At 57.6% G+C, this 57,671-nt stretch carries 48 protein-coding genes and 1 tRNA gene (1 of these 49 running past the window's edge); 19 read left to right on the forward strand and 30 right to left on the reverse strand.

Features of this window, described 5'->3' with window-relative positions:
• Nucleotides 1–996 precede the first annotated feature (996 nt).
• The 4 genes from BMZ01_RS08240 to BMZ01_RS08255 all read right to left on the reverse strand — a co-directional run bounded on the left by BMZ01_RS08240 (nt 997) and on the right by BMZ01_RS08255 (nt 4,436).
• Nucleotides 997–1,188 (reverse strand): helix-turn-helix domain-containing protein, encoded by a 192-nt coding sequence (locus tag BMZ01_RS08240; RefSeq protein ID WP_092286345.1) that lies wholly within the window; start codon nt 1,186–1,188, stop codon nt 997–999.
• A 287-nt stretch (nt 1,189–1,475) separates the two neighbouring features.
• Nucleotides 1,476–2,297 carry a pyrroline-5-carboxylate reductase gene (gene proC / locus BMZ01_RS08245; protein ID WP_092286347.1) on the reverse strand — a complete coding sequence of 274 codons (822 nt, stop codon included), beginning with the start codon at nt 2,295–2,297 and terminating at the stop codon, nt 1,476–1,478.
• A gap of 217 nt (nt 2,298–2,514) precedes the next feature.
• Complete coding sequence (locus BMZ01_RS08250) at nt 2,515–3,483, reverse strand: hypothetical protein (protein ID WP_092286349.1); 969 nt, start codon at nt 3,481–3,483, stop codon at nt 2,515–2,517.
• Nucleotides 3,484–3,506: 23 nt separating this feature from the next.
• Nucleotides 3,507–4,436: a Ppx/GppA family phosphatase gene (locus BMZ01_RS08255; protein WP_092286351.1), complete on the reverse strand. Its 930-nt coding sequence runs from the start codon at nt 4,434–4,436 to the stop codon at nt 3,507–3,509.
• Between the two features lie 147 nt (nt 4,437–4,583).
• Between BMZ01_RS08255 and BMZ01_RS08260 the strand changes: the two genes are divergently transcribed.
• Entirely contained in the window at nt 4,584–5,447 is an 864-nt protein-coding gene (locus tag BMZ01_RS08260; RefSeq protein WP_092286469.1) for a DUF3109 family protein, read from the forward strand.
• A gap of 114 nt (nt 5,448–5,561) precedes the next feature.
• On the opposite strand, the gene BMZ01_RS08265 is transcribed toward BMZ01_RS08260, so the two are convergent.
• The 4 genes from BMZ01_RS08265 to mshA all read right to left on the reverse strand — a co-directional run bounded on the left by BMZ01_RS08265 (nt 5,562) and on the right by mshA (nt 9,947).
• Nucleotides 5,562–6,317: a response regulator transcription factor gene (locus BMZ01_RS08265; protein WP_223845872.1), complete on the reverse strand. Its 756-nt coding sequence runs from the start codon at nt 6,315–6,317 to the stop codon at nt 5,562–5,564.
• On the reverse strand, nt 6,314–7,771 hold the full coding sequence (locus BMZ01_RS08270; protein ID WP_223845873.1) for a sensor histidine kinase: 1,458 nt from the start codon (nt 7,769–7,771) through the stop codon (nt 6,314–6,316). The genes BMZ01_RS08265 and BMZ01_RS08270 overlap by 4 nt, the downstream gene beginning before the upstream one ends.
• A 49-nt stretch (nt 7,772–7,820) precedes the next feature.
• On the reverse strand, nt 7,821–8,570 hold the full coding sequence (locus BMZ01_RS08275) for a phosphoglyceromutase (protein ID WP_092286353.1): 750 nt from the start codon (nt 8,568–8,570) through the stop codon (nt 7,821–7,823).
• A gap of 105 nt (nt 8,571–8,675) precedes the next feature.
• Nucleotides 8,676–9,947, reverse strand: coding sequence for a D-inositol-3-phosphate glycosyltransferase (gene mshA, locus BMZ01_RS08280; protein WP_092286355.1), 1,272 nt, complete (start codon nt 9,945–9,947; stop codon nt 8,676–8,678).
• A 96-nt stretch (nt 9,948–10,043) separates the two neighbouring features.
• Between mshA and BMZ01_RS08285 the strand changes: the two genes are divergently transcribed.
• Entirely contained in the window at nt 10,044–11,759 is a 1,716-nt protein-coding gene (locus BMZ01_RS08285; RefSeq protein WP_092286357.1) for a long-chain-fatty-acid--CoA ligase, read from the forward strand.
• 268 nt (nt 11,760–12,027) lie between these two features.
• Here BMZ01_RS08285 and BMZ01_RS08290 read toward each other — a convergent pair whose 3' ends face one another.
• Nucleotides 12,028–13,113, reverse strand: coding sequence for a UDP-N-acetylmuramate dehydrogenase (locus tag BMZ01_RS08290; RefSeq protein ID WP_092286359.1), 1,086 nt, complete (start codon nt 13,111–13,113; stop codon nt 12,028–12,030).
• Between the two features lie 55 nt (nt 13,114–13,168).
• Between BMZ01_RS08290 and BMZ01_RS08295 the strand changes: the two genes are divergently transcribed.
• Together BMZ01_RS08295 and BMZ01_RS08300 are read left to right on the forward strand one after the other, a co-directional pair.
• On the forward strand, nt 13,169–13,675 hold the full coding sequence (locus tag BMZ01_RS08295) for a DUF2505 domain-containing protein (protein ID WP_092286361.1): 507 nt from the start codon (nt 13,169–13,171) through the stop codon (nt 13,673–13,675).
• 190 nt (nt 13,676–13,865) lie between these two features.
• Nucleotides 13,866–14,708 (forward strand): LmeA family phospholipid-binding protein, encoded by an 843-nt coding sequence (locus tag BMZ01_RS08300; RefSeq protein ID WP_143067477.1) that lies wholly within the window; start codon nt 13,866–13,868, stop codon nt 14,706–14,708.
• Here the strand turns inward: BMZ01_RS08300 and BMZ01_RS08305 are convergent.
• The 8 genes from BMZ01_RS08305 to BMZ01_RS08340 all read right to left on the reverse strand — a co-directional run bounded on the left by BMZ01_RS08305 (nt 14,697) and on the right by BMZ01_RS08340 (nt 22,187).
• A complete protein-coding gene (locus BMZ01_RS08305; protein ID WP_092286365.1) occupies nt 14,697–15,215 on the reverse strand; it encodes a hypothetical protein in 519 nt (172 codons plus the stop codon). The two genes, BMZ01_RS08300 and BMZ01_RS08305, sit on opposite strands and share 12 nt — an antisense overlap.
• Nucleotides 15,209–15,490 (reverse strand): DUF2516 family protein, encoded by a 282-nt coding sequence (locus BMZ01_RS08310; protein WP_092286367.1) that lies wholly within the window; start codon nt 15,488–15,490, stop codon nt 15,209–15,211. The genes BMZ01_RS08305 and BMZ01_RS08310 overlap by 7 nt, the downstream gene beginning before the upstream one ends.
• 171 nt (nt 15,491–15,661) lie before the next feature.
• Nucleotides 15,662–16,309, reverse strand: coding sequence for a CGLAU_01105 family protein (locus BMZ01_RS08315; RefSeq protein ID WP_092286369.1), 648 nt, complete (start codon nt 16,307–16,309; stop codon nt 15,662–15,664).
• A gap of 75 nt (nt 16,310–16,384) precedes the next feature.
• Nucleotides 16,385–17,662: a DUF445 domain-containing protein gene (locus tag BMZ01_RS08320; RefSeq protein WP_223845878.1), complete on the reverse strand. Its 1,278-nt coding sequence runs from the start codon at nt 17,660–17,662 to the stop codon at nt 16,385–16,387.
• Nucleotides 17,663–18,230: 568 nt separating this feature from the next.
• Entirely contained in the window at nt 18,231–18,587 is a 357-nt protein-coding gene (locus BMZ01_RS08325) for a hypothetical protein (protein ID WP_092286373.1), read from the reverse strand.
• A 64-nt stretch (nt 18,588–18,651) separates the two neighbouring features.
• Nucleotides 18,652–19,401, reverse strand: coding sequence for a succinate dehydrogenase/fumarate reductase iron-sulfur subunit (locus BMZ01_RS08330; protein WP_092286375.1), 750 nt, complete (start codon nt 19,399–19,401; stop codon nt 18,652–18,654).
• The gene (locus tag BMZ01_RS08335; protein WP_092286377.1) at nt 19,401–21,413 is read right to left on the reverse strand and encodes a fumarate reductase/succinate dehydrogenase flavoprotein subunit; all 2,013 of its coding nucleotides are present in this window, start codon (nt 21,411–21,413) and stop codon (nt 19,401–19,403) included. The genes BMZ01_RS08330 and BMZ01_RS08335 overlap by 1 nt, the downstream gene beginning before the upstream one ends.
• 18 nt (nt 21,414–21,431) lie before the next feature.
• Nucleotides 21,432–22,187 carry a succinate dehydrogenase cytochrome b subunit gene (locus BMZ01_RS08340; RefSeq protein ID WP_092286379.1) on the reverse strand — a complete coding sequence of 252 codons (756 nt, stop codon included), beginning with the start codon at nt 22,185–22,187 and terminating at the stop codon, nt 21,432–21,434.
• Between the two features lie 418 nt (nt 22,188–22,605).
• On the opposite strand from BMZ01_RS08340, the gene BMZ01_RS11380 reads away from it, so the two are divergent.
• The gene (locus tag BMZ01_RS11380) at nt 22,606–24,132 is read left to right on the forward strand and encodes a short-chain fatty acyl-CoA regulator family protein (protein ID WP_223845874.1); all 1,527 of its coding nucleotides are present in this window, start codon (nt 22,606–22,608) and stop codon (nt 24,130–24,132) included.
• Here BMZ01_RS11380 and BMZ01_RS08355 read toward each other — a convergent pair.
• Nucleotides 24,129–24,530, reverse strand: a complete 402-nt coding sequence (locus BMZ01_RS08355) for a hypothetical protein (RefSeq protein WP_143067479.1) — start codon at nt 24,528–24,530, stop codon at nt 24,129–24,131. The genes BMZ01_RS11380 and BMZ01_RS08355 overlap by 4 nt on opposite strands.
• Nucleotides 24,531–24,666: 136 nt before the next feature.
• Nucleotides 24,667–26,076 carry a dihydrolipoyl dehydrogenase gene (gene lpdA / locus BMZ01_RS08360; protein WP_092286383.1) on the reverse strand — a complete coding sequence of 470 codons (1,410 nt, stop codon included), beginning with the start codon at nt 26,074–26,076 and terminating at the stop codon, nt 24,667–24,669.
• Nucleotides 26,077–26,685: 609 nt separating this feature from the next.
• Here lpdA and BMZ01_RS08365 point away from each other — a divergent pair.
• The 7 genes from BMZ01_RS08365 to BMZ01_RS08395 all read left to right on the forward strand — a co-directional run bounded on the left by BMZ01_RS08365 (nt 26,686) and on the right by BMZ01_RS08395 (nt 34,117).
• Entirely contained in the window at nt 26,686–27,771 is a 1,086-nt protein-coding gene (locus tag BMZ01_RS08365; protein ID WP_092286385.1) for an alpha/beta hydrolase, read from the forward strand.
• Between the two features lie 23 nt (nt 27,772–27,794).
• Nucleotides 27,795–29,837 (forward strand): prolyl oligopeptidase family serine peptidase, encoded by a 2,043-nt coding sequence (locus tag BMZ01_RS08370; RefSeq protein ID WP_092286387.1) that lies wholly within the window; start codon nt 27,795–27,797, stop codon nt 29,835–29,837.
• An 11-nt stretch (nt 29,838–29,848) separates the two neighbouring features.
• Nucleotides 29,849–31,057 (forward strand): polysaccharide biosynthesis protein, encoded by a 1,209-nt coding sequence (locus BMZ01_RS08375; protein ID WP_223845875.1) that lies wholly within the window; start codon nt 29,849–29,851, stop codon nt 31,055–31,057.
• Nucleotides 31,058–31,069: 12 nt separating this feature from the next.
• Nucleotides 31,070–31,915 (forward strand): glycosyltransferase, encoded by an 846-nt coding sequence (locus tag BMZ01_RS08380; protein WP_092286389.1) that lies wholly within the window; start codon nt 31,070–31,072, stop codon nt 31,913–31,915.
• A gap of 8 nt (nt 31,916–31,923) precedes the next feature.
• Nucleotides 31,924–32,622 (forward strand): glycosyltransferase family 2 protein, encoded by a 699-nt coding sequence (locus tag BMZ01_RS08385; RefSeq protein WP_092286391.1) that lies wholly within the window; start codon nt 31,924–31,926, stop codon nt 32,620–32,622.
• The gene (locus BMZ01_RS08390; protein WP_092286393.1) at nt 32,619–32,972 is read left to right on the forward strand and encodes a DUF2304 domain-containing protein; all 354 of its coding nucleotides are present in this window, start codon (nt 32,619–32,621) and stop codon (nt 32,970–32,972) included. Before BMZ01_RS08385 ends, BMZ01_RS08390 begins: the two co-directional genes overlap by 4 nt.
• A gap of 266 nt (nt 32,973–33,238) precedes the next feature.
• Nucleotides 33,239–34,117, forward strand: coding sequence for a DsbA family protein (locus BMZ01_RS08395; protein ID WP_223845879.1), 879 nt, complete (start codon nt 33,239–33,241; stop codon nt 34,115–34,117).
• Nucleotides 34,118–34,120: 3 nt separating this feature from the next.
• Here the strand turns inward: BMZ01_RS08395 and BMZ01_RS08400 are convergent, their stop codons facing one another.
• Together BMZ01_RS08400 and BMZ01_RS08405 are read right to left on the reverse strand one after the other, a co-directional pair.
• Nucleotides 34,121–35,065, reverse strand: a complete 945-nt coding sequence (locus BMZ01_RS08400; protein WP_092286395.1) for a GDP-mannose 4,6-dehydratase — start codon at nt 35,063–35,065, stop codon at nt 34,121–34,123.
• 17 nt (nt 35,066–35,082) lie between these two features.
• Nucleotides 35,083–36,663, reverse strand: coding sequence for an MFS transporter (locus BMZ01_RS08405; RefSeq protein ID WP_092286398.1), 1,581 nt, complete (start codon nt 36,661–36,663; stop codon nt 35,083–35,085).
• A gap of 306 nt (nt 36,664–36,969) precedes the next feature.
• Between BMZ01_RS08405 and BMZ01_RS08410 the strand changes: the two genes are divergently transcribed.
• Both BMZ01_RS08410 and BMZ01_RS08420 read left to right on the forward strand, forming a co-directional pair.
• Entirely contained in the window at nt 36,970–37,557 is a 588-nt protein-coding gene (locus BMZ01_RS08410) for a TetR/AcrR family transcriptional regulator (protein WP_092286400.1), read from the forward strand.
• A 1,170-nt stretch (nt 37,558–38,727) separates the two neighbouring features.
• Nucleotides 38,728–40,947 carry a prealbumin-like fold domain-containing protein gene (locus BMZ01_RS08420; RefSeq protein WP_092286404.1) on the forward strand — a complete coding sequence of 740 codons (2,220 nt, stop codon included), beginning with the start codon at nt 38,728–38,730 and terminating at the stop codon, nt 40,945–40,947.
• 389 nt (nt 40,948–41,336) lie between these two features.
• Here BMZ01_RS08420 and BMZ01_RS11220 read toward each other — a convergent pair whose 3' ends face one another.
• Nucleotides 41,337–41,690, reverse strand: a complete 354-nt coding sequence (locus tag BMZ01_RS11220; RefSeq protein ID WP_177180123.1) for a hypothetical protein — start codon at nt 41,688–41,690, stop codon at nt 41,337–41,339.
• Complete coding sequence (locus tag BMZ01_RS08425) at nt 41,687–41,935, reverse strand: phage portal protein (RefSeq protein WP_223845876.1); 249 nt, start codon at nt 41,933–41,935, stop codon at nt 41,687–41,689. Before BMZ01_RS08425 ends, BMZ01_RS11220 begins: the two co-directional genes overlap by 4 nt.
• A 799-nt stretch (nt 41,936–42,734) precedes the next feature.
• On the opposite strand from BMZ01_RS08425, the gene BMZ01_RS08435 reads away from it, so the two are divergent.
• Nucleotides 42,735–43,271, forward strand: a complete 537-nt coding sequence (locus BMZ01_RS08435) for a hypothetical protein (RefSeq protein ID WP_218140944.1) — start codon at nt 42,735–42,737, stop codon at nt 43,269–43,271.
• A 164-nt stretch (nt 43,272–43,435) separates the two neighbouring features.
• Here BMZ01_RS08435 and BMZ01_RS11385 read toward each other — a convergent pair whose 3' ends face one another.
• Nucleotides 43,436–43,819 (reverse strand): terminase TerL endonuclease subunit, encoded by a 384-nt coding sequence (locus BMZ01_RS11385; protein WP_317845908.1) that lies wholly within the window; start codon nt 43,817–43,819, stop codon nt 43,436–43,438.
• 333 nt (nt 43,820–44,152) lie between these two features.
• Entirely contained in the window at nt 44,153–44,398 is a 246-nt protein-coding gene (locus tag BMZ01_RS11040; protein ID WP_143067480.1) for a hypothetical protein, read from the reverse strand.
• A gap of 616 nt (nt 44,399–45,014) precedes the next feature.
• Here BMZ01_RS11040 and BMZ01_RS11225 point away from each other — a divergent pair.
• Nucleotides 45,015–45,167, forward strand: a complete 153-nt coding sequence (locus BMZ01_RS11225; protein ID WP_177180124.1) for a hypothetical protein — start codon at nt 45,015–45,017, stop codon at nt 45,165–45,167.
• Between the two features lie 473 nt (nt 45,168–45,640).
• On the opposite strand, the gene BMZ01_RS08455 is transcribed toward BMZ01_RS11225, so the two are convergent.
• Together BMZ01_RS08455 and BMZ01_RS08460 are read right to left on the reverse strand one after the other, a co-directional pair.
• A tRNA-Thr gene (locus tag BMZ01_RS08455) sits at nt 45,641–45,716 on the reverse strand.
• Between the two features lie 90 nt (nt 45,717–45,806).
• On the reverse strand, nt 45,807–47,084 hold the full coding sequence (locus BMZ01_RS08460; RefSeq protein WP_092286414.1) for a DNA polymerase III subunit delta': 1,278 nt from the start codon (nt 47,082–47,084) through the stop codon (nt 45,807–45,809).
• Between the two features lie 78 nt (nt 47,085–47,162).
• Between BMZ01_RS08460 and BMZ01_RS08465 the strand changes: the two genes are divergently transcribed.
• Both BMZ01_RS08465 and BMZ01_RS08470 read left to right on the forward strand, forming a co-directional pair.
• On the forward strand, nt 47,163–48,689 hold the full coding sequence (locus tag BMZ01_RS08465) for an adenylate/guanylate cyclase domain-containing protein (RefSeq protein ID WP_092286416.1): 1,527 nt from the start codon (nt 47,163–47,165) through the stop codon (nt 48,687–48,689).
• 187 nt (nt 48,690–48,876) lie between these two features.
• On the forward strand, nt 48,877–50,862 hold the full coding sequence (locus tag BMZ01_RS08470; protein WP_092286418.1) for an OPT family oligopeptide transporter: 1,986 nt from the start codon (nt 48,877–48,879) through the stop codon (nt 50,860–50,862).
• 135 nt (nt 50,863–50,997) lie between these two features.
• Here BMZ01_RS08470 and BMZ01_RS08475 read toward each other — a convergent pair whose 3' ends face one another.
• The 3 genes from BMZ01_RS08475 to BMZ01_RS08485 form a co-directional block, all read right to left on the reverse strand.
• Entirely contained in the window at nt 50,998–51,681 is a 684-nt protein-coding gene (locus BMZ01_RS08475; RefSeq protein ID WP_177180125.1) for a lysoplasmalogenase family protein, read from the reverse strand.
• Nucleotides 51,682–51,699: 18 nt separating this feature from the next.
• A complete protein-coding gene (gene topA, locus BMZ01_RS08480) occupies nt 51,700–54,657 on the reverse strand; it encodes a type I DNA topoisomerase (protein ID WP_092286422.1) in 2,958 nt (985 codons plus the stop codon).
• Between the two features lie 540 nt (nt 54,658–55,197).
• Nucleotides 55,198–55,401: a cold-shock protein gene (locus BMZ01_RS08485; RefSeq protein ID WP_092286424.1), complete on the reverse strand. Its 204-nt coding sequence runs from the start codon at nt 55,399–55,401 to the stop codon at nt 55,198–55,200.
• 383 nt (nt 55,402–55,784) lie between these two features.
• Between BMZ01_RS08485 and BMZ01_RS11300 the strand changes: the two genes are divergently transcribed.
• Nucleotides 55,785–57,671 carry the 5' portion of a DEAD/DEAH box helicase gene (locus BMZ01_RS11300; RefSeq protein ID WP_425304782.1) on the forward strand. It continues 573 nt past the right edge of the window, so only the first 1,887 of its 2,460 coding nucleotides appear in the window; it begins with the start codon at nt 55,785–55,787; its stop codon lies off the right edge, out of view.

Below are 57,671 nucleotides of genomic sequence, written 5' to 3' on the forward strand. Positions count from 1 at the left end.
AGATCTACGTAGATGGCAGTGCAACGACCTTCGCTGCGAAGTGACCCACCCACAACTGCACCAAATGACCAAGCCGCGTAACTGCACAGCACTCCACTTTCACGCCACCTGCACTACAACACGGTCCCCGCTAGCCAGGCCCACCAAGTAAACCAGCGGACGCCAAACGACCGATTTACCCGGTCTCCACATAGAAGCATGGCCAACCACAGTGCCCCACACCGCGACTAAAAAGGTCCTCATCAACCAAGCAAATACTCGATAGACATTCGCAAAGCACCCCTGAAACAACAAGCCGTGTGTCCCAACCGGCGACACACCGACCAGACACACATTTTGCTACTTAACCCGCATGATCCCCCGTGCACTTAGTTGTCCCTTGAGTTCATGGGCTTAACTCAGCAACAGCAGGCAGCACGGGCACATTCCCCAGACACACCAGTACTGTTGCTAAGCGCAAGCGTGGGGGTAATGGACAAAAAGTGTGTGGTTTTTTGGGGTTGTGACTGGTCAGGGTAGCTAAATCGGCGATTTACTGCCCCTGAGGAACAATTCCGGTTACCTTCACCCCATACCTGCACTTGCTGTATTAGCAGCACACAATGCGCAGCGACCCCTTCCCGGCCGCTACTCTTCCTATCTGGGCAATGCGCTATTCATAGCCCTCGCTCAACTAGAGCAGCCTCGAAGCCCACGTCACAAGATCGTTCGCGCCAACCGCACCGGGAACGCGAGGCTAGCCAGCTCGGCTGAAAGCCAGATACAGCATCAAGGGCTGTAACCAACTAACACCACCCCCAATCCAGAGAGACCATGCAGAACACCCAAAACGGCAGACAACACGCTCGCAACACGCCGGGGAAAAACACACATTTTGTCCTTTAACCCTTAACCCCCCTCCTGCGGCAACCACAACACCGTAGTAATGGCTACATCCCGCCACACTGTCATGACGGGAGTCATAACAATGGGCGGGATGTCAGGGTGTTAAATGCTTTATCCGGCCTCGTAATAAGAGGCTTGGAGGTAATCATTTACTGCCTGCTCGTGGACCCTAAAAGAGCGACCCACGCGCACCGCCGGCAGTTCACCAGAGTGAACCAGGCGATAAACAGTCATCTTCGAAACGCGCATAATCTCCGCGACTTCGGCAACTGTCAGGAACGTACCCTTATCTTCATGTGCCATATATATCTAGCCTTCCAGCAAGTGGCGCGCTGCAGGCTTCCCCTCCCGCAGATGGACACGCACGTGCTTGAGCTAGCTTAGCGTGAAGTATGTGACTGCTGCGACCTGAGTGCGTACGGTGACCCCTGATCGCTTAGCGGGCTGACGTTTCCACTGCTAAAGATGGGTCAGGCGTGACCAAACTGATATCTGCACTACCCCCAACTGAGGTTGCTCGCGGATTGATTCAGCTCCGCGAGCCGTCGCGAGCCCCAAGCCCCACGGGCCCCCAAGCTCCCAACACGCCGTTACTCGGCGTTCTCCTGCCCCAGCGCCTCCGCGCGGCGCACACAGGCCTGCGTTGCCTCATAAAACGCACTGCGGATCCCCGCTTCCTCAAAAGCCTGAATCGCCGCCACCGTAGTACCCGCCGGGGAAGACACATTCGCCCGCAGCTCCACCGCGGAATCCCCGGACTCCCGCAACATCACCCCAGCGCCATGAATCGAGGCGGCACTAAGCACCGCTGCGGACTCACGATCCAACCCCAAAGCCACCCCAGCGTCCGTCAAGGCTTCTGCCATTAAGAAGAAATAGGCCGGCGCGGATCCCGACAGCGCGGTCACCGCATCCATCTTGCTTTCCTTAATGACCATCACCTCACCGACGGTCTCCAAAAGCTCCTTCACGGCCTCAATATGCTCTTCGTGGGCGAACCTGCCCGGCGCGATCGCAGACATCCCAGCGCCCAAAAGCATCGGGGTATTAGGCATCACCCTCAAAATGGGCGTTCCGGCGCTCAGCGTGTCTTCTAGGGTGCTTAAACTCACCCCTGCGGCCATCGAGACCACCGTGGTGGTGTGGTCATTATCTTCCAGGGTGTCAGAAACCTCATTGAGCACCGACACCACCGCATCCGGCTTTAAACAAATAAACGCAAAATCTGCGCCATCCACCGCTTGGGTGTTATCGCGTAGATCCATCACGCCATAGGTTTCGCGCAGTTCCTTCCCGCGCTCCGCACTACGATTCGTCACCCGAATCTTCCGCGGATCCGCGCCCGCCTCAATCAACCCAGAGATCAATGCTTCGGCGATGCGTCCGCCACCAAGTACTGCGATATTAGCCATGCGCCCTACCCTGCCACTATCGCAGGCACCAGCTCAAATAATCTTCCTCACATACAACGGTTTTTAAGCTTCCTCCGAGACCGAGGGGGCCACGCTAGGAGCACTAAAAACCCGCCGCACTCACCCCACGGCTATGCCGCACCTAGACAGATGGTGCACGCGAGTAGCAAAAAATAAGCCCCGCACCAGGCGGGGCAAAGCAGCATATGCGGAGGTGTTAGACCAATTTGATGACCAAGGGGCCGAAGGTCATCAACAAGCCCACCAGGCCAGCAAGCAGCATGCTCAGCCCATCACGAGCAGTACGCATGGCGTGAATAACCCCAATCATGGCGGCGGTAACAGCTACTGCCAGGGCAGCCACAAACTTGCGGTTGAAGTGATCCCACAGCAGGTCAAAACCAATGAAGATCACCACGCCCAGCACAATGCCCACAATGGCCAGCAGAATCACCGAGAAGATAGAACCAGAGGCCGCATCGGCATCATCATCAAGGTCATAGTCTTCTTCGCGAAGCTCCGGAAGCGGCTTATCCTGTACCTCCGGTACAGCCACTGCGGCCGGTACCTGCTCAGCTACCTTCACCTGTGGTTTTTTCTTGAGCTTCTCGGCTACCGCGGCGGGCTTATCGGCGGTGTCTACCTTCGGCAACGTGGCGGTGGCTTCCGCATCCTGGCCTTCGGCTTCCTTAATGGGGCGTAGCTGCGCGGTGTCCTCCACGCTCGGGGAAGCGGGCTTCGCCTCGGGCTTCGCCTCAGGCTTCGCAACCGGCGCAACTGCGGCGCTGGGTTTTTCTTCCTTCTTCTCGCGCTTTAAAGCAGCAGGCGCGGCAGAGCTTTCCTGCTTGGCAACCGCAGCCTTCTCAGGTGTCGCAGCCTCGCTCTCGGGGGTGCGCGAAGGCCCCTTAGTGGTGGTAGCCTCGGCTTCTTTCACCAGCTTCTCAGCCGGGACTTTGTCCTTATGTGCACCGTCTTCGGGATCAATCGGGACGCTGGAGTGTCGCGATTCTGCAGGTTTGCGATCCACACGCGGGATGGAGCCGGTGAGCTCAGCGACAGAGATGCCGCCTTCTTCAATGCTGCGACGGCGACGTGGGCGACGCGGGGTGTCATCGCCACTGGAGCCACGCTCAGCGGCGCGGCGGGCTAAAAGCTCCGCGACGGTGAGCTGCTTCTCCTCACTCATGGTGTGTGCCTGTGTCCTCTCTCCTACTCCAAACCCTTGTCGATGCGGCGCAGGATAACTCCTTCGCGCAACGCCCAGGGACAGATTTCTAATTTTTCCAAACCCAAGGCACGCATGGAAGCCTCAGCCACCAAAGCTCCGGCCACGATTTGGTGCGAGCGATCCGCGCTAATGCCTTCCAGCTCAGCGCGATCAGCAGCAGTCATTCTGGAGATAAACGCTATCAGCTGGCGCAGACCCGGTGCGGTAAGAGTACGGGTGACATGCGGGCCAGCCGCCGAAGGAGCCGCACCCGTAAGCCGCGCTAAGGTGCGGAAAGTCTTGGAAGTACCCACCGCCAAGCGGGCCTGGCCATGGCTGCGCAGAATCCGGGCGGGTTCTTGCAGCTCCGCATCAATATAGTCGCGCAGTACATTAATCTTCTTGCGTTCCGGCGGGTCCGTATCAAACCACAGGTGGGTTAGACGCCCCGCACCAAGATCCAGGGAGAAAGCGGAATCAGGTTCTTCATCTGAGCCAGTAGAAAGCTCTAAGGAACCACCACCGATATCCAAGTTGGTGATCCGGCCAGCTGACCAGCCATACCAGCGGCGCACCGCCAAGAAAGTCAGGCGGGCTTCTTCCTCCCCGGAGAGCACCTCCAGGCGCACCCCGGTTTCCTTTTCCACATGGTTGAGCACCGCCTCAGAGTTCTTCGCCGAACGCACCGCTGAGGTGGCAAAAGAGATGAGCTCCTTGCAGCCTAGGGTGCGCGATAATTCGGTTGCTTCAGCTACTGAGTTGGTGAGCTTTTTGATGCCGCGCTCATCGATATTGCCCTCTTTATCTAAGAGCTCAACCAAGCGCAGGGAGGTCTTCCAATCGCTCATTGGGGTTGGGTGACCGCCGGTTCGGGCATCAATGGCCACCAAATGAACCGTGTTACTTCCCACATCTAAAACACCTAAACGCACATCTAAACCCTAGACGGTCTAGCCTGTCGAAGTGTGAATTGCCCATTACCCCGCCCCCAAGAAGCAGCAGCAGAAGCTGCCGCGCAAGCACCCGGTGGCACCGAACAAGCACCTGGTGCTGCTCCCCCAACGCTGCCTGGCTCAGGCATTGTGAATCTTGGTTTCCCGGCCTCCTCCCCCGCTGCGGCAAGTATCCGCGCCGGGCGGGAAGTGCCCCCGGATTTTCCGCGGGAATGGTTTGAATTCACCAACCCAGAGGACCCCGAGCATCTTTTCAGCATTGATTTAACCTGGCTGGAATCACATTGGGCGTGTGGGTTTGGCACCCCACGCTGTTTGGGCATTGATGCAGCTAATCCCAGTGTTGGCTGCTGTAACCATGGGGCCTATTTAGCGGATGAGGAAGACCGCGAGCAACTATTAGATGCCGTGAAACGCATGCCCGCGAGTTTTTGGGAATTACGCCCTGCCGCGGTGGATGAGTTTTTAGTTGATGAAGATCCCATTGAACTAGAGCCCTGGTTGGAATGGGATGAACTTGATGGTGATGATGGGGAACCGGAGCCGGCTTTAAAAACTGTGGTGCATGAGGGTGCTTGTATTTTCGCGAACCGCGGGATCGACCCCAGGTTTACCCCCGGTTGTGCCTTGCACCAGTGGGCTTTAGCCGCCGAGGAGGAATTGACCATTGTGAAACCGGAGGTGTGTTGGCAATTGCCTTTACGCCGGGTGGAGGCCTATGAGGAGACCCCGGATGGGCGGGAGATTCTGCGCACCACCATTGGGGAATATGATCGCCGCGGTTGGGGTAATGGTGGCGAAGATTTTGATTGGTATTGCTCCGGGGCACCTGGGTGCCACACCAGCAGCCAACCCTTGTGGCAATCCCAGGAAACGGAGTTAAGGGCACTAATGGGTGATGCCGCTTATGAGGTGTTAGCCGCGCATTGTCGGCGTCGCGCGGAGGTGGGTGCGCAGCTACTGCGCCCGCATCCGGCGGGGATGGTGTAGCGACAAAGGTGGTGCGGCATAGCGCAACCCTCTGCCGCAGCGGGGGTGCGATCTGTGGCGCGCGGCGGGAGGCGGGTCTCGAAGGAAGCCCAAAAAATTTTTTAGGTGGAGGATTTAAGGCTCGAAGCGGTAGCCCACGCCGCGGACGGTGACGAGGTTGCGGGGGCTAGAGGGCTCCAGCTCGATCTTGGAGCGCAAGCGTTTAATGTGCACGTCGAGGGTTTTGGTGTCGCCGACGTAGTCCTCGCCCCAGACGCGGTCGATGAGTTTAGCGCGGGTGAGCACCTTGCCGGCGTGGGAGAGCAGATAATGCAGCAGCTCGAATTCTTTGAGCGGCATATTTACTTCCTCACCATCGACGGTGACGCTGTGGGAATCGAGATCCATGCAGACGCGCCCACCTTTGAGGATATTGGGGTCTTCGAAGTCCTGGGGTTCGCGGCGGCGCAGCACGGCGCGGATGCGAGCGATGAGTTCGCGGGAGGAGAAGGGCTTGGTGACATAGTCATCGGCGCCGATTTCAAGGCCCACGACTTTGTCTGTTTCGGAATCCCGCGCGGTGACCATGATGACGGGAACCTGGGAGACAGCGCGCAGGCGGCGGCACACATCGGTGCCGGACATGCCGGGGAGCATGAGATCAAGCAGCACAATATCGACATCGTTGTTGTCGAATTCCACCAGGGCGGTGGGGCCATCGCCGGCGATAATGACCTCGAAGCCTTCTTTGCGCAGCAGGAAGGCCAGGGGGTCGGCGAGGGAATCTTCGTCTTCGACCAGGAGCACCACAGTGGGGGCGAGGTTCGCGTTAGGTGTGAGGCCTGCGGCGTGGCCGGGAGTGTGGCTTTTGGGCGTCATGTTGTGAGTCATTTGCTGTCATTCTCTTCCTGGCGCCGGGTGTGGGGGTGAGAAGGCACGGAGCTGCTTGGAGGCACTGATGGATCCGTGCTGAGGTCGCCGAGCTCGGGGACCTTAAGGTCATCGCTGGGGGTGGAAGGCGTATGTGCGCTGGGCCTGGGGGTGCTGCGCTCATTGTCTTTATCGCGGATAACCTCATCCGGTGGGGTGGGGATCACCGTGTACCCATTATGAGCGATGGCGCTGGAGGTGGGGCCATGCGGCGTGCTGTGCGCGGTGTGCGCGGTGTGCTCGGGATGCGCGGTGTGCGCAGGGTCCGGCACGGTGGGTAGCTCAATGATGAAAGTGGAGCCTTTGCCCAGCTTAGAGCGCAGTTCGATGCGGCCGCCGTGGTTGGCGATGACGTGTTTGACGATGGCCAGCCCCAGGCCGGTGCCGCCGGTTTGGCGGGAGCGTGCTTTGTCGACGCGGAAGAATCTTTCAAAAACACGTTTTTGATCATCCGGGGCGATGCCGATGCCGCGGTCGGTCACACGGATGGAGACCACTTCCCCATTGCTGCGGATGTGTTGGGAAATATTTACCGGCGCGCAATGCGGGGAATAGTTAATCGCATTGGAGATGAGGTTGGTCATGGCGGTGACCAAGAGAGTGCGATCACCAATAACCACAATGCCGGTGCGGTTGCCGCGACTAATGGTGATTTCGACATTATCGGCGGCCACCTGGTTGCGGCTAATGGCTTCGTCGATAATGTCATCCACACTCACTGGGGACATATCCGGCAAAGCGGCGGCACCTTGAAGTTTAGAAAGTGAGATCAGCTCATTGATCATGTCCGCTAGGCGGTGTGCTTCTTTATGCAGGCGGCCACCGAAGTAATGGACTTGTTCGGGATCATCCACCGATTCCATGAGCGCTTCGGCGAGCAAGGCCATACCACCCACCGGGGTTTTGAGCTCATGGGAAACATTGGCCACGAAATCACGGCGCGCGGATTCCATCCGCACATTTTCGGATTCATCGGTGCCATAGGCGATCACGAAGCGCTCATCAATAAGCGTGAGCGGTTTAATGACTGCCCTGACTGCGCTCACGCGGCTGCCGGGGCGACGCCGTGGGATGGAGAGATCAAGGGTGCGGGTTTCTTTATCGCGGTAGACCTCAAGCGCGGCATCCCAGACTTCTGGGTTGAGGGTGTGTTCATGCACTAGGCCCATGTCGTGGGCTTGGGCATTAGAAAGCACCACCTTTCCCCCACGTTCCAGCACAACAATGCCGGTTGGTGAGCCCTGGATGGCGAGATTCAGGACTTGGGAAATGGTGGTGATGTGTTGGGCGTCCGCTGGTGGGACGCGGCGTGCTTTGAGCTTGGCGCTAATTCGCCGGAAGGTGGGAAGGACAGTGGGTGCCACGGCGGCACTGAGGGTGCCGCCGGCTAGAAATGCCGCTATCCTTCCCCGCACGCTGGAGACCTTCGTTTCCTGGCTTAGCTAGGCCCGATAGTGCCCCGCGCTACTTCTTGGCGCCTTGAGCGGCGACCGCAGCAGCACCAGCAGCAGCAGCTTCCGGATCCAGGTAGGTGCCGCCGTGGTTAGCAACAGAACCATCCTCATTGATCTCATAAAGCAGCGGGATGCCGGTGGGGATATTCAGGGCGGCAATATCTTCATCAGAGATATTGTCCAGGTGCTTGACCAGGGCACGCAGGGAGTTGCCGTGGGCAACAATCAGCACGGTCTCACCGCGGGTCAAACGCGGCTGGATCTCTGCGGTGTAGTAGGGGATGAGGCGCTCAACAACATCCTTGAGGCACTCAGTGGCCGGCACCTTATCCAGGTCCGCGTAGCGCGGATCATGGGCCTGGCTGAACTCGGAATCCTCAGCGAGTTCCGGCGGCGGGGTGCCATAGGAGCGACGCCAGGACATGAACTGGTCCTCGCCGTACTTCTCCTTGGTCTCAGCCTTATTCAGACCCTGCAGCGCACCATAGTGGCGTTCGTTGAGACGCCAATCACGGATAACGGGGATCCAGTGGCGGTCCGCAACATTTAGCGCAATATTTGCGGTGCGGATGGCGCGGCGCAGCAAAGAGGTATAGACAACAGAGGGCAGAAGGCCCTTTTCCTTCAGGAGTTCGCCACCGCGGCGGGCTTCTTCCTCACCTTTTTCGGTGAGGTTGACATCCACCCAGCCGGTGAATTGATTGGAGGCGTTCCACTGGCTTTGGCCGTGGCGAAGCAGGATTAACTTTCCGGTACTCATACCTCCAATATGCCACCGTTTAGCTTTGCCCGCTTGAGCTTGATCGGAAATGTATCGGAAATGCGCAGGGGAAACAGGGAAAACACCACATCGGCGACTACAAGATCACTTCCCGCCGCCTAATGCGTCACGATTCTTCGACGGTGTGACCTCGGCATCAATAACTTCTTGATAGAGCTCCGCTAAATGCTCAGCACTGGCATCCCAGGAGAAAGTCGCTGCATGATGCACCGCCTGCCGGGCCATCCGCTGGCGGCCTTCATCATCGTCAAGGATCTCTTCTAAAGCATCCGCCCAGGCGGTGGCTTCATGGCCCTCCACCAGCAAACCGGTTTCTCCTTCTGCCACCGCAATGGGTAGACCACCTGTGCGTGCTGCCACCACCGGGGTGCCGGAGGCTTGGGCTTCAATGGCTACCAACCCGAAGGTTTCGTTATAGGAGGGCACGGCCACCACATCTGCCGCACGGTAGATGGTGACTAATTCTTCCGGTGGGCGGGGATCTAGGAAGCGAATGCGGCGCTCCACCCCCAATTCACAGGCCAAATCGCGGTATTCATGCGGGTTGGTGCTTTGCCCGGACGCACCACCGCAAATAAGTACCCGCATATTTCTTTCTGGGTCGCGCTTTACTAATTCCGCGACGGCTTTAATGAGCACCTGCGGGCCTTTGAAGGTTTGAAGGCGACCAATAAAAGCCACGACTTTGGCTGGTAGTGGGATGCCGAGTTGGCGGCGTGCTAATTCCGTGGCGCGGCCATCACCGGGGGAAAATAATTCCGTATCCGCGCCGGGGGCTACCACCGCGATTTTGGCTTTGGTGGCGTCATAGTAGGTAACCAGGTCTTGGGCTTCTTCTTCGGTATTGACCACTAAAAGGTCAGCATTATCGACTAATTGTTGTTCGCAGATGCGCCGGGCCTCGGATTCCGGAGTGTCCTCTGCAGCGCGATAGGTGTTTTTTACCGCGGCAAGGGTGTGCGCGGTGTGTACGAATGGGATATCGAAAAGGTCGCGAAGTAACCAGCCGACCTGCCCGGAAAGCCAATAGTGCGAGTGGATGAGGTCGTATCCGAGGTTGTGGCAGCGCACGAATTGCCAGACCCCGCCAGCAAAGGCGGTGAGTTGGGTGGGCAGCTCTTCTTTCTCCACCCCCTCATAGGGGCCCGCAACGATATTGATCACACGGAGGTTCTTTTCCACCTCCACAATTTCGCCTTGGGAAGGCCGGGTAGCCCGGGTATAAACATCCACCTGGATTCCCCTTCTGGCCAGGTGAGTGGCGGTGGAAAGGACATAAACATTCATGCCACCGGCATCACCAACACCTGGCTGTTGAAGCGGGGAGGTGTGCATGGAAATCATCGCGACTCGCATGCCTGCCATCCTATTAGGAAGGCATGATGGTTAGACTTGGACCGACAAAACTTACGTAGGCGTAGGGAAGCTGCGCCAAGGAAGGATGTAGTAATAATGTCAGCACTGGAATCCAAAGCCTGGCTGCAGTACTACCCAGAATGGACTCCGCACAATCTGGACTACGGGGACACCACCCTGCTGGATGTTTATGACAACAACCTCGCCATCCACGCGGATAAACCAGCCACCTGGTTCTTTGGTCGCACCCAAAGCTATGCCGAACTTGACCGCCAGGTCCGCCGCGCCGCCGCTGGGCTTCGCGCCTTCGGTGTGCGCCCCGGTGACCGCGTAGCCATTGTGCTACCGAACTGCCCCCAACACATTGCCGCCTTTTGGGCGGTATTGAAGCTGGGCGCCACCGTGGTGGAACACAACCCGCTGTATACCTCCCACGAGTTGGAAGGCCCCTTCGCTGACCACGGTGCCCGCGTGGCGATCTGTTGGGATAAGGCTGCCCCCACCTTGGAAAAACTGCGTGGAGTGACCGCCCTGGAAACCATTGTGTCGGTGAATATGACCGAAGCAATGCCGCGGATTAAACAATTCGCTTTGTCACTGCCCATCCCGCCGCTGCGCAAAACCCGTGACTCTTTGACCGCCAAAGCCCCCAACACGGTTCCCTGGGACACCCTGATTGGCAATGCCATTGGTGGGGATGGCCGCGATGTGAAATCAGAGCCAAGTGTCACCAAGGAATCCATTGCGCTGGTGCTCTACACCTCCGGTACGACCGGCACCCCGAAGGGCGCGCAGCTGACCCACGGCAATCTTTTTGCCAACCTGCTCCAAGGTAAAGCCTGGGTACCGGGCTTGGGTGATACCCCAGAACGCCTGCTGGCAGCACTGCCTATGTTCCACGCCTATGGCTTAACAATGGTGGGCACCCTGGCGGTCTATACCGGCAGTGAGATGGCATTATTGCCTACCCCGCGGATTGACCTGGTGATGGATGTGATCAAGAAGCACACACCCACCTGGCTACCTGGTGTGCCCACGCTATATGAGCGCATTGTGGATGCCTCCGAGGAACAAAATATTTCTATCCGCGGTATCCGCAACTCCTTCTCCGGTGCCTCCACCTTGCCGCCACGCACCGTGGAACGCTGGGAGGCTGCCACCCATGGTCGCCTGGTGGAAGGCTATGGCCTAACGGAAACCAGTCCGGTGATTGTGGGGAACCCCATGACCGATGATCGCCGGCCTGGCTATGTGGGTATCCCCTTCCCAGACACCTTGGTCAAGATTGCTGATCGCGATAATTTGGATCGCACCTTGCCCGATGGTGAAGAAGGCGAAGTGCTGGTGCGGGGCCCGCAGGTTTTTGCCGGCTATTTGAATAAACCAGAAGCCACCGAAGAAGCCTTCCACGATGGTTGGTATCGCACCGGTGATGTGGGTGTGATGGAACCGGATGGGTTCGTACGCCTGGTTGCCCGCATTAAGGAAGTCATCATTACCGGCGGCTTTAATGTCTACCCCGCGGAAGTGGAAGAAGCATTGCTTAGCCACCCGGATATTGAAGATTGTGCGGTGGTGGGTCGTCCACGTTCGGATGGGTCCGAAGATGTGGTTGCCTGCATCACCCTCAACCCGGGTGCGGCTTTGGATCCAGAAGGTTTGAAGAAGTACTGCCGCGAGCGCCTCACCCGCTATAAGGTGCCGCGCACCTTCTATCACTTCGAGGAAATGCCGCGCGACCAGCTGGGTAAGATTCGCCGCCGCGAAGCCCAAGAAGAGCTGATGAAACTCCTGGAGGAAAAGAAGGCCTAAGCAGCGCTTTCCTAGCCCCACACACGGCACCCACAAGCACCTCACAACACCCGCGCGTGTGATTGCACTGCGCGGGTGTTTGGTGTTTCTTGGGGGTTTGCGGAAGCTGGTAGACCGCTGGGCTACTCACGCCAAAAACAAGGGCAGGTGCGGCATACCCCACGCCTCTTGCCGCAGCTCAGCAGGACTGCGCGCCTGAAGCCACAGGGTCTCGGGGAAAGCAAAAATTCTCCGGACTCCGGCAAGCACCCAGCAGCAGGCCTGCTAGCTACTCATCAATACTCATTCCCACCCACACCGGCTCCGGAACCAAGCGCACGCCGAAGCACTTTTCCACGCCATCGCGTATCTCCCGCGCCAGTGCCTGCAGCTCCTGTGCGCGCGCCCCACCGCGGTTCGTAAGCGCCAGGGTATGGCGAGTAGAAAGCCCCGCCTGCCCGCGCCGATACCCGCGTGGGAACCCGGCACGCTCAATCAGCCATGCCGCCGAAAGCTTTTCCTTGCTCTCCCCCGTTGGGCCCGCACCTGCTGGAAAACGCGGCATATGTTCTTCGCCGCTGAGCTGGTGCACGCGGGTAGCTAGCGCGGTATCCACAATCGGGTTGGTAAAAAAGGAGCCTGCGGACCAGGTGTCGTGGTCTGCTGGGTCATAGACCATGCCCTTGCCGCGGCGCAGATTCAGCACTTCTTCGCGCACCACAGCCGCCGGGAAGCGGGTCTCCGCGGATTCCGCCCCCAAGCGGCGCGCTAACTCCCCGAAGCGCAGCGGCGCGCTTAGCCCATCTTCGCGGAGCTGATATTCCACCTCTAAAACCACGGCGCGGTTGGTGAATTTCAGGTTCGAGTAGCGGTAGGAAAGCTCCAACATATCGGCGCTCTCCCAGCGCACCTCACCACTTGCGCGGTCGAGCAGCCGCACCCGCGTCAACACATCGGCAATTTCGGCACCATAGGCCCCCACATTCTGCACTGGGGTTGCCCCCGCCGAACCTGGAATCCCTGAGAGGCACTCCAGCCCGCCAAGGCCAGCCTGAATGGAGGCTTGCACCACCTCATCCCACACCGCACCCGCCCCGGCGCGCAGCATATTGTTTTTAATCTCGATCTCATCATTGGCGAGGATCACGGCAACCACATCAATCTCGCCATCGGCGATGACCAGGTTCGATCCCCCGCCGACAATCAGCAGCGGCACCTTGGCGGAATCTAAAATCCGCACCACCTCCACGATGGCGTCAGCAGTATCACAGCGCAGCGTTAAACGTGGCCGGCCACCAATATGGAGGGTCGTCAGATCAGCAAAAGTGGTGTTTTCTTCCACCTGCACGCCCGCGATTGCGCGCACCTGGGTCATGATTTCCGGTGTCAAGGATGAGATGTACACATGCCTAACGGTACGCTGTTTAGTCATGACGACCCGCAGCGAGAACACAGTGACTATTGACCAGCCGGTATCCAAGGTGCATGCCGCGCTGTGCAACGCCGATTATTGGGCGTTCAACGTCGCGCATCTATCCCCCGAACCCGGTCAGGTTCATGAATTCACGGCGCAGGATGGCGGCGCTGAAGCCGTGCTTTATGAGGTCCTGCCGATGGACATCCTGCCGGAGGCGGTGCGGGCGATGATCAGCCAGGCGCTTAAGGTCAAGCGCGTGGTGAAGGTCGCCCCGCTGGCTGAGGACGGCAGCAGCTCCATCAACTACACCGCCGATGTGAAGGGAACCCCGGTGGACTTCCAGGGTGATATCGCCATGAGCGGCGATGATTCCAGCACCACCTTGAGCTACCAGAATCAGATCGACGTGAAGATCCCCTTCATGGGCCCCGCCATTGAGCCCAAGGTCGGCGAGGCACTGGGCGAGCTCTTCAACAATGAAGGTGCGCTCACTGATCAGTGGATCAAGGAAAACCTCTAAAGCTGAGGGCTTGGGCCTTGGGGCTTTAGCCTTGGGGGCTTTCATTCCGAGATCGGGGTGCGGGGCCCTGGTGCGGGAAGCTTTCGCGTGGGCGAAGTTCCCGAGGGTTTGCCGCACCTTTGGGCTGATGTGCGCGAGTAGCAGAGAAAATTTCTTGCCGCGTAGTAGCGTTTAGGGAACACTGGTCTGCGTGTCTACGCAGCCTATGCCCCCGCAAAAGAAGTCCTCGCCCATCGGCATCATTGTCAGCATCCTGGTGGTGCTGGCAGTTCTGTTGGCGCTTTTAGAGTTTGGTAGCCGTTGGTACATCGGCAAAGAACTCAAAGAGCAATACCGCCAGCAGGCCTCTGAACAGGGCATTAGTTTGACCCAAGACCCAGAGGTGAGCTTCGGCAGCACCCCACTTTTGGCCACCTTGATCACCAAGAAAGTCGGCGAAGTGAATTTGAGCTTGCCGGATACGGTGAGGATTAAGCAGGGCCATGAGCCGGAGATTCTGGGGCAGCCGGCAACCAACATCAAGATCCACAATCTTGATGTGCATGATCGTGCCAACCCCGTTGCCGAAACCCTGGATCTGCACACTGAGTTGACTGATCCCTTCTTGCTCGCCGTGATGCAGAAGAACATGGCGGAGAAGAAAGATGAGATCCATGTGGATGGCATCGCTGAGCTTTTGGTAGATCAGATCGCTAATATTAATGACCTCAAAAGCGATGGCAGCACCGGTGTGGTGACTGTTTCCTTTAGCAATGGTGCCGCCACCTTGGGGCTAAAACCTCAAACTATCGATGGCAACCTCATGTTTGATGCCACCGATGCTTCCCTCTTTGGCTTTGAGTTGCCCGCTGCGGTAACCGAGAAGCTTTCCGAGGCTCTGAAATCCAGCATGGATCAGGTAACTGGTGCGGAGCAGGGTGATTCCGGCCAGATTCAGATCAATAAGGTCACCGTGGTTGATGGTGCCGTTCAGGTGGATATGAGCGGCCATAATGTTCCGGTGACCAAGGTGGGCACCGAACTACCGAGCTAGCTCCCCGTTAAGGCGTAAAGCCAGCAGGCGGGTGCTTAGTTCACCTTCGCCTTTAATGAGTAGAAGATCCGCCCCAGCATGTTCCGCGGCCCGCGCGAGCGTGTTGGCGGCGTTTTCGTTTAGGTGCTCTAAGTCAATAATCACGCCGAGTTGGGCGGGGTGTGGGATCGCTTCGCGCACGCTAATAATGTCCGCGAGTGCTTTATTGAGATCCTCTACATCCGCGGTGGCCACGCTGAGGTAGATGCGTTTGGCCCCGCATTGGAGCGCGAAACGCGCCTCAGCAGCCTTAATAAGGCTGTGGTGCTGCCCGGTGGGATAACCAGCCACACTGGCTACTTCAATTGATTGTGCGCGCTTTTGGGCGGTGTTTAGGGCGTGCACAATCTGGGTAGGGGGAACACAAATTGCGGGTATTTCTTCTTTCGCGGCGCGTTCCAGGCCAGCATCAATGTCTGCTGCCCCACCATGGGGGTCAAGGACGTGCAGTTCCGCGGCGCTTACCACGTGGAATTACCCGAAAGAATGTCTTTGATTTGGGGGCGGACATCAAACCAATAGATGCCGATAACCACCATGCCTACCCAGGAGACAATCGGGATACCGATAATAAGTGCGCCGGCGCTGCCGATCAGCATGGCTCCCCAAATGTGGCCGGGTTGGCGGTCAGCGGCGGTGAAAGCATCAGCGCGGGTGATGAAGGCGGTGACTGCACCGATGATGCCGGATAGGGCAACAAGGAGGTACAAACCGTATTCGATGTAGCTTAGGATGCTCAGCATGCAGATGCTCTCTCAGAATGAGGGGCCTAAACGGCAAAGGCCTAGGGGCAGGAGGTCAGGGGTCAGTATCTTTCAAGGGCCGAACGGTGTGCCAGCAGGGCATAGCCTTCGCGGGGCGAAGCCTTCGAGGTGCGCTCGAGGTGCGCGGCCCTCTTAGACACCCTACTGAACCTACTTTTCTTCGACCACTTCCCCATCGATCACGTCATCGCGGTTTTGCTCGAAGAAGTCATCTTCGATGCGGGCGCGGGTGACCATGGTTTCTAGGCGATGTTTTAGGTCATCGAGGAAGCTATCAGCGCTCTCGCCGGTTTCCTTAATGCCTTCGCGCACCTTATCGGTGGCTTCATCGAAGCTCTTGCGCACCGTGGCGAGGGCATCTTCGAGGGCCGCTTTGGCGTCCTTGGCGTCTTCGGTGTTGCGGGTATCTTTCACCGCTGCGCGCACAGAGGTGCCCATATCGCGCACGAGGTCTTCGAGGTGGCCGGCGAATTTCGCGGTCACCTTCTTCACGTCTTCAACATCATCGACCTTGCCCAGGCGTTCGCGGGCATCCGCCAGCGCGGTCTTGAGGCGATCACTGGGGGTGCGCTGCTCATCAACCTCATCAATGATGGCATGGGCACCATGGGGTTCGGGGTTGTGGGCGCGGTTGCGGTAGCGGGCAGCGAAGTCCTCCATCACATCACCAAGGGCAGTGCCAGCGGATTGGAATGCCTTGGTTACATCGCGCAGCGAGTCGAGGACAGACTCGCGGTGGGAGGCCTCCGAGGTCTCGGGGGTTCCTGGGTTGGTGAGGTCGTCATTGGGGTTGGTCATGGTGCTTGTCCTCCTTGAGGATGTACTGCTTAGCGCGGTGTATGTGGGGAAACCTTTGGGGTTAGATATCAGCATTTAGAAGCTAAAGAGCAACTGGCTCACAGTGTAAATGGCAAGTCCGGCTAGTGCACCCACAATCGTGCCATTAAGGCGAATGAATTGCAGGTCTTTACCTACCATGAGCTCGATCTTTTCGCTTGCTTCAGCGGCATCCCAGCGTTGCACGGTTTCCGAAATAATCGAGGTGATTTCCTCGGAGTAGTTGTCCGCTAGGAAGGCCGCCGCACCAGTAATACGGCGATCTAAGGAGGCCCGTAGTTCTGGGTCAGAATGTAGGCGCTCACCCCATTGCAAGCACAACTCGGTGATCTTGCGGCGCAATAAGGATTCCGGGTCCTCGCTGGATTCAATCAGTGAGGCGGACAGGCTACGCCATAAGGTGGCTGCAGCATTTTGGACCGGGGTGGAGCCCATAATGTCTTCTTTGAGGGCTTCCATGCGCGCCACCATGGTGGGGTCTTCTTGCAGATCCGTGGCTAGTTGGCGTAGGAATTTCCGGATCGCATGGCGGGCTTGGTGGTCCGGGTTATTGCTTACCGCGGAGGTAAAACTCACTAACTCGCGGTGCACTTTCTCGCCGACAATATTGTTGAGGAATTGCGGTGCCCAGATAGGTTTGCGTTCATCAATAACGCGGATAATCAGGTCACCAGAATCAATGGCTTTGCGGTGCGCCCAGCGCAAGGCTTCTTGGATAAGCGGCTCGGTGCGCCCATCTTCAATGAGTTGTTCCAACAAGCGCCCGGCCGGTGGCCCCCACTCTGGGCTTGCAAGTTTTTCAATCACCGCATGGTTAATCACTGCCTCGGCATCAGCGGGGTCCACTGCCCGCACCGCATTGGCGCTCAGTCGGCCGACCTCATGGGAGGCGCGGGCGGCGTTTTCAGGTTGGCACAGCCACTGCCCCAGGCGTTCCGGGATATCCGCTTTGCGGACCTTCTCGGTAATCAGCTCGGCGTTGAGAAAATTTTCTCCCACGAATTCACTGAGCGCTTCACCAAGTTGGTCTTTCTTCCGCGGGATAATCGCGGTGTGCGGAATCTTTAAACCCATGGGGTACCGGAAGAGCGCGGTGACCGCGAACCAGTCCGCTAGGCCACCGATCATGCCGGCCTCCGCGGCCGCGCGCACATACCCCACCCACGCTGGCACCACACCATCGCCACCTGGGTTGTGTTCCACCCAGCGGCAAGCCAGGTAGATCATGGTGGCCACAATAAGCAGGCCGGTAACAAAGGCCTTATGGTTGCGCAGCGTGCGACGACGTTCCGCCTCATCGCTGGGAGCGGGCATCGGAGAAGGCGCGGCAGCTGGAGCAGCAGCTGACGTGGGAGCTAGGGCTGGTATTGCTGCGGGTAGCTCTGGTGAAGCTGCGCCGGCGGGGACATCAGTGGAGTGTTTACCCATAGCTCCCATTATGTCTGTTCCGCGCAGCACACTTCCGCTTAAGTCTTATCCCCTCGGTTCCCCGGGGAGTAGAGAAACCAAAACCCCCGTAGCCAAACTACGAGGGGTGATAGGTTGCGTGGCACCTTGCGCGCGCCCCATCTGCGCGAATTTCAGCTACAAGCGGAGCGGTGGTGCGTGCGGGCGTGCGCGACAGCGCACGGGGGACTGCTGCGTGCATTTGGGAGTATTCAAGTGCTCGCCCCACAGTGTGTGGTCCGAAGGCTTCGCTTCACATTAGGCAAGGAGGTGCAAAAATGTGAGGATGCTGCTTCGTACTCGGTGAGGCGGGTTACTTGGTCTCAGAGGCACATGGTGTCCCCGGCTGCCGCGCACACTTCGCACGCCCCGCACCCCACCTAAAGCGGTGTGTCAATGAAGACGTTCGCGAGGGGGCGAGTGTGGTGCGCTGTGCTTAGTGCAGACGTCCGGTTTCCTTGCGGTACTGACGGTAGTCCGCGCGACCCTTGTGGATTGCCAGTGCGCCGCCGATGAAGAGCACGGCCGTGACAATCAGGCCAAGGATGACGTAGAACGTCGGGTTTTCTTGGCCACCCAGGTTCGGGCGGGTTGCTAGACCGAAGACCAGCATGCCCACACCGGCGAGGCCGGAGAGGCACAGGCCCATGCCGACCCAGGTGATCGTGCGTTCCAGGGAGGAGTGCGGGGCGACCAAGCTGACCGGGGTGTAGCCATCGATGTAGTGCATCCGGCCACCGAACACGGGGAAGCTTTCCTCATGCTTCGCGGCGGCCGCGTGGGCAGTAGACATGACCTTCAAATCTCACTTTCGTGTCAGTGAATAACCGGGCTGGGGGTTTAAAGCACAGCCTAGCTTAATTATCTTTGCCGGAGAAAGCTGCGCGAGCCCGCTCCTTGTTGATAGCCGCAACGGCAGTCAACGGAATGCCAGCCGGGCACACATCGGCGCATTCGCCATAGAGCGAGCAGGGTCCGAAGTTGGTTTCCAGCTCATCAATCATGTGGCGGGCACGGCGGGCGCGTTCTTCCTTACCCAAGGGCAGCAGGGAGAGGTGCACCAGCTTGGCGCCGGTGAATAGGTGCGCAGCACCATTCGGGCAGGCAGCCACACAGGCACCGCAGCCAATGCAGGCGGCGTGGTCCAGGGCGCGCTCAGCCACATCGTGGTTGACGTGCAGGGTATCCGCGTCCGGGGCGGTGCCGGCGTTGATGGAGACGTAGCCACCCTGCTGCATGACACGGTCCAACGCGGAGCGGTCTACCACCATGTCCTTGATGATCGGGTAGGCCGCGGATCGCAGCGGTTCGATCTTGAGGACATCGCCATCGTTGTAGCTCATCAGGCGCTGCTGGCAGGCAGGCTTGTTCTGGTCGGCGCCGTGCGGGCGGCCATTGACCATCAGACCGCAGGTACCACAAATACCTTCGCGGCAGTCTGAAGCGAAAGCGTAGGGCTCTTTGCCTTCTTCGATTAGTCGGTTGTTGACGTGGTCGAGAAGCTCGAGGATGGACATCTGTTCCACAGCGTCCGGAACCTCGACAGTCTCGAAGCGTCCTTCGGTTGTCGGTCCGGCCTGACGCCAGATCTCAAGTGTTAGCTTCATTACTTGTAGTTCCTTGTCTGCAGCGGGATCGATTCGAAGTACAGGGGCTCAGCGTGGCGGATGAAGGTCCCATCCGGGCCGGGCTCCCATGCGGAAACGAAGCACCAGTTCTCATCGTCACGCTCGGCCTCGCCTTCCTCAGAGAGGTGCTCATCGCGGTAGTGAGCGCCACAGGACTCATCGCGGTCCAGTGCGTCCACGCACATGAGCTCACCAAGGTTGATGTAGTCGGCGACGCGGGCGGCGTATTCCAGAACCTGGTTCATCTCATCTTCAGATCCCGTGATGCGCATATTGGCCCAGAAGTCTTCGCGCAGGGCGCGGATCTTCTCGATGCCATCGCGGAGGTCCTTTTCATTGCGGGCCACGCCGCAAGAGAAGTAGAGGATCTCACCAAGTTGACGGTGGTAATAATCCGGTCCGTGCGGATTATCGCCACGAATATTCATGAGCTTCTCAATGCGGGCACGTGCACGATCCACCGCGGCCACAGCTTCGGGGGCATCCTCAGCCAGGCGCTCAGTACCCAGCAGCGGGGCCAGGTAGTTCGGGATGGTGAACGGCAGGGTGAACCAGCCATCAACCGATGCCGAGAGCAGGGAGTTCGCACCCAGGCGGTTGGCACCATGGTAGGTCCAGGAGCACTCGCCGGCGGCGAAGAGACCCGGGATCGAGGTCATTTCATTGAAGTCGGTCCACAGGCCACCCATGGTGAAGTGGCAGGTCGGAGCGACACGCATCGGCGTGGTGTAGGGGTCTTCACCAATGGTCTCTTCATACATTTGGAAGAGGTTGGAGTAGCGTTCCTTCACCGTGTCTTTGCCGAGGCGCTCAATGGCGTCGCGGAAGTCCAGGTAAGCGGAGTTCTTCAGCGGGCCCACACCCAGGCCAGCATTGATCTGCTGGGAGATGGCACGCGATGCCACGTCACGGGGGACGAGGTTACCGAAGGCCGGGTAGCGGCGCTCCAGGAAGTAATCGCGCTCATCCTCGGGGATGGAGTTCGGGTCGCGGTCGTCGCCTTCCTTCTTCGGAGACCACACGCGGCCGTCATTACGCAGCGATTCCGACATCAAAATAGTCTTGGATTGCCAGGTGGAGTTCACCGGCAGACCCGTCGGGTGGAATTGCACGAAGGAGGGGCTGGCCAGGTAAGCGCCAGCATCATAGGCACGCATCACAGCCGAGGCATTAGAGTTCTTTGCCAGGGTGGACATGTGATAGACGTTGCCGTAGCCACCGGTTGCCAGGATCACGGCATGACCAGTGTGAGCGGTGAGCTCACCGGTGATCAGGTTGCGCATGACCAAGCCTTCGCAGCGCTTCTTCCCGTCACGTTCGGTGACGATCACATCCACCATTTCATTGTGGGTGAAGATCTCCACAGTGCCGAGGTGAATCTGGCGCTGCAAGGAGGAAGCGGTGGACAGCTGAAGCTGTTGGCCGGTTTGACCACGGGTGTAGTAGGTACGGGAGACCTGCACACCACCGAAGGAACGGGTAGCCAGGGTGCCGCCGTATTCGCGGGCGAAGGGGGCGCCGATGGCATTCATGTGGTCAATCACGCGGACGGACTCAACGGCTAGACGCCAGCAGTCGGACTCGCGGCAACGGTAGTCGCCGCCCTTAACGGTGTCCTTAACGTGGCGATAAGCGGAGTCATTATCGACCTTCTTGCCACGGGCGGAGTTAACGCCACCCTGCGCAGCAATGGAGTGTGCACGGCGCGGGGCGTCATGGTAGGTGAAGGCCTTAACGTCGTAACCCAGCTCGCCTAATGCCGCGGCAGCAGCGCCACCGGAAAGACCGGTGCCCACAACCAGAACGCGGAACTTACGGCGGTTCAGCGGGGAGACCAGGTTCATGTGGTCTTTTTGGTAATCCCACATGTCCTTGGTGGGAACGCCCTTAGGCTCCGCGGAATCCAGGATCTTGCCTAGCGTCACATCAGCAACGCAGGTGGCCGGCTGGTGGAATTCTGCGCGGGTGGGGGTGTCAGTGTGGTTAGTCATTGATTCTCCTACTCCCTTCTATTGGACCCAGCCGACGGCAATGGACAGCGGCAGGATGATATTGCCAATCATGACGATGGCGGGGACAAGGTAGGAGATGAAGAGCAGCACCGCACGGGTCCGGCGACCGGTAATACCCAGGTCAGAAATAGCCAGGAAGATACCGTGGGAAAGGTGCAGGAAGAGTACCACCATGGCGACGATATAGAAGATCGTCACTGGCCAGCGGGAGAAACTAGCCACCATGTTGGCGTGCACCGCACCATGCTCGAACAGTTCCGAAGCAGCAGGCTGTACACCCAGCGTCAGGTCCAGAATGTGGAAGATGATGAAGAGCAGCAGCACGAGGCCGGTAACAATCATCGTCCGGGTGGTAAAGGAGTTCAGTCCACCAATTAAGTTGGTGCGACGGAACTTGCCGCGCGAGCGACTAGCACGCCCGTGCAGCGCAAATGCGCCATAAACGTGGAGCACCAAGCTAACGAGCAAAACAATGCGGAAGATCCACAGGATCGACTCCCGCGGGAAAATCGGTTCGCCCATGGTGCGCAGGAACTCGCCGTACACATCAATGGCGTATTGGCCGTCATGCATCGGCATGAACAGCTTCAAGTTACCCACCATGTGGACGAGCACGAAGAGACCAAAGAGCAGGCCGGTGATGGCCATGGTCAGCTTGATTGCCCACGTGGGATAAGCCGGCAGCTTGCGCAACGGCTTCTCGGTAATTTTGCCGTGACGGATGGCGTCACGGTCTGCAGTTTTATTAGTCATTGCACCTCCAGTGTCACTTCTCACTGTACGGTCAGAGTCGTGTCCTTACCTATTCCTCAGCCCTCCTTTTCGCGTGAGGAAGGTGGTCACAACCTGCAAAAACGGCTATTTTTAGGCTAGCCTGACCTAGCAAGCCCCACACCCCTCGACTCATTTCCCAACGAAGGGGGCCTCTTCACAGAATGTAAGTGAGTTTTGTCACATAACCCTCTAAAGCGGGGCCATGCCACCCCAAACGGATTCAACCTTTAGGCGGAGAGCTACCCCTAAGTGAGATCCCATCCGTCACAGCAACCCCAGCTTTAGAGCTTCTCCCTGCGTTAATGCTTCCGGTACCGACCGTACGGTTTGTGAAACTTCGCCAAACCGGAAAGCGAAGATTCTTAACAAGTGAGCCTGCTCACGTACGATCAACCTCATGGGAAAAACATTCGTGGGATCGCGCCTGCGCCAGCTGCGCCGGGAACGCGATCTCAGCCAAGCCTCCCTGGCTGAAACCCTCGGGTTATCACCGAGTTATGTCAACCAGATCGAACACGATGTTCGCCCGCTTACGGTCCCGGTCCTCATGCGCATCACCGAGGCCTTCGGTGTGGACGCCACCTTCTTCTCCCGCGATGATGATTCCCGCCTCCTCGCCGAGCTCCAAGACGTCGTCCTCGATAAAGAGCTCTGCCCTTCCCCGGTTGAACTCCAAGAACTCTCCGAGTTGGTCTACAACCACCCCTCCATCGCGCGCACCATCGTCGATATGCATCGCCGTTATTGCAATGTGCGCGACAAGCTTTCGCTGGCCACCGACACCCGCCACCGCAGCAGCAGCGAAGCACTCGCCATGCCGCACGAGGAGGTCCGCGATTTCTTCTATGCGCGTCAAAATTATTTCGATGACATCGACAAGGCCGCCGAAAAACTCGCCCGCGATTTAAACCTCCAACGCGCCAATAATCGCTCCACCGAGGAGGCACTGGTCACCCGCCTGCATTCCCATGGGGTGAGTATTCATCTCGCCCAAAGCACAGATATTGCTTCCCCCGAGATCACCCCCGCCGGCTCCACCAACATCGCACCCCCGCCGCAGGCGGCCCCCGCTGCCGCGCCAGCTATGAGTTCCATTCGGCGTAGCCATAGCAACCTCGGTGCTGATACCACCCAGCACCGCTTCGATGCGGAGACTCGTCGCCTCTACTTAGCTGAAGAGTTAAGCACCGGGCAGCGGTGTTTTCGCATGGCCACCGAACTAGCCCACCTCGAACATGACCTGGTGGATAAAGCCATCGCTGATGCTGGTTTTAGTGGCGAAGCCGCAGCCGCCCTAGCTACCCGCGGGGTGGCTAGTTATTTCGCGGCAGCCCTCCTTATGCCCTATACGAGTTTCCATAGCGAGGCAGAACGCCAAGGCTATGACATCGACTACCTACGCCAAGTCTTCGGCATGGGCTATGAAACCACCTGTCACCGACTCTCCACCTTGCAGCGCCCGGGGCTACGCGGCATTCCTTTTACCTTCGTCCGCGTAGATCGTGCCGGTAATGTCTCCAAGCGCCAATCCGCCACCGGCTTCCACTTCTCCAACTCCGGTGGCACCTGTCCGTTATGGAATGTTTACGAGACTTTCTCCGACCCCGGCACCATCAAACGCCAAGTCGCCCAGATGCCTGATGGCCGCACCTACTTCTGGGTTGCCCGCACCGTCCGCCACCGCAGCGCGCACTACACCCAACCCGACAAACTATTCTCCATCGGTCTTGGCTGCGATATCCGCCATGCGCATCGCACCGTCTACTCCCAAGGCCTAGACCTCAGCAACCTAGGGGCTGCCACCCCCATCGGTGTGGGCTGCCGGGTATGCAGTCGATCCCACTGTGCCCAGCGGGCTTTCCCCCAAATCCACGCCGAGCTTCATATCGATGCTCACCGCTCTTCCGTCGCACCCTATGACTAATCTTCTTCCTCTGCGCTAGGGTGTGGGCGTTGTGGGCGGTCTGCAAAATAAGAGATCGACTCAAAGAAAGCTTTGGTGGCGCGCATCTCGGATTCTTCATATTGAATCCACGCCAAGACCACCAGCGGGTCCGTCAAAATCTCTTCGCGTACTTGCTCTTCCGGCAGTGCATCCCGCATTTTGCGCATAATGTCGCGGGATCCTGGGGCGCTAGCCGGGGCTGGTGATGTTTGCTGGGCCCACCAGCGGCACACTGTTGCTCGTGATACCTGGAAGGTGGAGCTCGCGTAGTCCACAGCCTCATCCACGCTGGCGTGGATCCCCTGATCCAGCTCATTGTGGATGTGTTTCAACACGCGATCCCTTAAGGAGAAATCGACGTGGCGATGAGCAGCCATGTCTTTCATCATGGCTGATTCTTAGCCACCGCGCGGGATCTTTGAGCCAACTCACATAGAAAAGCACCCGGCACAGTCCCTAGGTCTTCTTCAGGGATGTGCCGGGCGCTTCTTTAAGCGGTGTGCGCCAGGGGGTTTAGAGGTTAATCATGTGCCCCATGGTGCCTTCAGCGGCTTCCTTCATGGCTTCCGAAAGGGTCGGGTGCGTGTGCACATTGCGACCAATTTCTTCGGCAGTCAGGTCGAAGCGCTGGGCCAAGGTGAGCTCCGGAAGGAGTTCGGACACATTGGAACCAACCATGTGGCCACCAATGAGTTCACCGAATTCACCATCAACCACCAGCTTCACAAAACCAGCGGTCTCAGCCAGGCCAGCGGCCTTACCATTAGCGCTAAAGGGGAAGGTGGCCACCTTGATTTCGCGGTCCGGGAACTTCTCGCGGGCAGCGTCTTCGGTGTAACCGAAGGAAGCAACCTGCGGGTTACAGAAGGTGGCGCGCGGCATCATCATGTAGTCGCCGAGCTCCATGGTCTCTGCATCAGCAATGGTCTCAGCGGCTACCACGCCCTGGGCTTCAGCAACGTGCGCCAGTTGGAGCTTCGCGGTGACATCACCGATGGCATAAATGTGGTCAACGCTGGTGCGCATGCGCTCATCCACATCAATGGCGCCACGCTCGGTGAGCTTCACACCGGTGTTCTCCAGGCCGAAGCCTTCCACGCGCGGGGCGAACCCAACGGAGATCAGCACGCGATCCACGGTGAGGGTTTCGGACTTGGAGCCATCCTTGGATTCCACGTCCACCTCCACGGAGTCGCCATTATCGCGAACCGCGGTGGTCTTGTGGCCGGTCAGCAGCTTCACGCCGAGCTTCTTATAGTGCTTGGCGATTTCCTTGGAGACGTCCTTGTCCTCATTGGGCAGGACGCGGTCCATAAACTCCACGATGGTGATGTCTACCCCGTAGTTGGCCAAGACATAGGCGAATTCCATGCCGATAGCACCGGCACCGACAATCACCATGGACTTCGGCAGCTCAGAGTTGAGGATCTGTTCCTCATAAGAGACTACATTTCCGCCCAGTTCGATACCGGGCAGGGAGCGTACGACCGAGCCAGTGGCGATAATGCAATTGTCGAAAGTGACGGTCTTACCCTTGTCATCACCTTCGGTGATTTCAATAGTGTTCGCGTCAGTGAAGGAACCAAAACCATTAATTTCGGTGATTTTGTTCTTCTTCATCAGGTAGTGCACGCCCTTGACGATCCCGGCGGAAACCTTGCGGGAACGAGAGTGTGCGGCACCAAAGTCGAAGGTCACTTCGCCGGAGATGCCGAAGGTCTTAGCTTCATGGTTAAAGGTATGGGCTACTTCTGCGTTCTTTAATAGAGCTTTAGAGGGGATACAGCCAACATTGAGGCATACGCCACCCCAATATTGTTTCTCCACCACGGCAACTTTCTTGCCTAGCTGGGAAGCACGGATAGCGGCTACATAGCCACCGGGGCCAGCGCCGAGAACGACAACGTCATAATGTTCAGTCACGGGTTTAAGGGTACTTACCCTAAGCCGGAAGAGCTAACCAAATGATGTCCTGCTTCATGTTTTCGCAGTTTTGTTGTGTAGGACGCATTAATAGTTAGCCGCCGGAGTCCACATTTTCGCGAAAACTACTCAGTTTTCAGCCCCCACGCCCCCAAGCGACCTCCCAGCGGCCACCTGGACCAGGCCAGCCTAAGAAGCAATCTTGTTTCCCTCCCCCGGGGGTAACGCGCTGCTCAGCTAGGCAGATACACCAAGCAGAACATTCCTTCAGTCCCGCTGATTTTGAGGCAGGAATAGCAAAAGCCTGCCGAGAATCTTCGTGAAAGAAGAGGCTCTCAACAGGCTTGGATGCACCGGGCTTAGAAAGCGCCAATGGCGTGGCTACCCAGGCTAATCGCCTGGAAGAATTCGTGGATCATGGGCCCGATGGCGGTATTCACGGCAACGATGAGAGCTTCGATGGGGTTCAAGGAGTGTCCTTCGGTAGTTGAGATATGAAACTTACCCGGTAGATTATGTCACTGAAACCACTTGCGCAACACCTTAAGTGTGTAAAAGCTGCTAGGATCAACCCGATTGCCGAACTCAGAGGAAGACACACCGAAGACTATGAAGCAGACTCGTCGTACCCTCGCCGCCGCGCTCCTTAGCGCCGCGACCGCGATGGCCGCGTTCAGCCCGGCCGCTGGTGCCGCACCCCAAACCCCGAATGATGTTGCTGGCGGTGTCGCTCAGTCCACCATTTCGGTTAGCGATGGCACCATTAATGGTTCCGTTCCGGAATGGTTAGAGGAAGTGACCTCCCGCGCACATGTGCAGCTGGTGAATGCCTACTCGCCTTCCATGCAGCGTCAGGTTCCCCTGGTGCTCATTAAGGGCGGCGACCAGAATCTTGCTAACCCCACCCTGTACCTGCTCAATGGTGCTGACGGTGGCGAAGCTGGCGCCAACTGGATCCAGCAGTCCGATGTGCTGGATTTCTATGCTGACAAGAATGTCAACGTGGTGATCCCCATGGCTGGCCAGTTCTCCTACTACACCGACTGGGTCACCGAACCGGCTCAGCTGGGCGGTAAGCAAATGTGGGAGACCTTCCTAACCAAGGAACTGCCGGGCCCGATCGAGTCTTGGCTGGGCGCTAATAACAAGCGCGCCATTGCTGGTATGTCCATGTCGGCTACCTCTTCCCTGCTCTTGGCTGAGCACAACCCGGACTTCTATGACGCGGTTGGTTCTTTCTCTGGCTGTGCTGCCACCTCCTCCCCGCACACTGACGCAATGATCAACGTCACCTTGGAGCGTGTGAACTCCAACTCCACTCAAATGTGGGGCCCGATGGGCAGCGATCTGCGTTATTGGAATGATGGCCTGCTCAACGCCGATAAGCTGCGCGGGAAGGAAATCTACGTCTCCAACGGTTCTGGTCTGGCCGGCTACTGGGATATGCCCAGCAACCCGCGTCTAGCTAAGTTCGACCCGGCTGTGGCCTATGCTGCTTCCGTTCAGACCACCGTCATTGGCGGCCTGATTGAAGCTGGCACCAATGCCTGCACCCATGACCTGCGGGTGAAGCTAGATAGCGAAGGTATCCCCGCTGACTTCAACTTCCGTCCCACCGGCACCCACACCTGGGGTTATTGGGAGGAAGACCTGCGCGACTCCTGGGCAACCTTCGCCCGCGCCTTCTACCGCTAAGAGCCGTAGTAAAGTCGCGATTCATGGATCGTGACCGTATTCTTAGCACCCCGGCAGCCGAGCTGGAGCCCATTGACTCCCCGGCTGCCCTCGACTGGGCTTCCCAGTGGACCGCCGCTACAACCGCCGCATTAAGGGAGGATGCTGAACCTTTAGAGGCAGAATTTTTAGAAATTCTGGACTCCGAGGATCGCATCCCCCTGGTGGTTCGTCGCGGCGATTTTTTATATAACTTTTGGCGCGATCGCGAACACCCCCGCGGTATATGGCGGCGAACCCGCGAACTTCCCACCCACGATGAGATCACCTGGGAGATCCTCATCGACGTGGATGAGTTAGCCCAAACGGAAGAAGAAAGCTGGGTGTGGAAGGGCGCTCGGGTAAGAAGCCCCGAATACGATCGCGCACTGATCTCCCTTTCTCGCGGCGGTTCCGATGCTGTGGTCATCCGCGAGTTCGATCTGCTCAAGGGCACATTCGTAGAAGATCAGTCCTTCACCTTGGCGGAAGCTAAATCGGATCTCAGCTGGGTGGATCTTGACCATGTGCTGGTGGGCACCGACACCGGGGAAGAATCACTGACAGACTCCGGGTATCCGGTGGAGTCTCGGTTGTGGCGGCGCGGCCAAAAAATTTCTGAAGCCCCGGTGGTTATTCGCGGCGAAAAACAAGATATTGCGGTGGGTGCGTGGGCGGATCCCACCCCGGGTTTTGAGCGTATTTTCGCTCGCCGCGCACTCGATTTTTATACCGCTGAACATTATGTCTTAGATATCGAAGAAGGCAGCAGCCAGCGCATCGAGGTGCCTATTGACGCTGAGATCCTGGTGCACCGCGAGTTCCTTTTTGTGATGCCGCGAAGCGACTATGCCGGCATCCCCGGCGGTGGTTTGGGCGTTACCTTATTGGCGGATTTCTTAGCTGGAGATCAGCGCCTAGCGGAAGTTTTTAGCCCCACGGCGTCTCGTAGCTTGCAAAGCGTGCGCTTTAGCAAAAATTTTGTACTACTTGGCACCCTCAATAATGTTGCCAGCTCCATTGAAGCCATTGCGCTAAGCGACCTCCCGCTTCCTGGGAAACCCACGCCGCTTCACACCACCGCCATTGAGTTGCCGGAGCTGGTCACCGCCAGCATCGCAGCTACTGCGGCCCTCGAGGGGGATGAGGTTTTTATCCTCACCTCTTCTTTTCTAATTCCCAGCACGCTGTTACGCGTTGATCTCGCCAGCTCCACCACCCCAACGCTGGTGCGTACGTCACCTGCACATTTTGATGCTGAGGGTATGGAAACCCGGCAGCATTGGGTGGTGTCAAAAGATGGCACCCGCATCCCCTACTTCATTAGTGGGCGTTTTGCTGATGCTCCCCAACCCACGTTGGTGAGTGCCTATGGCGGTTTTGAGGTGTCCCGGGTGCCCTACTATTCCGCATTGACTGGCAAGAGTTGGTTAGAGCGCGGTGGGCTATGGGTATTGGCGAATATTCGCGGTGGTGGGGAGTTCGGACCGCAGTGGCATTCTCAGGCGGTGAAACATAATCGCCACCTGGTGTTTGAGGACTACCAGGCAGTGCTGGAAGACCTAGTGCGCCGCGGCTACACCACCACAGAGCACTTGGGGATTCGCGGAGGTTCCAATGGTGGCTTGCTGACCAGCCAGGCGGTGACCGCCTACCCGGAGCTTTTCCATGCTGCGGTGGTGCAGGTGCCGCTGACTGATATGTTGCGCTATCACCGTTGGTTAGCGGGTGCTTCATGGGTGGCGGAATATGGTGATCCGGATGATCCGGCAGATCGTGAGGTCTTAGAAAGCTACTCCCCGCTGCATAATGTGGTGGATCATCACCAGCGCCCCTACCCGGCAACCTTGGTGACTACCTCTACCCGTGATGATCGGGTGCACCCAGCGCATGCCCGGCTTTTTGCTCGCCGTTTAGTAGAAGCCGGGCAGCCCGTGGATTATCTAGAAAACCAAGAAGGTGGGCATGCCGGTGCGGCAGATAATAAACAGGTGGCACAAATGGAGTCTTTGATTTTCACCTGGTTGTGGGCGCAGTGCGCGCTCTAAGCCTAGCGACTGTGATTGCCGCGGCCAGCGGCTTCATTGTCATATCCATTGGCACCTGGGCTCTTAGCCCAGTTGATGCGGCCAGTTTCCAAGCCTATTGGGGTTTATTCTTCGCACTGGCGGGATTACTTGATGGGCTGATGTTGGAAACAACGCGCTCTACCTCCGCTGCTCGCATGAAAGTGAATAAGGCGCGGCAGACCGGCAGCACCGCGGTGGTAGAAGGCCATGCGCAGCTGCGGGAGGCGGGGCTCGGGAAGCTCGCTTATCCTTGGCGTTTTGCGGGCATTGTGGGTGGCAGTGTCTGTGCGGTGATTCTGCTTTCCGGGTGGTTGTGGATGCCGCTTTTGATTGAGTCCACGCATCCGATCGGCCCGATTGCGCTATTGGGTGTGGGGTTGGTGTCTTATGCCTACCAGGCGACCTTGTCTGGGGTGTTGTCTGGGCTGGGGTTGTGGCGGCGTTATGCGCTGTTGATTGCGCTGGATGCGGTGGTGCGCCTGGTGTTATCGCTGGCGTTTTGGGCGCTGGGGTTAGGTCTGCTGGGATTTTGTGTGATCACGGTGATTGGTGCAGCCAGTTGGACCTTGTTATTGCGTGGGGTGCCGCGCCCGCAGATTGATGTGAGCCCGCAATTATTTAGGCGGCACGTGTATTCCGCGATGGTGGCCAGTGGTTCTTCGGCCGCGATGATTACGGGATTCCCGGTGCTGGTGCAGGGCACCTTCCGTGGTGAGGTGGGCGTGGCCGCCATTATTTTGGCGGTGACCTTAACCCGCGCACCGATTTTGGTACCTTTGCAGCGCTTCCAATCTGCCCTGACGGTGCGTTTTGTGCAGGCTGAGCGCGCTATTTATCGCTCCTTGGCCGCACCGGTGGGGCTGGTATTAGGCGCCGGTGTTGTGGGGGCGGCGGCAGCGTGGTTGCTGGGGCCGTGGATTTTGTCGATTGTTTATGCGCCAACCTATGCCATGCCTGGTGTGATTTTGGCGGTGTTGACCTTCGCCTCGAGTTGCACGGGGGCGCTGATGGTCACCGGGACGGCCACCTTGGCGAAGGAAAAGCATGCGTGGTACGTGGCCGGGTGGGTGGCGGCTTCCTTGGGTGCCCTGGGGATTTTGCTTTTGCCTTTGGGGCTTTATGAGGCGGTGTGTGCGGCTTTGATTATTGCGCCGGCGGTGGGGGCTGGCATTCACATGTGGGCGTTGAAAGACTGCTAGGATCTGCAATTCATGACTACGCCACAGTTGAGCTGTTTAATGAGCATCTACCTGGGCACCCAAGCCCAGCAGCTGAAGCTCACCTTGGATAGCCTGGCAGCCCAAACGCGCCCGGCCGATGAGATTGTGCTGGTAGAAGATGGTCCCATTAGCCCTGAGGTGCAGCAGCTCGTAGCGGAGTTTAAGCAGCAGCACCCGCAGCTGCGCAGCGTGGTGTTGGCAGAAAATGGCGGGTTGGGGCGCGCTTTAGCTGCCGGTTTAGCCACCATTGAGATGGATTATGTGGCCCGCATTGATAGTGATGATGTGGCCTTCCCGCAGCGTTTTGAAAAGCAATTAGCTTTCTTTTCCTCTCAACCAGCAAACACCGCGGCGGTGGGCACCCCGGTTGCTGAGTTTGAGCACACCCCCGGGGATTCCGACACTATCCGACGCTTGCCTGAAAGTGCAGCGGAATGTGCGCGTTATGTGAAGCTGAATTCCCCGCTGAATCATCCTTCGGTGATGATGCGCACCAAGCTCATTAAAGAGGTGGGCGGGTATCAACCCGTTCACCAGATGGAAGATTATGACCTGTGGGCGCGGCTAATTTCGGCTGGTTATCAGCTGGTTAATATGCCCGAAGCGCTCACCTATTTCCGGGTGGATGATGCCCAATTTGCCCGCCGCACCGGCAAGGGCATGTTCGCTGCGGAAAGGCAGATGCAGCGCAATTTAGTGTCTTATGGGTTAGTGTCCCGCCCTCGCGCGCTGTTGAATCTGGTGATGCGTAGTGCGTATCGCATGCTTCCGCGGGGGATACTACGCCGCGCGTATGCGCGACTATTCCATCGTGGCCAGCACAGCCAGCTAACATAGGGGGCACCATGAGCCTTGATTTCCGTGATACCTGGCTGATCATCCCCTGTTTTAATGAGGGGTCTGTCATCGGCGAAGTGATCACTAACGCCCGCGCAACTTTCCCAAATATTGTGGCCGTCAATGACGGTTCCGCGGATAACTCCGCCGCCGCCATCCACGCCGCCGGGGCTCATTTGGTGAATCATCCGGTGAACCTGGGCCAAGGTGCCGCCATCCAAACCGGGGTGGAATACGCCCGCGCCCAACCCGGCGCGAAAATTTTTGTCACCTTCGATGCCGACGGCCAACACCAGGTCAAAGATGTGGTGGCCATGGTGGATCGCCTGCGCGCGGAACCCGTGGACATTATTGTGGGCACGCGTTTTGGTCGCCCCCGCAGCGAAGATGATCAGGTTCCTTTGATTAAAAGAATTGTGCTGAAAACGGTGGTGGCGTTATCGCCGCGCACTCGGCGCCTGGGTTTAACGGATGCGCATAATGGTTTGCGGGTGTTTAATCGCACCGTCGCGGAGCAATTGAATTTGCGGATGAATGGCATGAGCCACGCCAGTGAATTCGTGCGCTTGATGGATGATCATTCCTGGCGGGTGTCCGAACAGCCGGTGGATATTCTCTACACGGAATATTCCATGAGTAAGGGCCAATCGCTCTTTAATGGCGTCAATATTTTGGCCGATGGTTTATTGGCTAGGAGGCTGCCATGAGCACCACATTAATCCAGATTTTCCTGCTTTTAGCCACCCTCGGATTGGTCTTCTATTTCCTAACTAATCGCCGCAAAGCCCGCGCCAAAGCCGGCACAAAGTTACTCTTCCTGCTTTTCATTGCCGTCGCCATTTGGGCGGTTCTACGCCCCGATGACCTCACCATCGTCGCACATTGGGTGGGCGTGGATCGCGGCACTGACCTGCTGCTTTATGGCCTGGTGATGGCCTTTATGTTCACCACTTTGTCCGCCTGGGTGCGTTTCCGCGAACAAGAGCTGCGCTATGCGCGCCTAGCACGGGCGGTGGCGCTACAAAATGCGGTGCGCCCCGAAGATGAGCTTTCCTAAAGCTTTGCCCGAGACCCGCAGGTTGCGGCCCGGCAGCTAAGGTGCAGGAGGCGGCGCTGGCTGGCGCTTGCCACACGTGTCTTGCTTTGATTCGCGAGTAGGCACACCCCAAGACAGAAGGAGTTTAAGCAAACGTGAAGGACACTAACCCGCAGCCGCCTGAAGAGCCTGAAGAGGCCGTGGCAGCTACTGAAGCTACGGACACCCCGGATGCCGTCGAAGCCACTGAGCCCGCTGAGGCTACTGAAGCTACTCAGCGCCCCGGGATTCCCGCGGTGTATTGGGTTATTACCGTGCTGTTGGCACTCCTTGCTGGTCTTGGCGGCTATGTGCTGGGCACTAACCACGGTGAAGAAAAAGCCTTGGCGAGTGTGGAAAGCGCGGTGAATTCTGATGATCCGCAGAACCCCAATGCGCCGGCGCGCAGTGAGCAAGAAGACCAGAAGTTAGCTAAGAAGGCGAAGCCCGGTAAGGGCGATAAACAAGCCAAGGCACAGGCTGATGGCACCTATAATGCGCAGATCCATGGTCCCGGCGCGCCGATTAAGAGTGCTGATGATGTGTTGAATGTGCATCGCCGTGATGCCGAGGATCCCTTTGCTATTGGTGCGGTGGATGCCCCGGTGGTGATCTCTGAGTTCTCGGACTTTGAGTGCCCCTTCTGTGCCCGTTGGGCGAATGCCACTGAGCCCACCATTATGAAGAACTATGTGGATAAGGGCTTAGTCCGCTTGGAGTGGAATGATATGCCCGTTAATGGTGAGAATGCGGTTGCCGGGGCGAAAGCCGGGCGTGCTGCTGCTGAGCAGGGAAAGTTCTTTGAGTTCAAGAAGGCGCTATATACCGCCTCGAAGGATAAGACCGGGCACCCCAACTATGGCTTCGATGATTTCGTGCGTTTCGCCGAAGAAGCTGGGGTTCCGGATATGGAGAAATTCAAAGCCGATGCCCAAAGCGATAAATACGATCAAACCCTAGATGAGTCCCGCGCCTATGCCGCTGGCATTGGGATTAGCGGTACCCCCGGATTCTTTATCGGCAAGACCTATGTGGCTGGTGCGCAGGCCACCGACATGTTTGAAAAGGTGATTACCCAGGAGCTCGCCCGCGTGGGTGCAGGCGAGGTAGAGGTTCCGAAGAAGTAGTTTTTAGTCGCCGTACTGGCGGAAGTATTCCACGGTGCGGCGAATACCTTCTTCTAGATCAACCTGCGGCTGCCAGCCTAAAATGCGCTGGGCTTTAGACCAATCAATGGCAGAGCGCGGCAGGTCTCCTAGGCGCGGTGGTGCGTAGTCCGGGTTATCTTCTACCCCTGCGGCTGCGGCCACCGCGCTATGTAGTTCACGGTCGCTGGTTTCTACTGCGGTGCCGATATTAAAGCGTTGCCCACCACCGGCTTTACCGGCGGCGAGCTGGAAGGCGCGCACCACATCACCGACATAGACATAGTCGCGGGTTTGCTCGCCCTTGCCGAATACCTTGGTGGGGTTTCCTTTGAGCAGCGCTTGGGAGAAGATGGCCACCACACCGGCTTCACCATGGGGGTCTTGGCGAGGCCCATAAACATTTGCTGGGGCAATGTGCGTGCACTCTAACCCGTAGAGATGGCGGAAGGTGTTGAGGTAGAGTTCGCCGGCTACCTTGCTGGTGGCATAGGGCGAGTGTGGGTCCACTGGGGTGTCTTCGCTAACTGGAAGATCCGTGGGTTCGCCGTAGATGGAGCCACCGGAGGACGTGAATACGATTTTGCGTACCCCGTGTTGGCGGGCGGCGTCGGCGATGCGGATGGTGGATAAGATATTGGTTTCCGCATCAAAAAGTGGGTCGCTCACCGAGTGCCGCACATCGATTTGGGCGGCGAGGTGGAAGACCACTTCGGGGCGGTGCTTGGCGAAAACTTCGTTGAAGTCGAGTTCTAACATGTCGGCTTCGATGAAGGTGAGCCGCCCGGTGGCTTGGGCTTCCTGCAGGTTGCTGCGCTTCCCGCTGGAGAGATTATCGACCACGATGACTTCGGCATCTTCTTCTTGAAGCAGGAGGTCGGTGAGGTTTGATCCGATGAAGCCGGCACCGCCGGTGACAAGGCTACGCATGTGCCCGAGTATAAGGGCTAGTGCTTTTCATCTTGTGCATCTTGAGCTAATCGCAGCGAGTTGATGAGGGCTACGCACAGTACGCCCGCCGCTAAGAGGAGCGTCCACCTTGAGGACGTGAGTAGCGCATGGATAGCTGGGGCCGCAGCCACCGGGTCTCGGAAAGCAAGCTCCGGGATGATCGCACCCACCGAGTCGTGAACTGCGCGCGTGAGTTCCTGGGCGCGGGGAATGCCGGCGGCGATCAGGCCATCCTGGGTGAGGGTGCTCAGGCGCGCGATCATGAAGCCGCCGAGGCCGGCGATACCGATGGCGGAGCCGAGTTGGCGGATGGTGGTTTGCAGGCCAGAGGCCATGCCGGAGAGTTCGACGGGGACATCTTGCATGGTGGTGTCGGTAAGCTGCGCGTTGGCCAGACCGATGCCGAAGCCGTAGGCGGCGAGGATGATGGCCATGACCCAGCTGTGGCTGGAGATGGCCCACGCGAGGGCGGCGAGCATGAGGGTTTGGGAGCCAAGCCCAAGCAGGATCACCTGTTTTTTGCCGAGGGTTTTAATGAGATGCGGGACCACAGCAGAGGCTAGGAAGGTGCCTCCTGCCAGGCACATCATGAGCCAGCCGGTGTTCAGTGCGCTATATCCAAGCGCCCCTTGGAGAAGCAGTGGGAGCGCGAAGATGAGGCCGAATTCGCCCAGCGATACTAAGAAAGCGGTGCTCGCGCCGAGGCGGAAGCTGCGTAGTTGGAAGAGGCTTAAGTCCACCAGGACGGGTTGATGCTGGGCGCTGCGGTGGCGTTCGTGGCGAAGGAAGATGGCGATGAGAAGTAGTGCCACGGCGGCGATGGGCATGGTGGTGGCCCAGCCGAGGGTGCTGGATTCGATAAGAGCGAAGACGAGGGCGGCAAGGGCGGTGGAGATGAGCGCAACGCCGCTGAGGTCGAAGGCTTTGAGGCTGCGTTCGGCGTGCGTATCGCGGGTGTTGGGGGTGTAGGCGAGCATGCCGATTAAAGCGATGAGGCCGAAGGGGATATTGAGCCAAAAGGCCCAGCGCCAGGAGATATCGGTGGCGAGCCAGCCGCCGACGAGCGGGCCGACTGCGGCCATGCCGCCGATCATGGAGCCGTAGACGGCGAAAGCGATGGAGCGGTCTTTGCCGCGGAAGAGGGTGTTGATGGTTGAAAGGGTGGCCGGTAGCACTGCGGCTGCGCCGAGGCCCTGGAAGGTGCGGGCGATAATGAGGCTAAGTGGGGTGTGGGCGGCGCCGGCGGCTAGGGAGGCGATGAGGAAGATGCTGAGTCCGCTGGCGGCGATTCGGCGGCGACCGAAGAGGTCGCCGAGGCGACCGGCGCTAATGATGAAGGCGGCAAAGACTAGGGAATAGATGGCGTTGATCCATTGCGCGTCGGCGGCTCGTAAGCCGAGATCGCGGATGACCACCGGCAGGGCCACATTGGCGATGGTGGCGTCCATGATGACCAGGGCGACGGCTAAGGCGATGGCGCCGAGAGAAAGCCAGCGGCTGCGTTGGGGTGTGGGTGTTGTGGTGGCGGTGTTTGTGGTTTTGCTGCTGGGGTTGCTGGTTGTTGTGAGGGCGTTCATGAGCTTCCTTCTTCGCTGCTGTGGGGATGCTTGCGCAATTAGCGCTTCGGGCGCGTGGGGCCTTCGGGCGCTTGAGACGCCTGGGGCGCTGTGCGAGGGAAACCTGGTCAGTACTCGAACGCGGGCACGCTATCTGGGGTGTATGGGATGGCGTGTTCGTGGGAGCTTGGATGGCCCGGTTTTCGTTGGGTTCAAATTTTGTCGACACGGTGACGATAACATATTGACAGAGTGTCGACAAAATGGAAAGTAGAGGGCCGAGGAGTACCGTGAAGAACATCTGGATTTAAAGGAGAGAATCTTCCGATGCCCAAGATCGAAGCATCTACCGTCGCCGAACACCGCGCTATGCGTGAACGGCAAGTGCTTGGTGCTGCTGCCGACCTGCTTTTAAGCGGCGGCTCTTCGGCGCTTACCCCGGCTGCGGTAGCTGCTGCCGCAAACATTTCGCGCACGAGTATCTACCACTACTTCCCTTCCGGGTCCGATCTGTTGTTGGCGACGTTGGAATATTTGATGGAGCAGTCCGTCGCGGAGTTAGAGGAGGCCATGCAGGCGGCTGGGCCCACCCCGCTGGAAAAAATTGAGGCTTATGTGCGCGCCTCGTTGTCTTCGGCGACTGCTGGGTATTGCGCGGGCATTATTGAACCGCAGGACTTGCCTGCTGACCAGTGCGGACGCTTACGGGAGTGGCATGATCGACTACTGGCGCCGCTGATTGATGCGGCGGAAGGGTGCAAGGCCCCGGATAGTCCGCTGGCGGCGCACTTAGTGCAGGGCATGATTGATGCGGCGGCGCGGGCGATTGCCGATGGGAATGATCGCCAGGAGGTTACCGAAACCACCGTGACGCTCCTGCGGGCAGCGTTTAGCAACCCACATGCGGGGCGATAGCGGTTGAGAGGTCGTGGTTTAGCGGTAGCGGTTGGACGCTTGTGACATACGCGGGGCAAACACGATTCGGGGACAATGGGTGTGCATTACCGCGACACTCACGACACAACCCCCGCAGCTAACCTAAGGCGCAGCGCTCCCATAGTGACCGCTGATCAGGGTTTTATCGATTGACCCTGGACACTATTTGCAAGAAATGCCATTATTGGAGGAACCTAAGGTAAGCCTAACTTTGCCGGTCTATATACCTTGAGCTCGGAAGGTTTCTACCTCTCCGACAACCACACGAACCTGAGACTCATTGGGGCGTGGCGCGGTTCCATGGGACTTTAGGGCTGTATAAAACGAAAGCTAAAGGGGATGCACCCCCTCCTGCCAAACAGCGAAGGAAAGAATCATGCTGGACCTCAGTCAAGAAAACTCAAAAATCGGCAACCTCGTCATGCTGTTTTCAGCGTTGCCGCGGTGATTATCCTCCACATCACTACCGACTTCTCCACGCTAGAAAGAATCCTCATCGCTGGCCTCGTGGGCATCGTGGCGCGGTTTATCGCATTCCGCATACTTCCTGCTCCCCCCGGCAAAGGAGTAAAGGACTAAGACCATCCCCAGTGCCACGTTACCCGCTGGGGAGTCCACAAATTTTGCGGCTTTAGGGCTGGAGGGTGCTAAGACCCCAACACCCCGGACAGACTCCTCGCGATCGGTTTTGCAGGTTCCGGAGCACACATTCAACACCGTCACCATTCGTTTGCAACTACAGCGTCAGCAGAACTACGCAATCCGCCCCGCCTAGAAACTAGACCCGCCTCACACGGATGGGGGTAGCTGCGAATCGTCCTAGACGCCGCCCCGTCGTGAACAATGTGAGCACTTACCGATTGCAGGCAGCACGCACCAAAATCCCCGCTCCACATATTTCATTAACGAAACTGGTTGCCATTTTCGCTGCTAGAACGTTATCACAGCAGTTACCTACAGGTTTTACCCCACTGGCCAAATAGTAAGGAAAGTCGATACCTGCAAATTGATAAAGCAGATCTTTGTCAGCCCCACTACCGAAAGGCCGGCAAGTTCTATTGACTGCACCTTACTTAATTGTCGTGACCTGGGCTTTTATACCTTATACTTGAGTTGTCATCACTCACCCCAGATAGGGAACAGGCAACCATGGTCACAAACAGGCAAGGTCCCACTTTTAAGGTCTTTGCACCCAAAACAGATGCACATCCTCTAAGTCACGTACTCCTTGCCCTAGGAATGGTCCTTGGGTTAATCGGAGCCCTGGTGTTTACCGTTCCACCGGTTGCTCAGGCCGATCATCGGCCGTTCCCTAAATACGAGATGACCTTCCAAAAACTGGCAGGCACCCGGGACCCCAATTGGTCTCCTGGTGATCCTGGGGATGGATGCATCCGGCAACCGGAAGTTCCTCCGGGACATCTAACAACTTTCGGATTCAGAGCAATGCTTGACCATTGCGAAGGTTTTCGCACCACTATCCGCTTCTATCTGGCCGAAGACTCACCCGGCTCCCCGACTCTTCAATTCCGTTTCGGTACAACTTGGCAGTACCGAACCGAAGAGATGCTCAGCAACAATGATCTGCAATTGAAGCCGGTCGAAAATTTTCTTTATGACGGCGAGCCGGTGTCTCGGGAACAATACGACCCAGAAAATCCTGCACTTGTAGACAGCGAGGGAAATCTCGTACGCATGGGTGGCGACGGGCTATATGAGCCCGTCCACTACACCTTCGAAGACACCTTTGGCCCCGGCGAAGAACATACAATCCAATTCGACAGTTATTTCCCCGCAGATGGCGCCAACGCAGCACTATCTTGGGGAACTGGTTCCACTGGCGATACCACTGGTGGGAGCATCGGAGCCACTGCTAATGGTCTGTGGGTCTCTCCCCCAGCCAAAATGGATTTCCGCTATGTGCTGCATTCTGAATACCTTGCTGCGCGCGGAATAGCCCAGGATGCCGAGCTAACCAAGGACTTCGATTTACCAGGGCTACCAGAACGCAACTGGGCGACTGCAGCTAGCGGAATTGAAGACACTACTTTCGACCTTCTGAGCTGCTTGGAAGAACCGGGCCAGCACCTGGCTGATGTTACTAACTCACTGCCGATCAACCAGATCTATGGGGAGTTGCCTTACGACACCCCCACCCTGTTTGAGGACAAGGTTGGAACGTCTGGCTTCGCTGAGTGGCCTTGGCAGTGGTACGTCTACCAGGACGGTCAGTGGCAGCCCAAAAAGGGTTTGCGTCCAATGAACCGTAACGGCACTGCCTTCGATCCCTATTACAACGAAGATGGTAGCTACATGGAGCTGCCTTATAAGCCGACCGTGGAGTCTCTTATCCGTGACATCCCTGGATATGAGTACGTCGACAACGACATCACGATCTTGGAAAAAGGCCAGTTTGATGTCAACCAGCCGGCACACTCCTACAAGTACAACCCTGCTCCTAACGTGTTGCTACGAAAGGTAAACGGGGCCAACACCCAGCACTTCTACTACACGTATCGTCCGAAACCAGGGACTTTCGAACTTTCGAAAGCGGGAGTCAGCTACACCTGGAATGAAGACGAAAAGAACTTCGACGAGGTTAAAGAACCGCTGGAGGGGGCGGAGTTCGAGCTCTACGAAGTTGTAGACACAAAGACAACTCCTTGTGGGCTGGCGCCGGATCTCACCAACACAGAGACGGTGACCGTATGCGATGCTAAAACCCCCTCCAGCGCCGAGGAACTGGAGGACTTGGCGGCGGCTGACCCCACTGGTTGTGAAGAGAAAACCGTCCGCAAGATAGTCCTGGAAGGGACTCAGGCAACGGATGGAATTTTCACCACCAATGCTGATGGCATTTTCAGCCCCGAAGGTGAACCGTCGCTAACTCCCGGTAACTATTTGGTGCGAGAGGTTTCCGCTCCTGGTGAACACATCATTTTGAATGAGTGGATTCCCTTCACTATCCCCCTTCAGGTCGAGGAAACTACGAGCGCTGTTGCCGTGCAGGCAGACAACTACCTGCCGCCACCACCGCCTCCTACGCCGACGCCTACCCCGACTACGACTCCGCCGGTACCGACCACACCCAACACAACGCCTCCGGAAACCACCACGGTGACCACTGAGACAACGCCTCCGGAAACCACCACGGTGACACCTCCAACTGTCACAGTTCCCCTAAGCACCCCACCATCTACCCCGCCCGCAATTACACCGCCGGCCACACCGCCGAATAAGCCTCCACACGATCCAGATAAACCAATTCTGGCTATCACCGGCGCTAATGTTGCGAAGACCGGTGCAATTGCACTGCTATTCTGCGTTGTCGGTTTAGCTCTCATCAGAAGCCACCGCCGCAGTAACTAATGTTTAGGCCACTATCCACCAGCCTTAACCGGTGGATAGTGGCCGTTTTCGTGCTCTTAAGGAGCTTTCGCGGGGAACCATGAACTCTGTTTCCTAAGCATGGGCCATTATTTCAGGTCCTCAGCGCCCGGGCGGCCAGAATTGAAGCAAACGCACCCGACTTTAGAGTTCCCCCTGCCCCGGGAATTGCGCATGTAGCATCCGAATTATCAGGGTATGCGTCCTGGACCGGGGTTCTGGAATGTGCACGGCAACGTCGTTATTTTTCGCAAGCATTTTCAATTCACTTACCTTGCCTATTGCGCTTGTCCCGTAGAGGCAGCGGCGAAGGTAGATCTTGCAAGCAGTTAGATCGATACGATTTCAATAGCGTCGTTAGCGGTGTCCACCTACCGCCTAAAACGATAGGAATAACTCATCACCGGCACCAGAATTGACCAGCATATGGTGACAGCGAACGCCTTAATTCCTGATACAACTTCCATAGAGTCTTTACCCAGAGAGGTCGAAAAATCAACCGCTGCGAGAGGAGAAACGGTATCTAGGAATGGGGTTACAAATCGCGCGACAGGACTGCCAGTCCCACTGATCAATTCCTTCAGGAGTGGGAAAAGCAGCAGAATCAGCAGGCAAACCGTTACCGTTGCCAATCTTCCTCGCACTAAGTCACCAATACTTGAGAACAAAGCGGCAAAAAGAGCCGCGCATATTACGGCCAAAGCGACTTCAGCGAGTCCAGTCAAGGCGTCATGAGGGTTTCACGGAAGATGAAGCTCGTCATCTCCTGGCTTGGCTCATCATGAAGAAGCCCATACAGCGGATGATCGAGGGTTTTCACCCGCGACCCAGATTTATCGGTGTGACAGACGTGTAGCGCCAGTCCGGCGACCGCCTCGGCTAAAATCCGCACACACGAATACACCACCGTCAGCTGCATCGCGGAGCGTTCCGTCACCGGACGGCCACCGGCCGAAGAAGGACCAAACAAAAACTATGAGACGAGCCGACCTGATGATCGGTAGCATCACGGGCATTAGTTTCTCGTAGCCATGTAAGCAACTCCATGGTGAAGGCTCCTTCCCGTAAAGCATGGGGTGTGAAGGTACGGTGGCCGTGGCATAGGCGGCGCACCTATCGGCTCGAAGTCGACAGACGGCTTTTTATCGACCATGCCTCTCCGGTACGGCTTGATGTCGACTGGGTGAACTGTACTATCCAGTTCCTGCCCAGTGGTTTTTCATCTAGGGTGATCATCGCTCGAGCGAAATCGTAGTGCCACTACCGCCTAGCTAGGTTTCGCCTCGGTTTGAGCCCCGCACCCAGTCCAGAGCACGTAGAAGCCGAGACCAGGGAGTGGCTGGAAACGTCCGATGATTTAGAGAACAAGCAGCCCCCGCCCGCCATACACAGACGCCTCCATTTCACTGCCACTTTTTATGGCGTGATCTGCGGCCATGCTGGTGTCGGATTGAACTCTGATCAAACGACTTTTCTTGAGAAAATCAAAGATAGCGTGATGAGCCTAGAGTCCGTTGCCGAGGAGGAATCCAATGAGTGAATAGAACCAGGAAGCTGCAAGGCAAAGCAATAGCCCCGGCGGTGTATCGATGTTTCACGACATTGACCAATCCGGGGCCTTCTGCCACACAGATTACCACACTCCCGATTCGGTAGCGAGTTTGGACTCTTTGGAAAATTGGTTCTCAACACCACGGCTGCATCGCTACGCGGCCGCTACAAGACCAGACCTTCTCTACATCTGGAACACCAGATTATCCAAGGCATTCTTGGAGGACGTCGGCCACGTCGAGGTGCTCCTACGCAACTTCATCCACCACCGCCTCGCCAAGGACTGCGGCCAAGACGACTGGTATCATGCGACTACCCGCTACCGCTTCAACCAACCCTTCCAGAGGTCGGTGGCCAAAGTTGAACGTCAGCTCAGAAACCGTGGACGCGACGCCACCCCAGATCAAGTGATCGCAGAACTTTCATTCGATAGCTGGCGCTTCTTGCTGACCCAACGCCATGAGGTCACCATCTGGAGAGCACTCATCAATCTCAAAAACGGAGGCATGCCCCACTACCGAAGTCGCAACCGAGCCGACTTCGAATCGGACGTAGAGCTCATCCGCCGGCTACGTAATCGGGCTTCACATCAAGAACCGTTGATCCTCGAGGCAGGACCGACAACGGCTGAGGCTGAGCAGCTCGATGCCTATGCTGCAGCGTTAGAAAACACAGCAGCCCGCATCGATCCTGATGGCGCACAGTGGATCATCGCTAACTCACGCGTTGAGGCCATCCGCAAACTGCGCCCCTAGAGCACGAGTAACCCTCGCCCGTCATACACACGACCGCCCACTTGTCCACCGCCTCGGATTGCCCGGTCGAGCGCCATGATCGAAGCGACGACGCCGTTAATTGTCCTGGTGGTTTTTGTTTGCCGGATTTGATGTTGTCGGCCGGGTCGGTGCATACGTGAATGTTATCGACCATCCATGACAGGACTGGGCGCCCCATGTGCGAGCTTTCCTTCCAGTGCTAACTTCATGAGTTTCTTGGATGGTGGGCTCATGTCGCGGAATCCTTGCCCGAATACGACGACGGTGAAGCCAGCGTCTTCGAGGTTATGTGACATTTGGACGCCTCCCCACCGGTCGTAAGCGATCTCGCAGATATTGAAACGTTCACTCAACTGTTGGCTGTGGTGTTCGATGTATGCGTAGTGGACGACATTACCCTCAGTCGTTTGTAGGTGGCCTTGTGTGTGCCAGGTGTCGTCGGGCACGTGATCCCTAGCTACGCGGAGCGGGAGGTTGTCTTGGGGGTATCCAACACCACGGCGCAACCACATACTTACTCTGGTCATCACCGGTCTCAGGTGGGAAGACGAGGACAAACACGGTGATGTCGGCCGTGCTAGCGAGATCGAGCCTGCCGTAACAAGCCCTGGCCTCCATTGACGACAAGTCCACCAGGTGTGTGTTTTGGTTCCACACGTACATGGGCATCCACTGCACAGACTGCTTCACCAACTGGTTGAGGCGAAGCTGCCTGGCGGTGTTCTTCTCTGCTGGGTTTTGCGGCGAGAGTCGACGGCGCCTTCGTTATGAAGAAAGCCGACAAGAGCGCTCAGGCCGTTGCGGGGTGTCAATTCGGCAAGCATGGGTCTACTGCAGAGCCGACACCCCGTAACGTTGATTTAGCCGACTCCTCCAAGGCTCATGCCGATGGCAAAGAGGATGCCGGGGAGGGCGAAGAGCACAACCCACGCGACGAGCATCAATGCCCATGTACCTCTTCCAGGTGCCCACCCCCGCACGAGAGCCCAAAGCGCATGGAGGGCACCAATGACACCGACTGCCATGCCGGCACCTTCGAAGACAGTGAGCATGCTGTTCAAGGCCTGCACGAAGACAGCTAGTAGCTGGCCAAGGAACAGAATCACGAATAAAACGACGTGAATCTGAAAAATGCGAGTGTGAGACGCAGGGGCGCCTGCTCGATTAGATGTAGTCATTTTTCCCTTCCCAAGAGCTGCTTTACTCGCAAAGTAAGTTGCCGCCCCTTCACCTTCGCCCACTCAGCCCAGCTCATGCTCGCGCTGTTGTTGCTGATGAATGCGCGGAACTCAGATTCGCAGGAGCGCCTTCCCCATCCCCCTCCTGTCGTAGCATCGGTCACGGAGTTGGCAGCCGCGATCGAGAGTGTTGGTTGGTTGTCCACCAAGTCTGCCATACCCGCAGTAGCGGTACCCCGAGGACATGTCGCTTCCAGCTGATGTGCACTCGTCCCATGATTTGGTCTGACTAGGAGTATTGCTGGCAGCAAATGCGTTTACATACTTGCCCACTTCGACGACGTCGGGATTCTCGCCATTCTGCTGAGCCAGTCTGAGGTCGAACTGGACGATACCGTGTTTGTTCGTCACATAGGTCTCGACCCTCTTCTCGACTGCTAGGCGGTATGAAGGATCGTTTCGAGCTCCCGCGGGTAGGGCTGTAGGAACGGCTTCGTGGCTGGTGGCTTCGGCCTCTGCGGACAGAGGCACCATAATAGCCAGAGTGAGTATTGCCATCACAGCGGCGATGGCTTTGGACATCCTGATTGCCATGGTGGTTCCCTGGGGTGGGCCGAGTTTTCGGACCGGCGGGTTAAAACATGACCAGTTGTTTGTGGTGGTCGTGCCAGGTAGCAGCGAACTCGTTTGGGGTTAGGCAGCGCAACGCTGAGTGTGGGTTGATCCTCGTTGTAGCGCTTTGACCACCAGGCCCGTTCATCTCGTGTCTGTCTGGCGTCTTTGAAGAAGTAATCTTCAACCAATTCGTCACGCGATCGGTCAGGGTATGACCTCTACATTGTGACTGCCACGAGCGCGACCCGACGCTCATCTCGCAGAGGCGCATCAACTTGGGCTTAAGCTCCGCCGCCACCCGCAACGTCAACCATCCATGCGCTGACAGCAGCGCCGCACCGCCAACCGTCTCTGAGGTGAAAATCAAAGCGCCCGGAGGAAGCAGCAACCTACTCCACCCTCTTGGTCTTGAACAGCTACAGGCATCCATGCAAACCCGACTATGAGCCGATACCCCAGAGGATGGGCCAACCTATTACAGAGCACCGTGTCTACGGAGCAAAAAGTCAGCCCCACCTTCCTTTGCCGGAACGTGGGGCTGACCTGATACTCCGATGGAGCCGCTTGCGAGAATCGAACTCGCGACCTTCTCATTACGAGTGAGACGCTCTGCCGACTGAGCTAAAGCGGCACGCCAGGAAAGTTTAGCCTAGTGCCGCGGATCAACCCAAAACGATCCCCAACTGATTCACAGAACCTTCAAATATGGCACCGCAGCAGCTTAGGAAACACCGCAGGCTAGTCTTAAACGCCCCACCATTGCATCCATCGCGACCTGCGGCGAGACGTTGTATCCCAAAGCTTCACGGCATAGGTTCACTGCGTCCAAGCATGCGACTACACCGGCGCTATCGGTCCGCTGCGCGATCTCACGGGAAGCCCCTTCAAAATCTGGGTGCACCAACTCCACATCAGCTCCAGTGGAGAGCATTAAGGCATCTCGATACAAGCCAGCTAAGTCCACCAAAGCCAAGTCCAGTGAATCACGCAGACGGCGGGTTCCTCGCTTCTGTTGACGTTTTTCCAGGTCTTTAATCTGCCCAGAGGCACCCCGCATAGCTCGCTGCACCCCCTTGCCTTTAGCCCCCATGCCTAAAGCTGTGCGCAACTTCTCCATCTCGGCTTCGTCTTGAGCGGCATACGCCTCCTTGGCTTCCTTCGTCAGTGCTTTCACTAAAGTCGTAACACCGCGGAATGCGAGGTCGCCGTGGAAGACCAATTCCGCAAGCCCCAAAATCTGAGCGCGGCGTTGTTGTAGCTCTGGGCTCCTCACCAGCCGCCGGGCGCGCCCAATATGCCTCAAGCTAGCGGCAGCAGCAAGCTGCGCGTCGGATTCTGTTGCACCTTCTTCTTCCACCAAGATGCGGGTGATCTCTGCCATGGATGGGGTGGGTACGTAGACATGGCGGCAGCGTGATCGCAAGGTCACGGAGAAGTCCTGGGGATCTGTAGAAGGCGCGCACAAAATAATCACTGTGCTTGCCGGTGGTTCCTCCACTGTTTTTAATAAAGCGTTCGCCGCTTCATCGGTGAGTCGATCGGCATCTTCAATTACCAGCACCCGCCAGTTCGCAACCGTGGGTAACTTCGCGGCATCTTCGATGAAGCTTCGCATCACGCTTACCGAGATCGAGAGCTCCTGCGGAATCACATGAACTACGTCTGTATGCGTGTCATTGCGCACATCACGGCAATCACGACATTGCCCACACCCAGGGGTTGGTCCGCTACATACCAAGGCCTGCGCGAGCATCAATGCAGCATTGGATCGCCCAGCGCCAGGAGGTCCTGTAAAAAGCCATGCGTGAGTCATGGCGGCGCGCTGCGTACTGCTCTTTCCACCTGAAGCACCTGCTCCGGAGGTTTCCCGGCGCGCCTCTTCAGCTGCCGCCAGGATGGCTCTTTGCACCGCTGGGGCGCCGGCAAGTCGCTCAGCTACCGTGCGTGGATGCGGCGCTGCATGTGGGCCCGTAGTAGGGGTGGGAGCAGGAGTAGTCACGCTCCCTACCCTATGGTGCGAGGTGGGCTGTGCGCCAGGGAGGCGAGAACCACGGCCAGGTTGGTTAAAGTAGCAAGCATGAGTCGACTGTTCCGGGCACTGAAGTGGCTACTGGGCACCTCGTGGCCACTCTATGCCGCGTTGGTGCTGGGCAGTAATGTCATTGGTGCTCTCGCTGTGATGGGGTTTGTCCGTTTCTTGATCCCACTTCCGGAGGTTGATGGCTTCGAAAAGAATGTGCCTCACCTGCCGTGGGTAGCCGGTGGTTATCTGGCCTTTGCGGTGGTGGTGGGCATTATCGTGACCCTCTCACTTTTCCGCCCGGTTCTCGATTGGCAGCGACACCCGGAAAGCCATGACCCAAATATGGTGCGCAACCTAGTGATGCGCATCCCGGTGTATCAATCAGCGGTAGCCGCCACTGTGTGGCTAATCGGTATTGCTATTGCCACCACGATTACGTGGTCCCATGCCCCGCGTTTGGGTTTAGTTGTGCTGATCTCCACGCTATTGGCCGGCATGGTGGTCATCTTATTGACCTACTTGGAAGCTGAACGACTCGTGCGGCCAGTGGCGGCAGCTGCTCTGGCTCGCCGTTTTGAGGATTCCACCCTAGAACCACCGATTACGCATCGACTGCGGTTGACCTGGACTATGACCTCTGCAGTCCCGCTGATTGGTATTGCATTGTTGTTGGTTGGTCAGCGCGTGGGTTTCTTCCCTAATGATGGTGCGGAGCTCTTCCCAGCGATTCTGGCGTTATCGGTAACCGCTTTGGTCACTGGTTTTGTGGGGACCACCTTCGCGATTATGTCGGTAGTAGATCCCATCTTGGAGCTGCAGGAGGCCATCAATCGGGTTCGCCGCGGCGATGTTAATGCCGAGGTGGATATTTATGATGGCTCTGAAATCGGGGTGCTGCAAGCCGGTTTTAATGAAATGATGCGCGGGCTAAAAGAACGCCAACGCGTCCGCGATATCTTTGGCCGCTATGTGGGTACCGAGGTTGCTCGCCGCGCCTTAGAAGAGCGCCCCACTCTAGGTGGCGAGGACCGCAAGGTAGCGGTGCTTTTTATTGATGTGATTGGTTCAACCACCTTCGCGGTGGACCACACCCCAGAAGAGGTCGTGGAGGAACTCAACCGTTTCTTTGAGCATGTGGTGGAGGTAGTACACCGCAATCGCGGCATTATTAATAAATTCCAAGGCGATGCGGCCTTAGCCGTATTTGGTGCCCCCTTACCGCTTGCAGATGCCACCTCCCATGCACTGACTGCCGCTCGAGAGCTACGCCAGGAGCTCAAAGGCATGAAGCTGCAAGCTGGTATTGGGGTCGCCGCGGGGCATGTGGTGGCCGGCCATATTGGTGGGCATGATCGCTTCGAGTACACCGTCATTGGGGATGCTGTGAATACTGCAGCGCGTCTGACCGAAATGGCGAAAGACACCCCAGGTGGGGTGTTAACGAACGCGGCTACCTTGCGGGGTGCTAATGAGGTTGAGCAGGCACGTTGGACTTTGTTGAAGTCGGTTGAACTGCGTGGTCGCGGGAAGATGACGCAATTGGCGCGCCCGATTCGTCCGACCCTGGCGGATCGTTCTTAAAAATTTTCTCCTCGGAAACTTGGGGTGTGCTCCCGCATTTTTGTGGGCACCCTGTTCTTTAGCCTGCGGAATTCCTGCCATAGGATAGGGAAATCGCGGTGTTTTCTGGACCGCTGTACAACTCCCTTTAGCGATATTGCTTCGGCGATATCCCCTATATGAGACTAGAAAGGCAGGGACGATCGCTATGTCGACACCACCCAAAGTCGGCTCCACCCTGCGGGAACTCACTATTCGCTCAGTGATCCTGGGCGGTTTGATTACCCTCATTTTCACTGCTGCGAATGTGTATTTGGGGCTCAAGGTGGGCTTAACATTTGCCACCTCCATCCCCGCTGCGGTGATCTCCATGGCTGTGCTGAAGCGCTTTGCTGATCACACCATCACCGAGAACAACATTGTGCAAACCATCGCTTCGGCGGCTGGCACGCTCTCTGCCATTATTTTCGTCCTCCCGGGTCTGGTGATGGTCGGCTGGTGGCAGGGCTTCCCCTATTGGACGACAGTGGGGATCTGCGCCATTGGCGGCATCCTGGGCGTGATGTATTCCATCCCGCTGCGCCGTGCTTTGGTGACTGGTTCGGATCTTCCTTACCCCGAAGGTGTCGCCGCGGCCGAGGTGCTCCGCGTGGGTGATGATCATGGCCAGGCGGAAGAAAACCGTCGCGGTTTGAAGGTCATTATTGTTGGTTCTCTGGCTTCTGCCGGATATACGCTTTTGACGGCGTTGAAGGCGGTTGCCGGTGGTCTTTCTACGGCTTTCCGGGTGGGCTCGGGCGGCACCATGGTGGGCACCAGCATGTCCATGGCGTTGATTGGTGTGGGACACCTGGTGGGTGTTTCGGTTGGTGTCGCAATGATCGTTGGCTTGCTGATCTCTTATGGAATCCTGCTGCCCTATTTCACTGCCGGCACTCTTGATGGGGTCGAAGACCTAGCCGACGCTGTTGGTGGGGTGTTCTCCCAGGATGTGCGCTTTATTGGCGCTGGCACCATGGCGGTGGCTGCGGTGTGGACTTTGGTGAAAATCATTGGGCCGATTATCCGCGGCATTAAAGATGCCATGGTTTCTTCCCGCGCACGCCATGATGGCCAAACCTTGGATCTCACGGAAAGGGATATCCCCTTCCCCATCGTGGTGGGCGTTATTTTGGCCTCCATGATTCCGGTGGGGCTATTGCTGTGGAGCTTCTTACACAACACCGATATTTCCCATCACACCACCTTGCTGCTCACGCTGAGCATCCTCTTTGTGCTAGCTATTGGTCTGATTGTGGCCAGCGTGTGTGGTTATATGGCGGGTTTGATTGGCTCTTCTAACTCCCCGATTTCCGGTGTGGGCATCATCGTGGTGATTGCCGCGGCGCTGCTGATTAAATATGCCACCGGTGAAGGCGCTGAAACCGGGGCATCACTGGTGGCCTATACGTTGTTTACCGCCACCGTAGTGTTTGGTGTTGCCACCATTTCTAATGACAACCTCCAGGACCTGAAAACCGGCGAGCTGGTGGGCGCTACCCCGTGGAAACAGCAGGTGGCGTTGATCTTGGGTGTGATCTTCGGTTCCGTGATTATCCCGCCGATCCTGGAAGTCATGTACACCGGCTTTGGTTTTGTGGGTATGGAAGGTGCCGGCCCGGATGCTTTGGCTGCCCCTCAGGCTGCGCTGCTGTCCTCCGTGGTTCAAGGTATTTTCGGTGGCTCTTTGGATTGGAGCCTGCTGGGCTTAGGTGCCTTGATTGGTGTGGGCATCATCATTATTGATGAGCTGCTTTCGCGCACCACGCGCTTCTCGCTGCCGCCGCTGGCAGTGGGCATGGGCATGTATCTGCCAGTGAGCTTGACCATCATGATTCCGATGGGTGCTTTCTTGGGCATGTTCTATAACCGTTGGGCAGAACAGCAGCGCAATACCGAAACCGCGAAGCGGATGGGTGTGCTGCTAGCTACTGGCCTGATTGTGGGCGAATCGCTCTTCGGTGTGCTCAACGCCGGCATCATTGCGGCTACTGGCAAGGCTGAGCCGCTGGGGATCTTCCCGGATTCCTTCGCTGGAGTAGCCAATTGGCTTGGCGGCATTATCTTTGTGGTGGTGATCTTGGGTTGCTACCGCTGGCTGCAATCTCGGGAAAGCGACCGCGCTGATTCCCAACGTGAAGCAGCGAAGGCCTAAAACAGCCAGGTTTTCTTCACTCAATCTCGCGCACACTATGCATGACCGGCGTGGCATACCCCGCGCCATATGCATAGCGTGCGCGATTTTTATACCCTCACCTTCGGGAGGCGGGGCTCGATAAAAGCAAAGAAACTATTTCTTGGCGGGAATAAGCCCATCAGTGAGCATTAATTGCGCCAAGGTATAGGTGGCCATTACCGCGGCGGCGGACACATTCCGAACTAAGGGGCTGAATTCGGGGCCCACTTCGCGGATTAGTAGCAGCAAATCAGAGATGAGGAAAAGATTCCCGCCATGGCCGGTGCCATAAGAGGTCTGATTCTTAGGATTAATCAGGGCAGGATCATCGCCATACATGGACGTCGCGCCCAATAAAATGGAATAGGCGGCGACCGGCAGCGCTACGGGACGCTCAAAGTGATAAGCGTAGGCAGTTCCTAAAGCCCATAAAGGAATGCGGGCGGCAGCGCGAGTGGAATTGAAGGTGGCGCCGTGGTTGCGCATTCGCCGAATCCAGTCGATATGCGCGATCGCAAACGCAGCTGCACCGGCGGGAATACGGTTGGGCTGGATGAGCACAAGATCACCCAGCCACGCCGCGGCATGCCCCACCGGTAGCGTGCCGCGACGGTACGCTGAGGCCCCTAGCAGCGGCATCAGGGTGGACTTGGAGATCGCCGCAACCTTGTGTGCGCCACATAGATTCGCCCCGATATTGATTGCGGAGGCGACCACATAGGCGGCACGTTCGGGTTCCTTGGTGGCTAGACGCAGGGAATCCTGCAGCGAGCGGGCGCCCTGAATGGTGCGCTGCATAAAGGAAGTCATCAGAGTTTAAGTGGCTTTCTTTTTACGCGAGCCTGCTTTCACCACCCGCTTGGTGGTTTGTTTGCGGGTAGCTTTTTTACGCGTCGTCTTCTTTTTACCACCATCGGCGGCTTCTTTAGCGCGACGTTCCGATAGTAATTCGCAGGCGCGGGCGTCCGTCATAGTTTCGGGAGTATCGCCCTTGCGCAGCGATGCATTGGTAATCCCGTCGGTGACATAGGGGCCGAAACGACCATCTTTCACACTCATGGGTTTACCCGAAACATCATTATCACCCAGCATCTTCAGCGGGGGTTTAGCAGCCGCCCGGCCGCGGCGTTTGGGCTCCGCATAAATGCGGCGCGCTTGATCCAGGGTGATGGTGAAGATCTCATCATCACTAGCCAGGGAACGAGAATCATTCCCCTTCTTCAAATAGGGACCATAACGGCCATTTTGGGCGGTAATCATTTCCCCATCGGCGGGATCAATACCCACCTCACGCGGCAGCGAAAGCAGCTTCAGGGCATCTTCCAAGGTGACAGTTGCCGGCTCCATGGAGGACAGCAAGCTAGCCGTGCCCGGCTTGAGAGTCTCCTCAATTAGCTGGTTGATGCGCTTTTCTTTTTGCGCAGCGGCGGTCTTGGTTTCCCAATTCTTCGCGCGCTTGCCTTCCGCGGCGCGCTGGCGGTCTTCCTCCGCACGCTCCGCGGCAACCACCTTCTCTGCCTCCGCGGCAGCTTCTTCGCGCTCATCCTCGCGCACAATCTCGGTGACATAGGGGCCATAGCGGCCTTCCTTAGCCACCAACATGCGGCCATTGGCGGGGTTCTTCCCCAGCTCGCGACCACCCTGCGGGGTAGCGAAAAGTTTTTCGGCGAACTCTAAGGTCAGCTCATCCGGGGTAGTGGATTCCGGCAGGTTAGCGCGCTGATATTCGGGATTGCCTTCCTTATCGCGACCCACAATGCGCTCAATATAGGGCCCATAGCGGCCCACGCGCACCACAATGGCGCGGCCTTCCTCATCATCGAAAAGATGCAGGGAGTTCACCTCACGGGCATCAATATGCTCGAGGTTATCGCCCACCAGGGTCTTCAACCCACCATCGCGGGCAATGGTATTAGCCATCTCATCGCCGGCGGCCGTATCACCGAAGTAGAAGCCGGTCAGCCAATCGGTGCGATCACCTTCACCGCGGGCAATACGGTCAAGCATGTCCTCCATGGAGGAGGTGAAGTCATAGTCCACCAGGGAGCCGAAGTTATGCTCCAAGAGGCCAACCACTGCGAAAGCTACCCAGCTGGGTACCAGCGCATTGCCGCGGGAGAACACATAGCCGCGGTCCTGGATGGTTTTAATAATGGCGGCGTAGGTGGAAGGACGGCCAATGCCGAGGGCTTCCATCTTCTTCACCAGCTGCGCTTCGGTATAGCGTGCCGGGGGTTTGGTGGCATGCCCTTCGGCCTGGATCTTCTCCACATCCAGGGCCTCACCCTTGGTGAGATTCGGCAGCTGCTTTTCAGCATTATCGTCGACACTGCTGCCATCTGCGCGTTGAGAAATACCCACATAAACCCGCAGGAAACCAGGGAAAGTAATGGTGCGGCCGGTGGTGCGGAACTCGCAGAGTTCCCCACTAGAGGCGGTGCCGGTGATGGTGACGGTCAGCGTATTACCGCGCGCATCAGCCATCTGCGAGGCGACGGTGCGTTGCCAAATCAGCTCATAGAGTTTAAGTTCTTCGGCATCGAGTTGTCCGGCGAGTTCCTTCGGGGTGGCGAAGTGTTCGCCAGCGGGGCGAATAGCTTCGTGCGCTTCCTGGGCGTTTTTGACCTTATTCTTATAGCGCCGCGGGCCATCGGCTAGGAATTCCTTGCCATAGAGTTCCATGACCTGCTCGCGGGCAGCCTGAATACCAGACTCCGACAAGGTGGTGGAGTCAGTACGCATATAGGTGATATGCCCGTTTTCATAGAGCCGCTGCGCAATCCGCATGGTGCGCTCAGAGGTATAACGCAGCTTCCGGCCGGCCTCTTGTTGGAGGGTGGAGGTCATAAAAGGCGCATAGGGTTTGCGGGTGTAGCTTTCGTTTTTAACATCCGAAACCAGCAGCTCACGGCCTTGGAGAGCATCGGCGAGTGCCTGTGCGCGAGATTCATCAACCACCACCACATCAGTGGCGGAGTCTTTGAGCTGGCCGCGGTCATCAAAGTTGCGCCCCTGGGCGACCTTCTTGCCATCAATGGTGAAGAGGCGGGCGAGGAAACGGTTGGGGTTTTCAGCATCTGCGGTGTGCGCACCGGGGATGGATTCCTTGGTGCGCAGTGCTGCCTCTAAGTCCCAGTAGGTTGCAGAACGGAAGGCCATGCGTTCGCGTTCGCGTTCTACCACCACGCGGGTGGCAACGGACTGCACGCGGCCGGCGGATAGCCGAGGCATGACTTTCTTCCACAGCACCGGGGAAATCTCATAGCCATAGAGGCGATCAAGGATGCGGCGGGTTTCCTGCGCATCAACCAGGTTGGTGTCCAGCTCACGGGTGTTTTCCGCGGCGGCCTGGATGGCGGTGGGGGTGATCTCGTTGAACACCATGCGGCGCACCGGCACCTTGGGTTTTAAGACCTCCAGTAGGTGCCAGGCAATCGCTTCGCCTTCGCGGTCCGGGTCGGTGGCGAGGAAAAGCTCATCAACGTCCTTGAGCTTCGTCTTAAGGTCAGCGACCTTCTTCTTTTTATCGGGGCTGACCACATAAAGCGGGGCGAAGTCATGGTCGGTGTCCACACCAAGGCGCGCCCAGGGCGCTTTTTTGTACTTGGCGGGGATATCCGCCGCGCCGCGGGGGAGGTCACGGATATGGCCGACCGACGCTTCCACGACATAGTCCTTGCCCAAGTAGGGCTGGATCTTCTTCGCTTTGGTCGCCGATTCGACGATGACCAGACGCTTGGTGCCTGATCCCTTAGCCTCTGCCACGGGGCTCATCCCTTTCCCGTTCACCACAAATGATTCAGTCTCGCAGTACTGCTATTTTCTAATATTTTCGCAGGACCATAATCCCACGTTGACACCGCGGCCCTAAAACCTAGCCCCGTTTGTGCTGCGGGCACCTGCGTGTGTGTTGGGCTCCTCAACCTGTGGGGGTGCGGTCGGTGTGAGGCTCATTCACACAGTGTGCCAACTCCAAGGAGCGGCGCGGCCGAGCAGGACAGTGTGCTGAAAAGTCCTGCGATGCCTATATATAACAGCATTCTGCGAATATAAGGCGCATGAGCTTTGGGGCAACACCCCAAGAATTCATGCGTGTGGGCTTAGGTACCCACGCGCGTGTAAACCAAAGCTTCAGTGGGTGAGTCCTGAACTTTGGTGTGTTCACACGCGAGTTATGCCATTAACGAGACATACGGTACACCGTACACATCGTGTATTTACTATGAAGCAGCATAGGGGGATAACGCACTGCCGCCCCGTACCCCCACTAGGTGAGGGGACGGGGCGGCGTTGCCTAAAAAAGTTTACGGGGTTTTAGATGGCCCGGACCTGTTGAGCCTGCGGGCCTTTTGCGCCATCGCCGACTTCGAATTCAACGGGTTGATTTTCTTCGAGGGTACGGAAGCCCGCACCCTGGATCTCAGAGTAGTGAACGAAAACGTCTGCGGAGCCGTCTTCGGGGGCAATGAATCCAAAGCCCTTCTCTGCGTTGAACCATTTAACGGTGCCTTGTGCCATGGGGTAATTCCAATCTTGCTTGTGTATGGTGATGCTGCACCACGTAGGTCGACCGGGTGGTGCACCGGGTCTATCGAACTCCCGGTACAGCTACGTTCCGGGCCCTCGCATGAACTTCCTGCGAGCGCCGACCACGTCCACAACCTTGCGGTGGGACGGTGCGCACAAGAACTTGCGACCGACCTCCAGTGTTCCACACTTTGGGAGCGAAACGTTAAGTTTTGATCATGAATGACCCTATTTCAGCGGAAAATAGCGGCACTTTGGGTGCTTTTCCCCCTTCCATTGACCCCGCAACAGCGGAACTAATTGAAGATATTTTCACCCACCTGGATAAAGTCTCCGCCACGCATGTGCACACCATCGTTTCTGCGCCCGCTGACCTGGCCGAATGGCCGGAATGGTGCGACCAAAACCTACGCGATTTTTTGGTGAATAATCAGGGAATTTCCAGCTTATGGAGTCATCAGCGGGCCGCTGCGGACGCCGCCTGGCATGGCGAAGACGTGATCCTCGCCACTGGAACGTCATCTGGGAAGTCTTTGGCCTATTTATTGCCCATTCTGAGCAGATTAGCGACCGAAAAACAGGCGACGGCGCTTTATCTAACGCCCACTAAAGCACTCGGCGCGGATCAATTATTGACACTTAGCCGCTGGCTTCAGGAAATACAGGTTCCCAGCGAATTTCCTGCGGGAGCGGAAGAATACCCAGGAAATCTAGAAGATAACTGCCCCGAAACTCATACCAACAATAAGACTAAAAAGTCTGATGGCAATAGTGCGGGAAGTCCCAGTACCAACCAAGCAACAAGCCATCAAGCAGCAGGCCACCAGGCACCAACCCACCCCACTTCCACGGCTCAGCGCCAGGAGTTCCTCCAGAACCTGCGCAGCATCCAGCCTGCTCCCTACGATGGCGACACCCCTACCGAAGCGCGCCCCGGGATTCGGGACCATAGCCGTTTTATTTTCAGCAACCCAGATATGCTCCACGGCGGAATCCTCAGCAACCACCAACGCTGGGCACGTTTCCTCCGCCACCTGCGCTTCATCGTCATCGATGAATGCCATAGCTACCGCGGAATTTTTGGCGCCCATGTCGCATTAGTCATCCGCCGCCTGCTGCGCCTCGCCGCGCATTATGGTGCGCACCCAGTCGTCATTGCGGCCTCAGCTACCAGCGCTGATCCCGGCGAGCACTTCCACATGCTCATCGGCCACCGCCCACAACTACCGCGCGTGATCACCACCGACGGTTCCCCGCATGGCCCGCGCACCCTCCTTTTGTGGGAGCCCGCCCCCTTCCTCGATGATGCGGGTGAACCGATGCCGGATAAACGGCGAGCCGCCAGCACCGAAGCAGCAGAGATCATGGGGGTGGTGGTTGCCGCCGGTGCCCGCACTTTAAGTTTCGTGCGTTCCCGCCGCCAAGCTGAACTTACCGCCTTAGGCTGCCAAGAAACCCTCAGCAGCCTGGGGCGCAGCGACCTTGTTGAACGCATTGCGGCTTATCGCGCCGGCTATTTAGCTGAGGATCGCCGCCAGCTAGAACATGACCTGGACTCCGGGGCGCTTCTTGGTGTGGCCACCACCAATGCTTTGGAACTGGGCATTGATATTGGTGGCCTGGATGTGGTGATTACCGCCGGCTTCCCCGGCACTATCGCTTCCCTTCGCCAACAAGGTGGGCGTGCGGGGCGCCGCGGCCAAGGCGCCTTGGTGATCTTCATTGCCCGCAATGAACCCCTTGATTCTTATTTGGTGCACCACCCCGAAGTGCTGGTGGATCGCCCGGTCGAAAGGATTATTTTCGACCCCACCAACCCCTATGTGCTGCGCGGACATCTCCTCTGCGCCGCACTCGAACAGCCCTTAAGCCAAACCGAGATCAACGAACTCGGTGCCGCGCAGGTGGCAGAAGAACTCCAAGCCGAAGGACTCTTAAGGAAGCGTCCCCGCGGCTGGTTCGCCACCTTGCAGCCCGGCCAGGTTGATCCACACCAGGTAGTGAATCTGCGCGGCAGTAGCGGCAATGAGGTGATGATCGTGGATGCTGAAGACGGCCGCGTTCTCGGCACGGTGGATGCCGCCCGCGCTGGTAGCCAAGTGCATCCCGGCGCGGTGTACCTACACCGCGGCGAAACCTTCCTCATCCAAGAACTGGATCTGGATGCCTGCGTGGCTTTAGCGCAACCAGCGAGCCCGGAGTATTCCACCATGGCACGCACCCGCACCGATATCCGCATTATGAGCGAACCGGTAACTGGG

The sequence above is a fragment of the Corynebacterium spheniscorum genome, assembly GCF_900113445.1.
Lineage (GTDB): Bacteria > Actinomycetota > Actinomycetes > Mycobacteriales > Mycobacteriaceae > Corynebacterium > Corynebacterium spheniscorum.

Coding starts and splice junctions, on each gene's coding strand:
- BMZ01_RS08240 (WP_092286345.1), bottom strand. CDS start 1,188: ATGGCACATGAAGATAAGGGTACGTTCCTGACAGTTGCCGAAGTCGCG.
- proC (WP_092286347.1), bottom strand. CDS start 2,297: ATGGCTAATATCGCAGTACTTGGTGGCGGACGCATCGCCGAAGCATTG.
- BMZ01_RS08250 (WP_092286349.1), bottom strand. CDS start 3,483: ATGAGTGAGGAGAAGCAGCTCACCGTCGCGGAGCTTTTAGCCCGCCGC.
- BMZ01_RS08265 (WP_223845872.1), bottom strand. CDS start 6,317: ATGACTCACAACATGACGCCCAAAAGCCACACTCCCGGCCACGCCGCA.
- BMZ01_RS08275 (WP_092286353.1), bottom strand. CDS start 8,570: ATGAGTACCGGAAAGTTAATCCTGCTTCGCCACGGCCAAAGCCAGTGG.
- mshA (WP_092286355.1), bottom strand. CDS start 9,947: ATGCGAGTCGCGATGATTTCCATGCACACCTCCCCGCTTCAACAGCCA.
- BMZ01_RS08285 (WP_092286357.1), top strand. CDS start 10,044: ATGTCAGCACTGGAATCCAAAGCCTGGCTGCAGTACTACCCAGAATGG.
- BMZ01_RS08290 (WP_092286359.1), bottom strand. CDS start 13,113: ATGACCCAGGTGCGCGCAATCGCGGGCGTGCAGGTGGAAGAAAACACC.
- BMZ01_RS08295 (WP_092286361.1), top strand. CDS start 13,169: ATGACGACCCGCAGCGAGAACACAGTGACTATTGACCAGCCGGTATCC.
- BMZ01_RS08310 (WP_092286367.1), bottom strand. CDS start 15,490: ATGCTGAGCATCCTAAGCTACATCGAATACGGTTTGTACCTCCTTGTT.
- BMZ01_RS08315 (WP_092286369.1), bottom strand. CDS start 16,309: ATGACCAACCCCAATGACGACCTCACCAACCCAGGAACCCCCGAGACC.
- BMZ01_RS08320 (WP_223845878.1), bottom strand. CDS start 17,662: ATGCCCGCTCCCAGCGATGAGGCGGAACGTCGTCGCACGCTGCGCAAC.
- BMZ01_RS08325 (WP_092286373.1), bottom strand. CDS start 18,587: ATGTCTACTGCCCACGCGGCCGCCGCGAAGCATGAGGAAAGCTTCCCC.
- BMZ01_RS08330 (WP_092286375.1), bottom strand. CDS start 19,401: ATGAAGCTAACACTTGAGATCTGGCGTCAGGCCGGACCGACAACCGAA.
- BMZ01_RS08335 (WP_092286377.1), bottom strand. CDS start 21,413: ATGACTAACCACACTGACACCCCCACCCGCGCAGAATTCCACCAGCCG.
- BMZ01_RS08340 (WP_092286379.1), bottom strand. CDS start 22,187: ATGACTAATAAAACTGCAGACCGTGACGCCATCCGTCACGGCAAAATT.
- BMZ01_RS11380 (WP_223845874.1), top strand. CDS start 22,606: ATGGGAAAAACATTCGTGGGATCGCGCCTGCGCCAGCTGCGCCGGGAA.
- BMZ01_RS08355 (WP_143067479.1), bottom strand. CDS start 24,530: ATGGCTGCTCATCGCCACGTCGATTTCTCCTTAAGGGATCGCGTGTTG.
- BMZ01_RS08365 (WP_092286385.1), top strand. CDS start 26,686: ATGAAGCAGACTCGTCGTACCCTCGCCGCCGCGCTCCTTAGCGCCGCG.
- BMZ01_RS08370 (WP_092286387.1), top strand. CDS start 27,795: ATGGATCGTGACCGTATTCTTAGCACCCCGGCAGCCGAGCTGGAGCCC.
- BMZ01_RS08380 (WP_092286389.1), top strand. CDS start 31,070: ATGACTACGCCACAGTTGAGCTGTTTAATGAGCATCTACCTGGGCACC.
- BMZ01_RS08385 (WP_092286391.1), top strand. CDS start 31,924: ATGAGCCTTGATTTCCGTGATACCTGGCTGATCATCCCCTGTTTTAAT.
- BMZ01_RS08390 (WP_092286393.1), top strand. CDS start 32,619: ATGAGCACCACATTAATCCAGATTTTCCTGCTTTTAGCCACCCTCGGA.
- BMZ01_RS08400 (WP_092286395.1), bottom strand. CDS start 35,065: ATGCGTAGCCTTGTCACCGGCGGTGCCGGCTTCATCGGATCAAACCTC.
- BMZ01_RS08405 (WP_092286398.1), bottom strand. CDS start 36,663: ATGAACGCCCTCACAACAACCAGCAACCCCAGCAGCAAAACCACAAAC.
- BMZ01_RS08410 (WP_092286400.1), top strand. CDS start 36,970: ATGCCCAAGATCGAAGCATCTACCGTCGCCGAACACCGCGCTATGCGT.
- BMZ01_RS08420 (WP_092286404.1), top strand. CDS start 38,728: ATGGTCACAAACAGGCAAGGTCCCACTTTTAAGGTCTTTGCACCCAAA.
- BMZ01_RS11385 (WP_317845908.1), bottom strand. CDS start 43,819: ATGACCAGAGTAAGTATGTGGTTGCGCCGTGGTGTTGGATACCCCCAA.
- BMZ01_RS08465 (WP_092286416.1), top strand. CDS start 47,163: ATGAGTCGACTGTTCCGGGCACTGAAGTGGCTACTGGGCACCTCGTGG.
- BMZ01_RS08470 (WP_092286418.1), top strand. CDS start 48,877: ATGTCGACACCACCCAAAGTCGGCTCCACCCTGCGGGAACTCACTATT.
- BMZ01_RS08475 (WP_177180125.1), bottom strand. CDS start 51,681: ATGCAGCGCACCATTCAGGGCGCCCGCTCGCTGCAGGATTCCCTGCGT.
- topA (WP_092286422.1), bottom strand. CDS start 54,657: ATGAGCCCCGTGGCAGAGGCTAAGGGATCAGGCACCAAGCGTCTGGTC.
- BMZ01_RS08485 (WP_092286424.1), bottom strand. CDS start 55,401: ATGGCACAAGGCACCGTTAAATGGTTCAACGCAGAGAAGGGCTTTGGA.